This is a genomic window from Delftia sp. JD2 (genome assembly GCF_001682645.1).
Lineage (GTDB): Bacteria > Pseudomonadota > Gammaproteobacteria > Burkholderiales > Burkholderiaceae_C > Comamonas > Comamonas acidovorans.
This window is the reverse complement of sequence record NZ_LFJT01000014.1, coordinates 1-57,489: the sequence shown is the minus strand read 5'-3', so window position 1 is coordinate 57,489 and position 57,489 is coordinate 1. Positions and strand designations below refer to the sequence as shown.

46 protein-coding genes, 4 tRNA genes and 1 riboswitch (1 of these 51 only partly in view) are annotated in these 57,489 nt (G+C 66.1%); of the genes, 19 read left to right on the top strand and 31 right to left on the bottom strand.

All coding sequences use genetic code 11. The annotated features are described in order from the left end of the window. The 16 genes from ACM14_RS10080 to rpsB form a co-directional block, all read right to left on the bottom strand. Positions 1–277, bottom strand: the 5' end (the start) of a protein-coding gene (locus tag ACM14_RS10080; protein WP_065346103.1) for an RNA methyltransferase. 515 nt of this gene lie to the left of the window's left edge; 277 of the gene's 792 nt are visible here — the first part of the coding sequence; the start codon lies at positions 275–277; the stop codon falls past the left edge of the window. Between the two features lie 62 nt (positions 278–339). Next, on the bottom strand, positions 340–1,047 hold the full coding sequence (gene rnhB, locus ACM14_RS10075; protein WP_012206733.1) for a ribonuclease HII: 708 nt from the start codon (positions 1,045–1,047) through the stop codon (positions 340–342). Beyond that, entirely contained in the window at positions 1,010–2,200 is a 1,191-nt protein-coding gene (gene lpxB / locus ACM14_RS10070; RefSeq protein WP_065346075.1) for a lipid-A-disaccharide synthase, read from the bottom strand. The genes rnhB and lpxB overlap by 38 nt, the downstream gene beginning before the upstream one ends. Before the next feature lie 21 nt (positions 2,201–2,221). Further along, positions 2,222–3,019 (bottom strand): acyl-ACP--UDP-N-acetylglucosamine O-acyltransferase, encoded by a 798-nt coding sequence (gene lpxA, locus ACM14_RS10065; protein WP_063325295.1) that lies wholly within the window; start codon positions 3,017–3,019, stop codon positions 2,222–2,224. A gap of 7 nt (positions 3,020–3,026) precedes the next feature. Further along, positions 3,027–3,467: a 3-hydroxyacyl-ACP dehydratase FabZ gene (fabZ, locus tag ACM14_RS10060; RefSeq protein ID WP_012206736.1), complete on the bottom strand. Its 441-nt coding sequence runs from the start codon at positions 3,465–3,467 to the stop codon at positions 3,027–3,029. Then, positions 3,464–4,471 carry a UDP-3-O-(3-hydroxymyristoyl)glucosamine N-acyltransferase gene (lpxD, locus tag ACM14_RS10055; RefSeq protein ID WP_065346074.1) on the bottom strand — a complete coding sequence of 336 codons (1,008 nt, stop codon included), beginning with the start codon at positions 4,469–4,471 and terminating at the stop codon, positions 3,464–3,466. The genes fabZ and lpxD overlap by 4 nt, the downstream gene beginning before the upstream one ends. 23 nt (positions 4,472–4,494) lie before the next feature. After that, a complete protein-coding gene (locus tag ACM14_RS10050; RefSeq protein WP_013801453.1) occupies positions 4,495–5,004 on the bottom strand; it encodes an OmpH family outer membrane protein in 510 nt (169 codons plus the stop codon). Continuing rightward, on the bottom strand, positions 5,004–7,301 hold the full coding sequence (gene bamA / locus ACM14_RS10045) for an outer membrane protein assembly factor BamA (protein WP_013801452.1): 2,298 nt from the start codon (positions 7,299–7,301) through the stop codon (positions 5,004–5,006). Before bamA ends, ACM14_RS10050 begins: the two co-directional genes overlap by 1 nt. A gap of 45 nt (positions 7,302–7,346) precedes the next feature. Then, positions 7,347–8,717: an RIP metalloprotease RseP gene (rseP, locus tag ACM14_RS10040; protein ID WP_043795909.1), complete on the bottom strand. Its 1,371-nt coding sequence runs from the start codon at positions 8,715–8,717 to the stop codon at positions 7,347–7,349. A gap of 82 nt (positions 8,718–8,799) precedes the next feature. Beyond that, a complete protein-coding gene (gene ispC / locus ACM14_RS10035; RefSeq protein WP_043819021.1) occupies positions 8,800–9,978 on the bottom strand; it encodes a 1-deoxy-D-xylulose-5-phosphate reductoisomerase in 1,179 nt (392 codons plus the stop codon). After that, entirely contained in the window at positions 9,975–10,829 is an 855-nt protein-coding gene (locus ACM14_RS10030) for a phosphatidate cytidylyltransferase (protein WP_013801449.1), read from the bottom strand. Before ACM14_RS10030 ends, ispC begins: the two co-directional genes overlap by 4 nt. A 13-nt stretch (positions 10,830–10,842) precedes the next feature. Then, complete coding sequence (gene uppS / locus ACM14_RS10025; RefSeq protein WP_065346073.1) at positions 10,843–11,589, bottom strand: polyprenyl diphosphate synthase; 747 nt, start codon at positions 11,587–11,589, stop codon at positions 10,843–10,845. A 35-nt stretch (positions 11,590–11,624) separates the two neighbouring features. Continuing rightward, positions 11,625–12,185 carry a ribosome recycling factor gene (frr, locus tag ACM14_RS10020; RefSeq protein WP_065346072.1) on the bottom strand — a complete coding sequence of 187 codons (561 nt, stop codon included), beginning with the start codon at positions 12,183–12,185 and terminating at the stop codon, positions 11,625–11,627. 43 nt (positions 12,186–12,228) lie between these two features. Continuing rightward, positions 12,229–12,951, bottom strand: coding sequence for a UMP kinase (gene pyrH / locus ACM14_RS10015; protein ID WP_012206745.1), 723 nt, complete (start codon positions 12,949–12,951; stop codon positions 12,229–12,231). Between the two features lie 64 nt (positions 12,952–13,015). Beyond that, the gene (gene tsf / locus ACM14_RS10010; protein WP_065346071.1) at positions 13,016–13,912 is read right to left on the bottom strand and encodes a translation elongation factor Ts; all 897 of its coding nucleotides are present in this window, start codon (positions 13,910–13,912) and stop codon (positions 13,016–13,018) included. Positions 13,913–14,025: 113 nt separating this feature from the next. Continuing rightward, a complete protein-coding gene (gene rpsB / locus ACM14_RS10005) occupies positions 14,026–14,778 on the bottom strand; it encodes a 30S ribosomal protein S2 (protein ID WP_012206747.1) in 753 nt (250 codons plus the stop codon). A 370-nt stretch (positions 14,779–15,148) separates the two neighbouring features. Here rpsB and ACM14_RS10000 point away from each other — a divergent pair, with 370 nt between their 5' ends. Together ACM14_RS10000 and ACM14_RS09995 are read left to right on the top strand one after the other, a co-directional pair. Continuing rightward, positions 15,149–16,420: an FAD-dependent oxidoreductase gene (locus tag ACM14_RS10000; protein WP_065346070.1), complete on the top strand. Its 1,272-nt coding sequence runs from the start codon at positions 15,149–15,151 to the stop codon at positions 16,418–16,420. 43 nt (positions 16,421–16,463) lie between these two features. Then, positions 16,464–18,041, top strand: a complete 1,578-nt coding sequence (locus ACM14_RS09995; RefSeq protein WP_065346069.1) for an NAD(P)H-hydrate dehydratase — start codon at positions 16,464–16,466, stop codon at positions 18,039–18,041. Between the two features lie 6 nt (positions 18,042–18,047). Here the strand turns inward: ACM14_RS09995 and rnr are convergent, their stop codons facing one another. After that, on the bottom strand, positions 18,048–20,630 hold the full coding sequence (gene rnr, locus ACM14_RS09990; protein ID WP_065346068.1) for a ribonuclease R: 2,583 nt from the start codon (positions 20,628–20,630) through the stop codon (positions 18,048–18,050). A 34-nt stretch (positions 20,631–20,664) separates the two neighbouring features. Here rnr and ACM14_RS09985 point away from each other — a divergent pair. From ACM14_RS09985 to ACM14_RS09970, 4 genes are all read left to right on the top strand, one after another. Next, positions 20,665–20,749 (top strand) — tRNA-Leu (locus ACM14_RS09985). 159 nt (positions 20,750–20,908) lie between these two features. After that, positions 20,909–20,993, top strand: a tRNA-Leu gene (locus ACM14_RS09980). Positions 20,994–21,148: 155 nt separating this feature from the next. Beyond that, positions 21,149–21,233: transfer RNA gene (locus ACM14_RS09975), tRNA-Leu, on the top strand. A 155-nt stretch (positions 21,234–21,388) separates the two neighbouring features. Then, positions 21,389–21,473: transfer RNA gene (locus tag ACM14_RS09970), tRNA-Leu, on the top strand. A 141-nt stretch (positions 21,474–21,614) separates the two neighbouring features. Here ACM14_RS09970 and ACM14_RS09965 read toward each other — a convergent pair. Together ACM14_RS09965 and ACM14_RS09960 are read right to left on the bottom strand one after the other, a co-directional pair. Continuing rightward, positions 21,615–24,242 (bottom strand): DUF349 domain-containing protein, encoded by a 2,628-nt coding sequence (locus ACM14_RS09965; RefSeq protein ID WP_065346067.1) that lies wholly within the window; start codon positions 24,240–24,242, stop codon positions 21,615–21,617. Between the two features lie 154 nt (positions 24,243–24,396). Beyond that, a complete protein-coding gene (locus tag ACM14_RS09960) occupies positions 24,397–28,215 on the bottom strand; it encodes a DUF748 domain-containing protein (protein WP_065346066.1) in 3,819 nt (1,272 codons plus the stop codon). Between the two features lie 768 nt (positions 28,216–28,983). Here ACM14_RS09960 and ACM14_RS09955 point away from each other — a divergent pair. The 3 genes from ACM14_RS09955 to nrdR all read left to right on the top strand — a co-directional run bounded on the left by ACM14_RS09955 (position 28,984) and on the right by nrdR (position 31,968). After that, on the top strand, positions 28,984–29,895 hold the full coding sequence (locus tag ACM14_RS09955; RefSeq protein WP_034396191.1) for a lytic transglycosylase domain-containing protein: 912 nt from the start codon (positions 28,984–28,986) through the stop codon (positions 29,893–29,895). Between the two features lie 137 nt (positions 29,896–30,032). After that, positions 30,033–30,208, top strand: a riboswitch (ZMP/ZTP riboswitch). A 34-nt stretch (positions 30,209–30,242) separates the two neighbouring features. Next, positions 30,243–31,490 (top strand): serine hydroxymethyltransferase, encoded by a 1,248-nt coding sequence (gene glyA / locus ACM14_RS09950; protein WP_034396192.1) that lies wholly within the window; start codon positions 30,243–30,245, stop codon positions 31,488–31,490. A gap of 22 nt (positions 31,491–31,512) precedes the next feature. Continuing rightward, positions 31,513–31,968, top strand: coding sequence for a transcriptional regulator NrdR (gene nrdR / locus ACM14_RS09945; RefSeq protein WP_012206755.1), 456 nt, complete (start codon positions 31,513–31,515; stop codon positions 31,966–31,968). A 66-nt stretch (positions 31,969–32,034) separates the two neighbouring features. On the opposite strand, the gene aroC is transcribed toward nrdR, so the two are convergent. Then, positions 32,035–33,132 carry a chorismate synthase gene (gene aroC, locus ACM14_RS09940; protein WP_065346065.1) on the bottom strand — a complete coding sequence of 366 codons (1,098 nt, stop codon included), beginning with the start codon at positions 33,130–33,132 and terminating at the stop codon, positions 32,035–32,037. A gap of 199 nt (positions 33,133–33,331) precedes the next feature. Between aroC and ACM14_RS09935 the strand changes: the two genes are divergently transcribed. Next, the gene (locus tag ACM14_RS09935) at positions 33,332–33,829 is read left to right on the top strand and encodes a helix-turn-helix domain-containing protein (protein ID WP_065346064.1); all 498 of its coding nucleotides are present in this window, start codon (positions 33,332–33,334) and stop codon (positions 33,827–33,829) included. Positions 33,830–33,983: 154 nt separating this feature from the next. Here the strand turns inward: ACM14_RS09935 and ACM14_RS09930 are convergent, their stop codons facing one another. Next, on the bottom strand, positions 33,984–34,436 hold the full coding sequence (locus ACM14_RS09930; protein ID WP_012206758.1) for a CBS domain-containing protein: 453 nt from the start codon (positions 34,434–34,436) through the stop codon (positions 33,984–33,986). A 106-nt stretch (positions 34,437–34,542) separates the two neighbouring features. Here ACM14_RS09930 and ACM14_RS09925 point away from each other — a divergent pair, with 106 nt between their 5' ends. Together ACM14_RS09925 and ACM14_RS09920 are read left to right on the top strand one after the other, a co-directional pair. After that, the gene (locus ACM14_RS09925) at positions 34,543–35,841 is read left to right on the top strand and encodes an O-acetylhomoserine aminocarboxypropyltransferase (RefSeq protein WP_065346063.1); all 1,299 of its coding nucleotides are present in this window, start codon (positions 34,543–34,545) and stop codon (positions 35,839–35,841) included. A gap of 22 nt (positions 35,842–35,863) precedes the next feature. Then, complete coding sequence (locus ACM14_RS09920) at positions 35,864–36,673, top strand: alpha/beta fold hydrolase (protein ID WP_012206760.1); 810 nt, start codon at positions 35,864–35,866, stop codon at positions 36,671–36,673. A gap of 36 nt (positions 36,674–36,709) precedes the next feature. On the opposite strand, the gene ACM14_RS09915 is transcribed toward ACM14_RS09920, so the two are convergent. Then, positions 36,710–38,185 (bottom strand): acetamidase/formamidase family protein, encoded by a 1,476-nt coding sequence (locus tag ACM14_RS09915; protein WP_065346062.1) that lies wholly within the window; start codon positions 38,183–38,185, stop codon positions 36,710–36,712. A gap of 160 nt (positions 38,186–38,345) precedes the next feature. Between ACM14_RS09915 and ACM14_RS09910 the strand changes: the two genes are divergently transcribed. Then, positions 38,346–40,778 carry an acetamidase/formamidase family protein gene (locus ACM14_RS09910; protein WP_065346061.1) on the top strand — a complete coding sequence of 811 codons (2,433 nt, stop codon included), beginning with the start codon at positions 38,346–38,348 and terminating at the stop codon, positions 40,776–40,778. Positions 40,779–40,791: 13 nt separating this feature from the next. Here ACM14_RS09910 and ACM14_RS09905 read toward each other — a convergent pair whose 3' ends face one another. After that, a complete protein-coding gene (locus ACM14_RS09905; protein ID WP_065346102.1) occupies positions 40,792–41,619 on the bottom strand; it encodes an alpha/beta fold hydrolase in 828 nt (275 codons plus the stop codon). A gap of 218 nt (positions 41,620–41,837) precedes the next feature. Between ACM14_RS09905 and ACM14_RS09900 the strand changes: the two genes are divergently transcribed. Next, on the top strand, positions 41,838–42,191 hold the full coding sequence (locus ACM14_RS09900) for a DUF962 domain-containing protein (RefSeq protein ID WP_012206764.1): 354 nt from the start codon (positions 41,838–41,840) through the stop codon (positions 42,189–42,191). A 14-nt stretch (positions 42,192–42,205) separates the two neighbouring features. On the opposite strand, the gene ACM14_RS09895 is transcribed toward ACM14_RS09900, so the two are convergent. Next, entirely contained in the window at positions 42,206–43,552 is a 1,347-nt protein-coding gene (locus ACM14_RS09895) for a YihY family inner membrane protein (protein ID WP_065346060.1), read from the bottom strand. A 107-nt stretch (positions 43,553–43,659) separates the two neighbouring features. Here ACM14_RS09895 and ACM14_RS09890 point away from each other — a divergent pair, with 107 nt between their 5' ends. Beyond that, entirely contained in the window at positions 43,660–44,058 is a 399-nt protein-coding gene (locus ACM14_RS09890) for a DUF2069 domain-containing protein (RefSeq protein ID WP_065346059.1), read from the top strand. Between the two features lie 43 nt (positions 44,059–44,101). Further along, the gene (locus ACM14_RS09885; protein WP_065346058.1) at positions 44,102–45,526 is read left to right on the top strand and encodes an FAD-binding oxidoreductase; all 1,425 of its coding nucleotides are present in this window, start codon (positions 44,102–44,104) and stop codon (positions 45,524–45,526) included. A 114-nt stretch (positions 45,527–45,640) separates the two neighbouring features. On the opposite strand, the gene ACM14_RS09880 is transcribed toward ACM14_RS09885, so the two are convergent. Further along, positions 45,641–46,225, bottom strand: a complete 585-nt coding sequence (locus tag ACM14_RS09880; RefSeq protein WP_043819045.1) for a hypothetical protein — start codon at positions 46,223–46,225, stop codon at positions 45,641–45,643. A 175-nt stretch (positions 46,226–46,400) separates the two neighbouring features. Between ACM14_RS09880 and ACM14_RS09875 the strand changes: the two genes are divergently transcribed. The 3 genes from ACM14_RS09875 (at position 46,401) to ACM14_RS09865 (ending at position 48,925) form a co-directional block, all read left to right on the top strand. Next, the gene (locus ACM14_RS09875; protein WP_012206769.1) at positions 46,401–47,225 is read left to right on the top strand and encodes a thymidylate synthase; all 825 of its coding nucleotides are present in this window, start codon (positions 46,401–46,403) and stop codon (positions 47,223–47,225) included. A gap of 21 nt (positions 47,226–47,246) precedes the next feature. Further along, a complete protein-coding gene (locus tag ACM14_RS09870) occupies positions 47,247–47,747 on the top strand; it encodes a dihydrofolate reductase (RefSeq protein WP_065346057.1) in 501 nt (166 codons plus the stop codon). 95 nt (positions 47,748–47,842) lie between these two features. Continuing rightward, on the top strand, positions 47,843–48,925 hold the full coding sequence (locus ACM14_RS09865; RefSeq protein WP_013801428.1) for a metallophosphoesterase: 1,083 nt from the start codon (positions 47,843–47,845) through the stop codon (positions 48,923–48,925). Between the two features lie 6 nt (positions 48,926–48,931). Here the strand turns inward: ACM14_RS09865 and ACM14_RS09860 are convergent, their stop codons facing one another. From ACM14_RS09860 to ACM14_RS09835, 6 genes are all read right to left on the bottom strand, one after another. Next, positions 48,932–51,421 carry a TonB-dependent siderophore receptor gene (locus ACM14_RS09860; RefSeq protein ID WP_065346056.1) on the bottom strand — a complete coding sequence of 830 codons (2,490 nt, stop codon included), beginning with the start codon at positions 51,419–51,421 and terminating at the stop codon, positions 48,932–48,934. Positions 51,422–51,554: 133 nt separating this feature from the next. Further along, the gene (locus ACM14_RS09855; RefSeq protein ID WP_065346055.1) at positions 51,555–52,562 is read right to left on the bottom strand and encodes a FecR domain-containing protein; all 1,008 of its coding nucleotides are present in this window, start codon (positions 52,560–52,562) and stop codon (positions 51,555–51,557) included. Between the two features lie 10 nt (positions 52,563–52,572). Beyond that, on the bottom strand, positions 52,573–53,076 hold the full coding sequence (locus ACM14_RS09850) for a sigma-70 family RNA polymerase sigma factor (RefSeq protein WP_043819287.1): 504 nt from the start codon (positions 53,074–53,076) through the stop codon (positions 52,573–52,575). A 200-nt stretch (positions 53,077–53,276) separates the two neighbouring features. Further along, positions 53,277–55,901, bottom strand: a complete 2,625-nt coding sequence (locus tag ACM14_RS09845; protein ID WP_065346054.1) for a TonB-dependent siderophore receptor — start codon at positions 55,899–55,901, stop codon at positions 53,277–53,279. Positions 55,902–56,172: 271 nt separating this feature from the next. After that, the gene (locus tag ACM14_RS09840) at positions 56,173–57,207 is read right to left on the bottom strand and encodes a FecR domain-containing protein (RefSeq protein ID WP_065346053.1); all 1,035 of its coding nucleotides are present in this window, start codon (positions 57,205–57,207) and stop codon (positions 56,173–56,175) included. Then, a partial coding sequence (locus ACM14_RS09835) for a sigma-70 family RNA polymerase sigma factor (RefSeq protein WP_139093408.1) occupies positions 57,204–57,489 on the bottom strand: 286 nt, incomplete at its 5' end. The genes ACM14_RS09840 and ACM14_RS09835, both read right to left, overlap by 4 nt.

Sequence of the window (57,489 nt, the reverse complement as noted above, 5' to 3'; positions counted from 1 at the left end):
GGCCGCTGACTTCGGCAAACAGGGCATCTGCCAGCACCACGCACTTGCCTGCGCCCTGCACCCATTCCAGCGGCACCAGCGGCCAGAAGGATTCGGCCACCACGGCCACGGAGGGTTGCATGCCACGCGCCAGCGCGGCACGGCACAGATGGTCCCCCTCCAGCCAGACGCGCCCTTGCTTGCGGTAGGCCCCACTGTCCTGGACAAGCCTGCGCAAATCCTTGACCAGGACGTTGTCACGGGACTGGATCAATGTGGCGGCGGGTTGTCGGCTCATGGTGAAGCTTTCGGGCAAAGGGAACAGCGCGCCACGGGCGCAGAAAGAAACGGCAAAGGCGCTCAGGCAGACAGCAGCAAGGCCTGCGCGCCCTGCGCCGCAGCTGCCACGCGGGCAGCGGCCAGGGGCTCGGCCATGCGAGCAATGCTCACGACATGGGCCACCGGCGCGAAGGTTCGCCGGTGCTCCTCGCAGGCACCGTGCAGGCGCAGCGCCGCAAGGTGGGCCGCCGTGCCGTAGCCCTTGTGGCCGTCGAAGCCGTATTCCGGATATTGCTCATGCAGCCGTTCGCACCAGCGGTCGCGCGTGACCTTGGCCAGAATGGAGGCGGCCGAGATGGCCTGCACCAGGGAGTCCCCCTTGACGATGGCCTCGGCCTGCACATCCAGCACGGGCAGCTGGTTGCCATCCACCAGCACGAGCACCGGCTTCAGGCGCAGGCCCAGCACCGCGCGGCGCATGGCCAGCAGCGTGGCCTGCAGGATGTTCAGGCGATCAATCTCTTCGACCGAGGCCTCGGCAATGCTGCAGCACAGCGCCTTGGCACGGATCTCGTCATAGAGTGCCTCGCGGCGCGCAGCCGTGAGCTTCTTGGAATCGTTCAGGCCCTCGATGGGATTGAGATCGTCAAGAATGACAGCAGCGGCCACGACAGGGCCGGCCAACGGGCCGCGGCCCGCTTCGTCCACGCCCGCAACCAACCCCGGCGGATGCCAGGGCAGGCACGCCTGTTCAGGCGGCAGTGGGGGCAATGATTTTCTCGATCGCATGGGCGGCCAGTTCGGCAGTATCGCGCCGCAATTCATGGTGCAGCGCTGTGAAGCGCTGTACCAGCGCCTCGACGGTTGAAGGGGAATGTTCGCACGCCTGCAGCCATTGCAGCACAGCCGCGCTCAGCGCCTGGGGCGTTGCCGCATCCTGGATCAGCTCGGGCACGACGAAATCGCCGCACAGGATGTTGGGCAGGCCCACCCAGGGCTGCAACTGCTTGCCACGCATCAGGCGCCAGCTCCAGGGGTGCATGTTGTAGCCGATCACCATGGGACGCTTGTACAACGCGGCTTCCAGCGTGGCCGTGCCGCTGGCGATCAACGTCACGTCGCAGGCTGCCAATGCATCATGGGACTGGCCGCGCACGATGTGCAGCGACGAGGCCATGCCGGACTCCTGGGCAATGCGCCGCAACTCGTCCAGTTGCGAAGGCACGGCAGGCACTACTATTTTAATAGCTGGCAGCGCCTTCCGGACCAAAGCTGCAGCCTGAAAGAAACGGGCTGCAAGATAGCGGATTTCGGAGCGTCGGCTGCCGGGCAGCACGGCCAGCACCAGTCCATCTTCCGGCAGACCCAGCCGACGGCGCGCGGCGGCACGGTCGGGCTGCAGCGGAATCACGCTGGCCAGGGGATGGCCCACGTAGGTGGCATCTATGCCGTGGCGGGCCAGCAACTCGGGCTCGAAGGGAAAGATGCACAGCACATGGTCGGCCGCATGCCGGATTTTCTCGACGCGATCGGCACGCCAGGCCCAGATCGAGGGGCAGACGAAATGCACGGTCTTGATGCCCGCAGCCCGCAGATCGGTCTCCAGGCCCAGGTTGAAGTCGGGCGCATCGATGCCGACAAAAACGGCTGGCGGCTGCTTGAGCAGGCGCTGGCGCAACTGCCGGCGGATGTTCAGAATCTCGGCCAGTCGACGAAACACTTCCCAGCTGTAGCCATGCACGGCCAGCCGCTCGCAGGACCACCATGCCTCAAAACCGCGCTGCTGCATTTGGGGCCCGCCGATGCCAAAGGCCGAAGCCTCGGGCCAGCGGGCCTGCAGCCCACCCAGGAGCAAGGACGCCAGCAGGTCGCCTGAGGTTTCCCCGGCGACCATGGCAATCGATGGACTCAGGCGCGCCAATGGCGCCGCGTTATCTGTCATGCCGTCCTTTCGCGCGCCGGATCAGCGCGCAATGCCCCGGGTCGAAGCGGCCAGAAAATCCAGCATCAGCGATACATCGGCAGCGGCCTCGGGCTGCTCGCCAGCCAGCGCTCCAATGGCGTCGCGCGCGGCCTCCAGGGTCAGCCCCTGGCGATACAGCAGACGGTGCATCTGCTTGATGGCCTGGATACGCTGCGGCCCGAATCCGCGCCGGCGCAGGCCTTCGATATTGAAGCCACGCACGGCCAGGGGATTGCCATCCACCATCATGAAGGGCGGCACATCCTGCGAGATATGGCTGGCAAAGCCCGCCATGGCATGGGCGCCCACCTTGGTGAACTGGTGCACGCCCGTCAGGCCGCCCAGGATCACATGGTCGCCCACATGCACGTGGCCGGCCAGGGTGGCGTTATTGGCCAGGATGGTGTGGCTGCCCACGACGCAGTCGTGGGCCACATGCACATAGGCCATGATCCAGTTGTCGTCGCCGATGGTCGTGACACCCTGGTCCTGCACGGTGCCCGCATTGAAGGTGCAGAACTCGCGCACAGTGTTGCGGTCACCGATGACAAGCCGCGTGGGCTCGCCTGCGTACTTCTTGTCCTGGGGCTGCGCGCCCAGGGACGCGAACTGGAAAATCCGGTTGTCGCAACCAATGCGGGTATGGCCTTCGACAACGCAATGCGCGCCAATCGTGGTGCCGGCGCCGATTTCCACATGCGGCCCGATGACGGCATAGGGGCCGACCGACACCGATGAATCCAGCTGTGCAGCGGAATCTATCAGTGCCGTGGGATGGATGCGTTCAATGCCAGCCATGCGCCCGTCAGCCCACGTTGCGCATGGTGCACATCAGCTCGGCTTCGCAGGCTACTTCGTCCTCGACGCGGGCCACGCCCTTGAACTTCCAGATGCCGCCGCGAACGCGGTCGATGGTGATCTCCAGCACCAGCTGGTCGCCCGGCTCCACGGGGCGCTTGAAGCGCGCACCGTCGATGCCCACGAAGTAGTAGATGTTGTTTTCGTCGGGAACCTGGCCCATGGCATCGAAGGCCAGCAGGCCGGCAGCCTGCGCCAGCGCCTCCAGGATGAGCACGCCCGGCATGACGGGACGGCCTGGGAAATGGCCCATGAAATAGGGCTCGTTGAACGTGACGTTCTTGATCGCCTTGATGCGTGTATTGCGCTCAAGCTCCGTGACCTTGTCCACCAGCAGGAAGGGGTAGCGGTGGGGCAGTTGCTTGAGAATTGCGTGAATATCCATCATTGCGTTCCGTTATGGCCTTGATCCGCCGATTGCTGCAGTTGCCGCTCCAGGGCCTTGATGCGATCGCGCATGGAGTGCAGCTGCTTCAGCGTCGCAGCATTTTTTTCCCATTTGGCGTTTTCATCCACGGGAAACATGCCCGTGTAAACACCTGATTGTGTCAGCGAACGGGTCACTACCGTCGCTGCCGAAATATGCACCCTGTCGGCCAGCTGCAGATGGCCCAGCACGATGGCGCCGCCTCCCACGGTGCAATGCGCGCCAATGCGCGCGCTGCCGGCCACCCCCACGCAACCGGCCATGGCCGTATGCTTGCCGACGTGCACGTTGTGACCGATCTGGATCAGATTGTCGAGCTTGACCCCGTCCTCGATCACCGTGTCGTCCAGCGCTCCGCGGTCTATGCAAGTGTTGGCGCCGATTTCCACATCGTCGCCTATCCGCACGCCACCGAGCTGCTCGATCTTCACCCATGCTCCGTTCTCAGGCGCAAACCCGAAGCCGTCCGCTCCCAGCACCACGCCGGAATGCAGCAGACAGCGCGCGCCCACATGGCAGTTCTCGCCAATGGTGACGCGCGACTTGAGCACGGTGTGGGCACCGATGGTGGCACCCTCTTCAACCACGCAGAGCGGGCCGATCGTGGCAGAGGCATCAACGATGGCAGTCTCGTGCACCACCGCGCTTGGATGGATACCGGCCGGCGCCACAGACCTGCAGTTCCGCTTCCACCACTGCGTGGCCCTGGCGAAGTAGGCATACGGGTCAGGGACCACGATGCAGGCACCCCGCTGCTGCGCCAGCTCACGCATGGCGGGCGCCACAATAACGCAGGCCGCCTCGGAGGCGGCCAGTTGCTGGCGGTAGCGGGGGTTGCTCAGAAAACTGAGATCCCCGGCCCCGGCGGAATCCAGCGGCGCGATGCGGGAGATGGGCATCTCCCTTTCGCCACCGACCAGTTCGCCACCGAGTGCATCGAGGATCTGACCCAACAATACGCTCACGGCATGCAGCCCTGGACGCTGGCTTACTTGCCGCCGCCGTTCAGCGCCTTGATCACTTTGTCAGTGATGTCGTACTTGGGGTTGATGTAGACGGCTTCCTGGAGGATGACGTCGTACTTCTCGGATTCGGCCACTTGCTTGACCACCTTGTTGGCGCGCTCCAGCACTTGTGCCAGCTCCTCGTTCTTGCGGGAGTTCAGGTCTTCCTGGAACTCACGGCGCTTGCGCTGGAACTCGCGATCCTGGTCCACCAGCTGACGCTGACGGGAGACGCGCTGGCTTTCGGCCATGGTGGGCGCTTCACGCTCGAACTTCTCCGAAGCGCTCTTGAGCGTATTGCCCTGGTCGACCAGTTCCTTCTCACGCTTGGAGAATTCCTGCTCCAGCTTGGACTGCGCAGCCTTGGCCGTCGACGCTTCACGGAAGATGCGGTCCGTGTTCACAAAGCCGGCCTTGAACTCTTGAGCGTGCGCAGAAACAGCCATGGCGCCAAGCAGCACAGCCAGGGAAAAATGGCTAGATAGAGATTTCATTAGAAAGAGGTTCCGATTTGGAATTGCAGTCGCTGGATTTTATCCCCGGTCTGCTTGCGGATGGGTTGAGCAAAGGCGAGACGCAGGGGGCCCAGCGGGGAAATCCAGCTGATACCCAGGCCCGTGGAAGCCCGCAGCTCCCCGAGATCGAAGTTCTCGTTGGCCCCGTAGACATTGCCCACATCGAGGAATGTAAAAAGACGCAAAGTCCTGTCATTGCCGGCACCGGGGAAGGGAATCATGAACTCTGCGTTCAAGGTCACCTTCTTGGAGCCGCCAAGCGCCAGGTTTTCCTTGGTGTCGCGCGGACCCAGCGAGCCCTGCTCGAAGCCACGCACCGAGCCCAGGCCGCCCGAGAAGAAGTTCTTGAACAGCGGGAACGGACGGCCATTGAGGCCCTTGCCGTAGCCCAGTTCACCGTTCAGTGCCAGCGTGTACTTCTTGCTCAGCGGGATGTACTGCTGGATCTGGTAGTTGGCTCGCACATAGCGGGCCTCGCCACCCACCGACCACTCGGTGTTCAGGCGCTGGTAGAGACCGGAGTTGGGCGCCAGCGCGCTGTCACGGCTGTCGCGCGACCAGCCCAGGGTCAGCGGTATGCCCGTGTTGGAGTAGCCGTACTTGTCGGCATAGTCCTTGTACGCCTGGGGCAGATAGGTGCCGGGCTTGATTTCGGAGCGCTCCACGCCACCGCCGAAATACACCGTGTCGATCTCGCTGAAGGGCACGCCAAAGCGCACGCTGCCGCCCGAGGTGACGATCTTGTAGGCCGCATCGTCGTAGTAGGGACGGTCAGTGCGGTAGTACAGGTCGTAGGTGCGCGAGATGCCGGTGTCCGTGAAGTACGGATCCGTGGTGGACAGCACCATGGTGCGGCGGTACTTGCTGGTGTTCACGTCCACGCCCAGGTAGTTGCCTGAGCCGAACACGTTTTCCTGCTTGATGCCGAACGACAGCGAAACCTTTTCAGCGCTGGAAAAACCAGCGCCCAGCTGCAGCGAGCCGGTGGGCTTTTCAGCCACCGAGATGACCAGATCCACCTGGTCGGGCGAGCCCGCCACTTCCTGGGTCTCGACATTGACCTCGGTGAAGAAGCCCAGGCGGTCCACACGGTCGCGCGACAGGCGGATCTTGTCGCCGTCGTACCAGGAGGCCTCGTACTGGCGGAATTCGCGGCGGATCACTTCGTCGCGCGTGCGGTTGTTGCCACTGAGATTGATGCGTCGCACATAAGCGCGGCGAGAAGGCTCGGCGTGCAGCACCAGGGCCACCCGGTTGGTTGCACGGTCGATGTCCGGCACGGCCTCGACGCGTGCAAAGGCAAAGCCGAAGTTGCCGAAGTGCTCGGTGAAGGCCTTGGTCGTCGCCGTGACCTGGTCGGCGTTGTAGGGCTCGCCGGGCTTGATCTTGACCAGGGACTTGAATTCGTCGTCGCGGTCGAGGTAGTTGCCCTCCAGCTTGACGCCGGAGACGACGAAACGCTCGCCTTCATGGATGTTCAGGGTCAGCGAGATGGTCTGCTTGTCGGGCGAGATGGCCACCTGGGTGGAGTCCACGCGGAACTCCAGGTAGCCACGCTGCAGGTAGTACGAGCGCAGCGTTTCCAGGTCGGCGTTGAGCTTGTTGCGCGCATAGCGGTCCGACTTGGTGTACCAGCTCATCCAGTTGCCGGTGTCCTGGTCGAACAGATCCTTGAGCGTGGATTCGCTGAAGGCCTTGTTGCCGACGATGTGGATCTCGTTGATGCGGGCCGGATCGCCCTCGGTCACCGTGAAGGTCAGGTTGACGCGGTTGCGCTCGATGGGCGTGACCGTGGTGACGACCTCCGCGCCATAAAGGCTGCGGTTGATGTACTGGCGCTTGAGCTCCTGCTCGGCACGGTCGGCCAGGGCCTTGTCGAAGGGACGACCTTCTGCCAGACCCACATCGCGCATGGCCTTTTGCAGGGTTTCCTTGTCGAACTCCTTGGTGCCGGCGAAGTTCACCTCGGCGATGGTCGGGCGTTCTTCGACGACGACAACGAGCACGTTGCCATTGGCCTCGAGGCGGATGTCCTTGAACAATCCCAGCGCGAACAGCGAGCGGATCGCAGCTGCGCCCTTGTCATCGTCATACTGGTCGCCCACGCGCAGCGGGATGGATGCGAAGACCGTGCCCGGCTCCACGCGCTGCAGGCCTTCGATGCGGATGTCCTGTACCCGGAAGGGCTCCAGCGCCCAGGCTGCATTGGCAGCCAAAACCATGGCAGCCAGGGTCGATGCAGCGCGCACGCCCAGGCGATTGATACGTTTAGTCATGAATGGATTTGCCGCCGCTGCGGCTTGCCGAAAACGGCTGAAAAGTTAGCCCCAAAGCCGGTTGATATCGTTGAAAAAGGCGACGGACATCATCATCATCAAAACCGCCACGCCTGCACGCTGCAAGCGCCCGGCCCAGACTTCCGACACGCTTCGGCCAGTCACGCCCTCCCAAAGATAATACATCAGGTGCCCGCCATCGAGCACCGGCAGGGGGAGCAAGTTGAGAACCCCCAGGCTGATGCTTATCAGCGCCAGGAACGAGAGGTATTGAACCAGGCCCATGCTGGCCGAGCGCCCCGCATAGTCGGCAATGGTCAAGGGGCCGCTGATGTTCTTGAGCGATGCCTCGCCTATCACCATGCGGCCCATCATGCGCAGCGTCAGCGACGACAGCTCCCAGGTGCGCTGCACGCCAGCCCACAGGCCTTCCAGCGGACCGCGCTGCACCAGAGCCATCTCGGGAGCACTGCCGATGTAGGCACTGATGCGGGCAATGCTCTCCTTGCCATCTTCCGAGCGGCCCAGATCGGGCAGCACGGGAATCTGCAGTTGCCTGCCATCGCGCTCCACCAGCCAGACCTGCTGTTGGACCTGGCCCGATGCACCCATCTTGCGGATGAGATTGCGCAGTTGGGTGCCGTCATCCACCGGGGTGCTGCCCACGCGCAGCACCAGGTCGCCCTGGCGCAGGCCGGCCTTTTCGGCGGCACCACCGGCAATCACCTTGTCCAGCACGGGCTGCGTCCAGGGCCCCAGCAGGCCCAGGCGCTCGAAGAAGGCGGCATCGGGCTCGCCCTGCACCTGCCCGGCCAGCGCCAGCCGCAGTTCGGACGGTGCGGTGCGCCGGCCCTGGAGCACTTCCATGCGCACCGACTCGTCATCGAGCGCGGCGCGCGTCAGTGTCCAGCGCAGATCATTGATGGAGCGGACCTCTTCCCACTCCTGGTCGCCCAAGGCGATGCGCAGCACGCGATCACCGCCCTGCACGCCCGCCATCTGCAGCACCGTGCCCGCTGGCGGCGTGGCCAATCGCGCCACGGGCTCCTGCATGCCCATCCAATTGACGATGGCCAGCAGCGCAATGGCCAGCACGAGATTGGCCACCGGGCCTGCCGCCACGATGGCCGCACGTGACCGCAGCGGCTGGGTGTTGAATGCCAGATGGCGCTGATCGGCAGGGACTTCGCCCTCACGCTCGTCGAGCATGCGCACATAGCCGCCAAGCGGCAGTGCACCGATGACGAATTCCGTGTCCGAACCTTTGCGCTTCCAGCGCAGGATGGGGCGACCGAAGCCGACGGAAAACCGAAGCACCTTCACGCCGCAGGCCACAGCGACGCGGTAGTGGCCCCACTCGTGGACGGCAATCAGCACGCCCAGCGCGACCACGAATGCAACTACGGTCAGCAACAATTGATACTCCTTTGAATCCAATGCGCACCTGGATACCGCCGCAGGCCCACCGAGAAACCCGGTCTGGCCCGCGAAGCCGGCATTACAGCTGCCACTGCCGCGCCACGGTGTGCGCGATTTCGCGGGCCTGGGCGTCCAGGGCCAGCAGGTCGTCCAGGCTGCCCAGTGTAGGCGGCAGCAAGGTTTCGAGAGTGCGCAAATTCACAGCGTGGATACGGTCAAATGCCAGGCGTCGCTCCAGGAAGGCGGCAACGGCGACTTCGTTGGAAGCATTGAGAACCGCCGTAGTTCCCTCGCTGGCGAGCAGCGCCTGCCAGGAAAGATGCAGGCCCGGAAAGCGCACGGCATCCGCCTCTTCAAAGGTCAGGGCCGACAGCTTCGCGAAATCCAGGGGCGCCGCGCCGCTGGCGATGCGCCGTGGCCAGGCCAGGCCGCAGGCGATGGGCACGCGCATGTCGGGCGTGCCCAGTTGTGCCAGCACCGAAGCATCCTTGAACTGAACCATGGAGTGCACGATCTGCTGCGGGTGGATGACGACCTTGATCTTGTCGGGAGCCATGTCGAACAGCCAGCGTGCCTCGATGACCTCCAGCGCCTTGTTCATCATGGTCGCCGAGTCCACGGAGATCTTGCGCCCCATGGAGAAGTTCGGGTGCGCGCAGGCCTGCTCCGGCGTGATCTCGGACAAGGTGGCCGGATCGCGCAGGCGAAAGGGCCCACCCGACGCCGTGAGCAGCAGACTGTCCACGCGATCGGGCCAGCTGGCTCGGTCTTCCGGCAGGCACTGGAAAATGGCCGAATGCTCGCTGTCTATGGGCAGCAGGGTCGCGCCGTGGCGCTTGACCGTGTCCATGAACAGTGCGCCGCCAACGACCAGAGCCTCCTTGTTGGCCAGCAGCAGGCGCTTGCCCGCGCGCGCGGCCGCCAGGCAAGGCGCAAGGCCCGCCGCACCGACGATGGCAGCCATGACGGCATCGACCTCGGGATGCGAGGCGATCTGCTCCAGCGCGTCTGGCGACTGCAGCACTTCGGTCGCCAATCCATTGCTGCGCAGCTGCTCAGCCAGCAGCTTCGCGTGTGGCGCGCTGGCCATGACGGCATAGGCGGGCTTGAATTCGGCGCACTGGCGCAGCATCAGGTCCACTTGCGTGGCCGCGCTGAGTGCAAAGACCTCGTAGTGCTCGCGGTGGCGCGCCACCACGTCCAGCGTATTGGTACCGATGGAGCCTGTGGAGCCCAGGACGGTGATTTTCTGCTTCATGAATGCGCGAAAGAGGAAAGCATCATGGCCAGCGGAAGGGTCGGCAGCAGGGCATCGACGCGATCAAGCACGCCGCCATGGCCGGGCAGCAGACCACTGCTATCCTTGACGCCCACGCTGCGCTTGACCAGGGATTCGACCAGGTCGCCGACCACACTCATCGCGGCCATGAACACAACCGCCAGCAGCAGGAACCAGGCCCCGCGCGCCAACAGCAACGAATAGAAACTGGGCACGGCCACCGCGTAGTGGCGGTCCGCCCAGACCCAGGCCAAGGCCAGCACCAGCACGCCGGCCATGCCGCCCCACACGCCTTCCCAGCTCTTGCCGGGACTGATGGACGGCGCGAGCTTGGACTTGGTGAATTTCAGGCCCAGGGTCCGGCCGGCGAAATAGGCAAAGACATCGGCCACCCAGACCAGCACCAGCACCGACAGCAGGAAGTTGATGCCCGTCATGCGCGCCTGCACCACGGCCACCCAGGCCAGCCACAGGGCCAGCACTCCGCCAACCAGTCGCACAGGCCCCGCAATGCGCGGCCAGCCGGCCACGCCTGCGCGCAGCAGCGCCGCGCCGCCCAGCACCCAGGCGGAGCCAGCGACCACCCAGACCGCGGTCAGAGGCCGCTCCAGCCATCCCGCGGCCCAGGTTCCCACGCACATCGCCGTGCAGATGGCACCTATGCCGATGGCTCCAGCGGAGCCAAAGCCGTTGAGACGGCCCCATTCCCAGGCACCCGCCGCCATGAGCACGAGCACCACCACGGCGAACGGAACGCCCGTCGGATAGAACAGCGCAGGCAGCAAGATGGCCAGCAGGATCAGGGCGGTGATGACTCGCTGCTTGAGCATGGCTCCCCCTTGTTCAGGTCGTCTGTTGATGGGACGACTTCGATTGTGATTGGTGTACTTGCGCGGAGGTCTGGCCGAAGCGCCGCTCGCGCGAAGTGAAGGCGGCAATGGCCTCGTCCAGGCAGGCCTCGTCGAAATCAGGCCACAGGCTGGCACTGAAGAAGAGCTCTGAATACGCGGCCTGCCACAACAGGAAGTTGCTGATGCGCATCTCCCCGCCAGTGCGGATCAGCAGGTCCGGGTCGGGCACATGGGACAGCGCGAGTGCGCGGTCCAGGCTCTGCGGAGTGATGGGCTCGCCCTGCTCTGCCAGCCGGGCTGCGGCCTGGGCAATGTCCCAGCGCCCGCCGTAGTTGAAGCAGACATTGAGCACCAGGCGGTTGTTGTGTGCCGTGACCTGCTCGGCCTGGGCCAGGCCTGCGCACACTTTCTCGCTCAGGCCACTGCGGTCGCCGATGAAGTGCAGGCGCACGCCATCGCGGCTCAGTTGCTGCACTTCCTTGGCAAGGGCATTGGCCAGCAGGCCCATGAGACCGGAAACCTCCTCTTCGGGGCGGTTCCAGTTCTCGGAAGAGAAAGCGAAGACGGTCAGGACCTGCACGCCGCGCTGGACGCAGGCGCGGGCACAGCGGCGCAGCGATTCCACGCCCTGCTTGTGGCCGGCCAGTCGCGGCAGAAAGCGGCGATTGGCCCAGCGTCCATTGCCATCCATGATGACGGCAATATGGCGCGGCACCGCGCCGGAGTCTTGGTTTGTCAAAGGTACGGGCCCTGAGGCAAGCGAGGCAGAACGCCTCAGACCGCCATGATGTCTTGTTCCTTGGCAACCACCAGCGCGTCGATCTCGGTGATGTGCTTGTCGGTCATCTTCTGGACATCGGCTTCGCAACGCTTTTGGTCGTCTTCCGAGGCTTCCTTGTCCTTGACCAGCTTCTTGACGGCTTCGTTGGCGTCGCGGCGCAGGTTGCGCACGGCGATCTTGGAAGCTTCGCCTTCGTTGCGGGCCAGCTTGGTCATTTCCTTGCGGCGTTCCTCGCTCATCGGAGGCATGGGCACGCGGATCAGATCGCCCAGCGAGGCAGGGTTCAGACCCAGATCGCTTTCGCGAATGGCCTTCTCCACCTTGGCGGACATGCTCTTTTCCCAGGGCTGCACGCTGATGGTGCGCGCATCGAGCAGGTTCACGTTGGCCACCTGGGACAGCGGCACCATGGAGCCGTAGTAATCCACATGGATGGAGTCCAGCAGCGAGGGGTTGGCACGGCCGGTACGCACACGCGCAAGATTGTTCTTGAGCGCTTCGATGGACTGGCCCATCTTGGACTCGGTGGTCTTCTTGATGTCTGCAATCGTCATGTTCTTGTTCCTTGAAGAGCTGTGAAACGCGGGATCAAAACGCTCAAGCGTACACCAGCGTGCCCTCATCCTCGCCCATGACCACGCGCTTGAGCGCGCCGGGCTTGATGATGGAGAACACCCGGATCGGCAGCTTCTGATCGCGGCACAGCGCAAAGGCAGTGGCGTCCATGATGCCCAGGTTGCGCGAAATGGCCTCGTCGAAAGCCAGCTTGTGATAGCGGGTCGCGTTGGGATTCTTCATCGGGTCGTCGGTGTAGACACCATCGACCTTGGTGGCCTTGAGCACCACTTCGGCACCGATCTCCGCGCCGCGCAGTGCCGCGGCCGTATCGGTCGTGAAGAACGGGTTGCCGGTGCCGGCGGCGAACACCACCACCTTGCCCTCTTCGAGATACTGCAGGGCCTTGGGGCGCACATAGGGCTCCACGACCTGCTCGATGGCAATGGCCGACATGACACGGGCGATGAGGCCCTGCTTGTCCATGGCATCGGCCAGGGCCAGGGCATTCATCACGGTGGCCAGCATGCCCATGTAGTCGGCGGTGGCGCGGTCCATTCCGACCGAACCACCAGCCACGCCACGGAAAATATTCCCTCCACCGATCACCACGGCCACCTGGACACCCACGCGGGTGACTTCGGCGATTTCGGAGACCATGCGCTCGATGGTGGCACGGTTGATGCCGAACGAGTCGTCGCCCATGAGCGCCTCACCGGACAGCTTGAGCAGGATGCGCTTGTGGGCCGGTGCGGCGTTGGACATGGTGTTTCTCCGAAAGGTGGATGGTGGTGGATGGTGAAGGGAACGGTTCAGGCGCTCAGACGAATCAGGCGCCGGCCTTGGCAGCGGCCACTTGGGCAGCCACTTCGGCAGCGAAGTCGTCCACCTTCTTTTCGATGCCTTCGCCGACCACGTACAGGGTGAAGCCCTTGACGTTGGTGTTGGCGGCCTTGAGCATCTGGGCCACGGTCTGCTTGCCGTCGGCAGCCTTCACGAAGACCTGGTCGGCCAGCGAGACTTCCTTCAGGTACTTCTGAACCGAGCCTTCGACCATCTTGGCGACGATCTCGGCAGGCTTGCCGGATTCGGCAGCCTTGGCGGCAGCAACGGTGCGTTCCTTTTCGATCAGCTCGGCAGGCACGTCAGCGCTGGTCACGGACACGGGCTTCATGGCGGCCACGTGCATGGCGACGTCCTTGGCAGCGGTTGCATCGCCTTCGAACTCGACGATCACGCCGATGCGCGAACCGTGCAGGTACGAAGCCAGGCTGGAGCCGTCGAAACGCTTGAAGCGGCGGAAGGACATGTTCTCGCCGATCTTGCCGATCAGGCCCTTGCGCACATCTTCCAGGGTGGGGCCGAAACCGTCCTGCTCATAGGCCAGGGCACTCAGCGCGGCCACGTCAGCGGGGTTTTGCTCGGCGACCAGCTTGGCGGCGGCATTGGCCATCGCGATGAAGCTGTCGTTCTTGGACACGAAGTCGGTTTCGCTGTTGACTTCGATCATGGCACCCTTGTTGCCATCGATGAAGGCGGTGATCACGCCTTCAGCGGTCACGCGCGAGGCAGCCTTGCCAGCCTTGGTGCCCAGCTTGACGCGCAGCAGCTCTTCGGCCTTGACCAGATCGCCCTCGGCTTCGGTCAGGGCCTTCTTGCATTCCATCATGGGCGCGTCAGTCTTTGCGCGCAGTTCAGCCACCATGCTTGCGGTAATTGCAGCCATCGTATTTCTCCAATGTCAGTTCGATTCGTTACAGGATTTCGGCTAAAAAAACGGGGCTACCCTGAGCCCCGCTTCTTATTCAGCGACGAGGTCGCTCAGCCGGACAAGCTCAATCAGGCAGCGGATTCTTCCACTTCCACGAACTCGTCACCGCTCTCGCCGGATGCAGCCTTGACCACGTCGGTCAGTGCAGCAGCGCGGCCTTCCAGGATCGCGTCGGCGATGCCTTGGGCGTACAGTTGCACAGCCTTGGCAGAGTCGTCGTTACCGGGGATGACATAGTCGATGCCTTCGGGGTTGTGGTTGGAGTCAACCACGCCAACCAGGGGGATGCCCAGCTTCTTGGCTTCGGCCACGGCGATCTTGTGGAAGCCCACGTCGATCACGAAGATGGCGTCGGGCAGGCTGTTCATGTCCTGGATGCCGCCGATGTCCTTTTCCAGCTTTTCCAGTTCGCGAACGAACATCAGCTGTTCCTTCTTGCTCATGGCTTCCAGGCCGGCTTCTTGCTGGGCCTTCATTTCCTTCAGACGCTTGATGGACGTCTTGACGGTCTTGAAGTTGGTCAGCATGCCGCCCAGCCAACGCTGGTCAACGAAGGGCACGCCAGCGCGCTGGGCTTCAGCAGCCACCATCTCGCGGGCTTGGCGCTTGGTGCCGACCATCAGGATCGTGCCGCCGTTGGACGCCAGTTGCTTGACGAACTTCTGGGCGTCCTGGAACATCGGCAGCGACTTTTCCAGGTTGATGATGTGGATCTTGTTGCGGTGACCGAAGATGAAGGGGGCCATCTTGGGGTTCCAGAAACGGGTCTGGTGACCGAAGTGGACGCCTGCTTCCAGCATCTCGCGCATAGTGACGGACATATGAATACCTCAAAGGTTAGGTCTAAAATCCAGCCCGACAATTGCCCCCTGAAACACAGGGCGCAACACCTTGAAGGGACTGGTTTGCGATTGACTTTGCGCAGGATCCCCAAGCATGGGCAGGCGTTCTTGACGAACACCCCGCACCCAAAAGCTTTCGCCTGACCCCCGGCAATCGCGGAGAAAATCAGGGGGAACCCCTAGCAAAGCCGCAAGATTCTAGCACACGCCACCCCTCAACCGAGGCTTCGCTCTCAAAGCGCGCTCACCGCCCCTCACGGCCGCGGCAGTTGCACAAGATGCACACACTCCTGTAGTGATAGCTGCATCCGCTTGATAATCCGGGCACTTCAGCAGATTCCACCCAAAAATGAACATCGCGATTGTGGGCGCCGGCAGCATTGGCGTTGCGACAGCCCACGCACTGGCACAGGCCGGCCACGAGGTCACCGTCTACGAGCGTCACGGCACCGCAGCCGAAGAAGCCAGCTTCGGACATGCCGGCTGGCTGGGCCCCAGCCTGCTCCAGCCCTGGAGCGTACCCGGCCTTTCGACCGCCGAACGCTCCCCCACCCTCCCCGGCCGGCAGGCCCTGCCGCGCCTGGGCTCCGGAAACCTCGCAGCCCAGCTGCGCTGGCTATGGCAATGGCGCCAGGCCGGACGGCAACTGCGCAAAGGCAACGTGCCCACAGCCGCCATGGCGGCGCTGGAGGCGCTCACGCAGCGCAGCCAGCAGTTCCAGCAATCGCTGTGGAGGCAATGGGAGTTTGACCCGGAATATGTCGCCGGAAGCCTGGTGCTGCTGGGCAGCGAGGCCGAGCACGAACAACTCAAGCCTGCGCTGGACGCACTGGCCGAGGCCGGCACACGCTGCGAGGCACTGGATGCCACCCAGACCCGGCTGCGCGAACCCGCCCTGGGCGAGGAAACCACGCTCGCAGGCGCACTGTATTTTCCACAGGCAGGCGCAGCCAATGGCCGCCTTGCCACGCTGATGCAACGCCAGGCAGCGCAGTCGGCAGGAGCACGATTCGAGACGCAGCGCCTGGTGCAGAAATTGCAGCCCGGCGGCGCCGGGCGCACCGCACGCCTGCAGTTGCTGGGCGAAGACACCCCCCGCTCGCACGACGCCATCGTCGTCTGCGCCGGCGCCGAGGCCGCGAACCTGCTCACGCCGCTGGGCCTGCGCCCACCGATGATCGCCCTGCACGGCTATGGCGTCAGCGCCCCTTTGCGCGAACAAGGTTATGCCCCCCGCCACGCCATCGTGGACTGGAGTGAGCAGATGACCCTGGTCCGCCTGGGCCAGCGCATGCGCATCGTGGCCGGCGCAGAGCTGGGCCGCCGCAGCCCCATGCATGAGGCCACGCTGCAGCGCATGTATCACCGCCTCAACATGGTTTTTCCCGGCAGCGCGGTGCTGGCCTCGGGCGTACAGATCTGGCATGGCACGCGCATGTGCACGGCCGATGGGCTGCCGCTGGTGGGCGCCAGCGGACTGCCCGGCATCTGGCTCAACCTGGGACACGGCAGCTGCGGCGCCGCCATCGCGCAGGGGTGCGCAAGCATGCTGAGCGACCTGATGGACAACCGCGCCAGCTTCCTGGACAGCGCACTGCTCGACCCGCGCCGCTTCGGCTGATCACCCCATCCACCACCCGGCGGCGGACCGCTATGCTCGGTCCATGCTGCGCATTCCCACATCCACCGCCTTGCCGCTGTTTGATACGGCGGCCACTCGCACCCTGGAACAGCAGGCGGCAGCCAGACTGCCCGCGCACAGCCTCATGCAACGCGCTGGTGCGGGCCTGGCACGCCTGGCACGCGCTATCGCTCCCCATGCACGCTGCATCTGGATAGCCTGTGGCCCCGGCAACAACGGCGGCGATGGTTTGCAGGCAGCCGCCTGGCTGCAACAAAGCCTGAATGCGGCGCCAGAAAAGGCCCGCAGTTGCCGCATTCTGGTCAGCTGCGTGCGCGAACGCACCCACATGCCAGACGATGCACGCGCCGCCTGGGACGCCGCCCACGAAGCCGGCGTGCAATGGACCGAGCACATGCCCGCCGACATGGGGCCACAGGACTTGTGCATTGACGCATTGCTGGGCATCGGCCTGCGCCAGCCAGACGCCGCAAGCCCACGCACCGGCACGAATGAGCGCCTGCTCACTCTGCTGCGCAGCCTGCAGTCCAGCACCAGCCCGGTCCTTTGCGCGGACATAGCCTCCGGACTGGATGCTGACACCGGGCAGTACCTGCCTGGATTCGCACCCCCGAATGCCCCGGCCAGCGCACGGCACACGCTGGCGCTGCTGACGCTGCAGCCCGGACTGTTCACAGGACTTGGCCGCGATGCCTGCGGCCAGATATGGTGGGATGACCTGGACACGGGACTGGCGAAAGGCGGGTCAATCCTCACTCCCCTGCCCTGCGCACAACTGTTTTCACCAGGCACCAGCGCCCCGCGCCCGCATGCCAGCCACAAGGGAAGCTTTGGCGACGTGGCCATCCTTGGCGGAGAGGGGCTGGGACAGCGCGGCCTTTCCATGACCGGCGCCGCCTGGCTGGCTGCCCTGGCCGCGCTGCATGGTGGCGCGGGGCGCGTGATGCTCGCTCTGCTCGATGCCTCGGCCGGGTCAGGCCAGGCCACCGCGCCCTGGCCCGAAATCATGCTGCGCAGCCCTGAAGCGCAGGACTGGCGCAGCACCACCGTGGCGTGCGGATGCGGGGGCGGCGTGGCGGTGCGCGCATGGCTGCCCCAGATATTGGAACAAGCCCCCAGGCTGGTGCTGGACGCGGACGCACTGAATGCCGTTGCCGAAGATGAATCGCTGGCCACACTCCTGAAAGAGCGCCGCCAGCGTGACCTGCACACGGTGCTGACGCCCCACCCGCTGGAGGCCGCCCGCCTGCTGAAGACCAACACCGCACAGGTCCAGGCACAGCGGCTGCACGCCGCCAGGCAGCTGGCGCAACGCTTCGACTGCACCGCACTGCTCAAAGGCTCCGGCACCGTGATCGCCGGGCCCCAGGAAGAGAGCGATGCACCGCCTTGCTGGATCAATCCCACGGGAAACGCCCGCCTGTCGACCGGAGGAACCGGCGATGTGCTCGCCGGGCTGATTGCTGCGCTGTGGGCCCAGGGCCTGGAGCCCACGCAGGCAGCAGCCCTGGCGGCCTGGCGCCATGGATTTGCGGCAGACCATTGGCCTGCGCACGCCCCGTTCAGCGCCAGCGCTCTGGCCCAGCAGCTCGGAGCATAAAAACCCTCAGGACTTGCGCCGGGGCTTGGATGTGTTGCCCGTCACCTTGGACTTGACGGCGCCCAAGGCCTTCTTGCCCAAGGCGCGCAGTGCCTGCACCGGCGACGGTGGAGGCAGCTGCGGCAGGCCGTGGGCAGCAGCATCCGTGGCCGCAGGCTTGCGTGCCTCGGACTTGCGCGCCTCGGATGCCCGGCTTCTGCGGGGTCGCGCAGCGGAGCCAGCGGATGATGGCTCCGCAACCGCCTCGCCTATGTCGCTCTGCCGCGCCGTGGTCGCCGAGCGCGGCTGGGCATTCGCATATTCAGCTTCCAGCGCGGCCAGGTTCACACCCTTGACCATGGCCTTTTTAGACGCCTTGCGCCCCTGCTTGCCGGCCGACGCCGCTGCATCAGACTCAGGCCTTGCACCGCCGGAGCCTCCCGAGTTGCGCTGCGCCCGCTTTTCCTTGGCATCGCGGCGGCCCCATTTTTCGCCCTGATGGGTTTCCGTGCGCGCCGGCGCCCTGCCGGGCCGGCCCGAGGCCGGCTGCTCTTCGCCATCGCGCACCAGGCGGAAATCGATGCGCCGGCCATCCAGGTCCACGCGGCTGACCTGCACGCGCAGCCGCGTGCCGATGCCATAGCGAATGCCCGAGCGCTCGCCGCGCAGTTCCTGGCGCGCCTCGTCAAATCGGAAATAGTCGCCACCCAGCTCGGTGATGTGGACCAGCCCCTCCACATACATAGCGTCGAGCGTGACGAAGATGCCGAAGGTGGTCACCGCAGAGACCATGCCGCCGAACTCCTCGCCCAGATGTTCGCGCATGTACTTGCACTTGAGCCAGGCTTCGACATCGCGGCTGGCCTCGTCGGCCCGGCGCTCGTTGGCACTGCAGTGCAGGCCGGCGGCCTCCCAGGCCTGGACCTCGGCGGCGGGCGCGCGCTTGCGCGGCTTCTGGCCGGGTGGACTGACGCGTGATGCCAGACGCTTGGCCAGCTTGGCCTCGGCTTCTCCGGGGGTGGGCAGCTCGGGCAGGCGATAGTGCGTGCCTTCGAGCTCGGCCTTGATCACGCGGTGCACCAGCAAATCGGGATAGCGGCGGATCGGGCTGGTGAAGTGCGTATAGGCGTCGAATGCCAGGCCGAAGTGGCCCGAATTCTCGGGCGTGTAGAAGGCCTGCATCATCGAGCGCAGCAGCATGGTGTGGATCTGCTGGGAGTCGGGACGGTCCTTGGTGGCGTTGGCAATGGCCTGGAACTCGGACGTGGCCGGGTTCTCGCTCAGCGCCACACCGACACCCATGGCCTTCAGATAGTTGCGCAGAATGTCCTGCTTTTCCAGCGAGGGCTTGTCGTGCACGCGGAACAGGCCGACGCGACCGCTTTGCTCGATGAAGTCCGCACTGCAGACATTGGCGGCCAGCATGGCCTCCTCGATCAGCTTGTGCGCCTCGTTGCGCGTGCGCGGCACGATCTTCTCGATGCGGCCGTTCTCGTCACAGACGATCTGCGTCTCCGTGGTCTCGAAGTCCACGGCGCCGCGCGCCTCGCGCGACTTGAGCAGCGCCTGGTAGACACCATGAAGATTGAGCAAGTCACCCACGCGCTCCGAGCGCCGGGCAGCCTCCGGGCCGCGCGTATTGGCCAGGATGGCCGCCACCTCGGTATAGGTGAAGCGCGCATGGCTGTGCATCACCGCCGGATAGAACTGATAGGCATGGATCTCGCCCTTGGCGGTGATCAGCATGTCGCAGACCATACACAGGCGGTCCACATCGGGGTTGAGCGAGCACAGGCCATTGCTCAGCTTCTCGGGCAGCATGGGGATCACGCGGCGCGGGAAATAGACGCTGGTGGCGCGGTCATAGGCATCGATGTCGATGGCGCTGCCCGTGGTCACGTAGTGGCTCACATCGGCAATCGCCACCAGCAGGCGCCAGCCCTTGCTGCGCCCGACCTTGGCGGGCTCGCAGTAGACGGCATCGTCGAAATCGCGCGCGTCCTCGCCATCGATGGTCACCAGGGGCACATCGGTCAGGTCGATGCGCTTCTTGCAGTCGGCAGGCCGCACCCTGTCCGGCAGCGCCTTGGCCTGTGCCAGGCAGGCATCGGAAAACACATGCGGGACGCCGTACTTGCGCACCGCAATCTCGATCTCCATGCCGGGATCATCGACTTCACCGAGCACTTCGATGATGCGTCCCACGGGCTGGCCGAACAGCGCAGGCGCCTCGGTCAGCTCCACCACCACCACTTGGCCGATCTTGGCCGATCCTGTCGCATTGGCGGGGATCAGGATGTCCTGGCCGTAGCGCTTGTCCTCGGGCGCCACCAGCCACACACCGCTTTCCTGCAAGAAGCGGCCAATGATGTTGTGCGCAGGGCGCTCGATGATCTCGACCACACGGCCTTCAGGCCGGCCGCGGCGGTCCTGGCGCACGATGCGGACCTTCACGCGGTCCTTGTGCAGCACGGCACGCATTTCATTGGGGGGGAGGAAGATGTCGCCTTCGCCGTCATCGCGGATGACGAAGCCATGTCCGTCGCGGTGCCCCTGCACACTGCCCTCGATTTCGTCGTTCACATCGGCGCTTTTGGCGTGAGGGTTCATTTTCTTGGTATACAATCTAAATCTTTCCTGAGATGCCCAGGTGGCGGAATTGGTAGACGCACTAGTTTCAGGTACTAGCGGGTAACTCCGTGGAGGTTCGAGTCCTCTCCTGGGCACCAAGTTTAACGACAACCTGCAGAGGTTGCGGTGAACTAAGGAACTATCTTCAGCAGAAGGCAGTTCCCTGGCTTCATGGCTTGGCAGATGACAGTCTCAAGAAAAAAATCGGAGATCGGGATGCTTCTGCAAAAAATGCAGTAGAATTTCAGCTTCAGCAAGCCCAGGTGGCGGAATTGGTAGACGCACTAGTTTCAGGTACTAGCGGGTAACTCCGTGGAGGTTCGAGTCCTCTCCTGGGCACCAAACATGAAAAGGCCGTTGCACACGCAACGGCCTTTTTCTTTTCTGATCGCTGAAAGCCGATGGCAGGGGCATCTTGCCAAGAAAAGTTCAGGAAAATCTTTGCAAACCTGCCCGGCACATCGCTTTCACGCTATATAATTTGCGTACTCTGAAATGCCCAGGTGGCGGAATTGGTAGACGCACTAGTTTCAGGTACTAGCGGGTAACTCCGTGGAGGTTCGAGTCCTCTCCTGGGCACCAAACATGAAAAGGCCGTTGCACATGCAACGGCCTTTTTTCTTTGCCTCGCCGGCACCGTCGCAAGCCCCTCCCCCATCCCGCAGAAATTTCTCAAAAACTTGGGAAATCGGCTTCAGACGGAGATTTCGCGCTATATAATTTGCTCACTCTGAAATGCCCAGGTGGCGGAATTGGTAGACGCACTAGTTTCAGGTACTAGCGGGTAACTCCGTGGAGGTTCGAGTCCTCTCCTGGGCACCAAACATGAAAAGGCCGTTGCACATGCAACGGCCTTTTTTCTTGGGCGCTGCAGACGCATCGACCCCAGAAGGTCGCATCCATGGCTCAAAAAAAAGGGAGCCAGCGGCTCCCTTCCTGGATGAGAGGATCACCTCCCGTGCATCACTTGCGCAGCAGTTGCTTGAGCACGTTCTGCAGGCGGCGCGCGCTGGCATCATCGCGCGGCGATGCCAGCACCCGGGCGGCATCGTTGCCCCAGGTTTCCTGCGGAGCAGGATCGTTGCGGCGCGTCAGCAGCTGCAGCTGCAGGGCACGGCGGGCGCTCAGATGTTCCGCAGGTGTGGGAACGTCGGCGGCCATTTCAAGGCGCAGCAGGGCTTCGCCCGCGTCTCCCTTGGGAGCCTGGCCGAGGGCCTGCGACCAGGCACTGCGCACTTGTGCAGACACGCGGCCGCCAAGCTGCTGGGCAGCCGGCATCTGGGCAGCATCACGCGACTCCCACGCCGCCATCAACTGGGTCAGTGCTTCACCATGGGCCTGGGCCGCGAGCTTGCGCAGGGCGTCCTGGGCATGTTCCATGGCTTCACGCTGGGCGCGGAAGGCGGGGTCCGCCAGGCGCGGTCCGCGCTCTTCGCGCGGCTCGCGGCTGAAACGGCCACTGTCGCGGCTGTCTCGGCCATCCCGGCCGTCGCGGCCACGGCCACCATCGCGGCGGTCGCCAGGACGGGCAGCGCGTGCACCGCCCTCTTCCTTCTTCATGCCAGGACGATCGTCGCCGCGCACGGCAACCACGGGGCGCACCGGCACCGGCTTGGCTTCGGACTCTTCCGAACCCGCTGCAGCAGCGGCAGGTTCCTGTGCTGGCTGGGCCGCATTCACCGAAGCATCGGCACGGCCACGCAGCGCTTGCTCCAGGGCCTCCACCGCAGCGCGGATTTGCTGCACGTCACCCGAGGTATTGGCAGCTTCCACGGCCTGCGACGCTTCCAGCACGCGGCGATCATGGTCGCTGAGCGCCACGGCTGCGGCACGGGGGCCCCGCTCGGTGCCCTTGCGGTTGAAGGCTTCGTCCAGTGGCTTGCGGAAGGCATCCCAGAGCTTTTGCTCGTGCTTGCGGTCCAGAGGCACGGCCTGCGCCTCGGCCTGCCAGCGCTGCTGCAGGGCCTTGACGGCGTCGATGCGCAGGCTGGGCGCAGCGCCCAGAGCGGTGGCTTCGTCGATCATGGCGTGGCGACGCTGCAGGCTGGCCTTTTGCGCGGCATGCAACGGAGCCTCGGCCAGGGCCATGGCCTGCTTGAACTGGGGTTGCAGTTCGGCAAACAGCTTCTCGCCGATGTGGCCGCTTTCACGCCAACGTTCAGCGAACTGGCGCAGTGCGCGCGCCGCGCCCTTGAGGTCTTCGCTGGCGGACTGCTGTGCTGCCCAGGCCTTGATCTCTTCGATCAGCGCCAGGCGCTGTGCCTTGGACTGGGTGGTTTCGGTGCGCAGCTTGTCGTGCCAGGACTCGACCACCTTGTGGGCCGTGTTGCAGGCTTCGTCAAACTTCTTCCACAGTGCGTGGTTGGCTGCGCTGCCCTGGTCGGCCAGCTTCCATTGCTCGCGCAGGCTGCGCAGCGATTCCTGGATCTTGCGGCCACCCAGCGCCTGGCCTTCAGGGCGGTTCAGCAGGGCTTCGGCCTTGGCAACCAGTTCCTCGCGCAGCTTGTCGGCGTTCTGGCGCGGCCAGCCCTCGGACTCGCCAGCTGCCAGAAGGGCCTCATGCACCTTGGTGACCAATGCATCGTCCACCAGGCGGCCATGGGCCTTGATAGCGGCGCGCACGGCCTGAACGGCGGCAGAACCCGCCTTGCTTTCGCCGGCAGCCGTCTCGGCCTGGAGCTGCTCCAGCGCCTGGGTCAGTGCACTGCTGGCGGCAGCCACTTGCTCAGGCGATGTCTTCGCCTTGGGCTGGGCTGCGCTGCGTGCAGCGGGAGCGGGCTTGGACGGCTCGGCAGCCGCTGCCTCGGGAGGCAGGCCACGCGCCACGCGCAGCTCATCGGCCCACACGGGCACGGTGGGCAGCGGAGCGGCTTCGTCGGCGGCGGCAGCTTCGGTCAGCGCCAGTGCAGACTGGAAGGCATCCCAGACCAGGATCAGCTGTGCGCTGGCGGCTTCCAGCTGGGGCGGGAAACGTCCGTCCACGCTGGCCCAGTTGTCATCGCCAGTCAGTTCGCCGGCCTGCTCCTGCCAACGGGCCACGTCGGCGCGCAGGTTGTCGAGCACAGCCTGGGCATCGCGCCAGGGCTTGGTGGACAGGACCTCGATGCGCTGGGCCAGCAAAACGGCCACTTCGCGCTGGACCTGCACGCGGTGCTGCAGCTCCTCGATGGCCTTGACACGCTCGGCCAGCTGGGCCTTGTGCTGCGACAGAGGTTCACGCGACAGCGGGGCGCCCGCCTTGGCGGCGTCGCGCTGCCAGGCGATGGCGTCGGCGGCATTGAAGGGCGATGCGACCAGCAGCGCCTGGGCCTTTTCAGCCCACTCCACTGCGATCTTTTCCTGGTCCTTGGTGCGGCGGATCTCGTCCAGGCGCTCACGCACGGCACGGGCCGCGCCCTTGTCGCGCGCGCTCAGTTCCTTGAGGACGTCCTGCAATTGCTCGACCGAAGGCTGGGTTGCCAGCCAGTCGCGGATGCGCGCGGCGCGATCACCCGAGGTTTCGGCGGAGAAGGCACCGCCCGTGAGCACATCCAAGGGGTGTTGTTCGGGATTCTTGGCAGAAGCAGGGCTCACTTCAGGTGCATCGGACATGGTGCTGCGGGGGGAAAGAGAAGACATGAATCAATCGTTGAATGTCTGGCTGCCGCGGGCCGCCAGACGCGGCCGGCCAGGCCGCATGCGGGCATGCTAGCCGGACCGGGAAAACCATATTCTCGCCGTTATTTGAAGCGGAGCCAAAACCGGGCTACTGCGTGGACAGGCTGAGCTGGGCGCGCGGGCTCCATTCCTGGTCGTCGGAGTCCAGTTTTGGAGCCCCCAGAAACAGGCGCTCAAGCGGCAACTGCTGCTGGGCAAGGTAGTCGCGCACGGCCACGGCGCGGGCCAGCGCCAGTTCGCGCATGGCGTCGTCGGGCACGGCAATCTGCTCCAGCAGCAGGCTGCGCATCTGGTCGGTGGGCAGGTCCTTGGCCATGCCGATGACATTGCGCGGCTTGGCAAAGTCGGCGCGACTGTACAGCGCCTTGGTCAAGGCCGGCACTTCGGAGGCAGGCAACTCGGTCACGGACTCTGCCGATTTGCCGTCGCGCAGCACCTGGCGGCGTTTCTGGGCGAGCAGCAGGCGATCGAGCTCCGCCTGCTTCCAGGCCTCTTTGTCCTGCGCCTCGCGCGCCTCGCCGATCACGGTGAGCTTGAGGGCCGGGCGATCCTTGAGGGAGGCAACCACCTTGTCCAGGCTCTCGCGGGCCTTGCCGTCGATCTGGGCACGCCCCGGCGCAAAGGCCACCACGCCCGATTCGCTGCCGCCCCCAAAAGCGCCCGACAGCAGCGAGAACGGCGAGGTGATGGCCTTCATGATCAGGTTGCCAATGATCTTGAAGATGACCGGCGCCAGCCTGAATTGCGGGTCGTTGAGCGAGCCGCTGACCGGCAGGTCCAGGTCGATGACTCCGTTGCGGTCAGCCAACAGCGCCACCGCCAGGCGCACGGGCAGCGAGGCGGGCGCGCCTTCGACGGCTTCGCCGAAGGTGAGCTGATGCAGCACCAGCTTGTTGCGCGCCGTGAGCTGGCCATCGGGCTCGATCTTGTAGTTGACGTCCATGCTGAGCTTGCCGCGCTCGATCCCGTGGCCCGCGTACTTGATGGAGTACGGCGACAGCGGGGGCAGTTCCAGGTCGCGCATCTGGGCACGTATGTCCAGGGCCAGCGGCTTGGCCAGGGGATTGACCTGGCCGGTGATCTCCAGCGAAGCCGTGCCCTGGGCGCGGCCACGCAGTTCCACATCCGCCAGTTGCGGCGCCTGCTGGCTGGCAGGCTGCTCGGACGAGAAGGCGCTCAGGCGGCCCGCCAGCTCGCTGAGGTCGGCCGAGTAGTTGGGCTGGATGAAGTAGTCGGAGAACTGGACCCTGCCGCCCGTCAGCACAATCGGCCCGATCTTGATGACGGGCGCAGGCCCGGAGGCAGCCTGCGGCGGCGCCGGTTCGGCGGAAGCCGCCGTGCCATCCGTGGCCGGCGTGGCGTTCTGCTCCAGTGACTGCTGGGACTTCGCCGATTTGACGATGTCCTGCAGGTTGATGCGCCCGTTGCGCTGCACGATGACGCGCGCAAAGAAGTCGCTGAGCGCCGTCTCGCGCACGCTCAGGCGCAGGGGCTGGGCGGGCTGCATCTGCAGGTCCAGGCCGCGCACGGCCAGCGTCTTCCAGGCCACGAGTTCATCGCGCAGGCCGAGTCCCAAGGCAACCGACTGGGCCTTGGCCCGGTCGGCCGTGGACTCGCTGAGCACGGCAGCCACGGCGCCTGCCGCCGTGCGTGGCGCGCCCTGCCCTGCGGCCTCGCCCGCCGCTTGCACGGGAGAGGCCAGCGCGGAGCGCATGCGCAGATCCACGAGCTCGACATCCCCCTGCACCGCCAGCTCGGGGCCGGCCGGTTGGCTGACAAAGCGCAGTTGTCCGAGGAAATTGCCGTCGGCACGCACCAACTCCACATTGAGCATGTCGGCAAAGTAGGGCTCCAGCGCATGCAGCGGCAGGCTGCGCGCCTGCAACTTGCCCTGAAGCGACAGCGGCGCCAGCCCCAGGTCCCCCCGCAGGCTCAGCGAGCCCGCCTGGACACGCCGGCCCGAGCCGACCTGGGCGGACAGCTCCAGCGGCGTGGGCGCGGATTTGGCGGCCAGCGGCTCGATGGCGCCCATGCGAAGGCGCAGTGACCCCAGGTCCAGCGACACGGTGCGCGCCGAATCCGCGTTGCGCACGGGCGCTTCGTCACGCAGCGAAATGGCGCCGCCATCGACCTCCACCGCCTGCAGCTTCAGGCCCCAGGGCCGGGACTTGTCCTTGCCGGCGTGCTGGGATGCGGACGGCGCTGAGGCGGGCGGCAGCCATTGCTCGTACATCCACCGGCCCTGGGCATCGCGCAACACGGCCAGCTGCGGCTTTTGCAGTGCCAGGCGGCCAACGGAGACCTGCTGGCTGGCCAGATTGACCTGCACCTGCTCCAGCTGCAGGTGCGCGATATCGACGGGCGCGGCCTTGTCCTTGAGGCTCAACTGCTCCACGCCCAGCCCGGCCACCTGAACCACCATGGCGGAACCGTTCCAGCCCAGGCCTGCATCGGTGCTCAACAGGCCCGTCAGCTCGGGTTTGAGATGGGCGGACAGGTACGGTGCTGCCAGTTGCAGCGGCAATTGCCGCGCGGAGATGGCCAGTTGGCCCTGCTTGTCGGTCAAGGCGCCGCGCAGCTGCAACTCGGCAGGTTTCGCCCCCTCCCCCGCCGATTCGGGCTGCACCTGCATGCTGGCAGCAAGCTGCAGCGGTTGCTCCAGGGGCCAGCGGATATCGCGCACCTGCAACGACAGCTCGCGCGCCTGCAGCGCAGCGCCCGACTTTCCAGCGTCGGGAGCGGCATCGCGCCAGTGCACCGTGGCATTGGCAACGGACAGCCTGTCCAGGCTGACCTTCCACGGCTGGGGCGCGTCGGAGGCAGGCTTTTCCGCTGCCGGCCTGGCATCCGGGGAGGAAGCACTCCCCATCGCCGTCCAATTGATGCGGCCTTGCGCATCGCGGGCCGCAAAAATCTCGGGAGCGCTCCACTGCACGGACTCCAGCTCCGCAACCGACTGCAGCGGCTGCACGTTCTTGAGCACGGCGGCCAGGCGCTCGAAGCGCAGCAGTGGGGCGCCGTCGCGGTCGTGCAGCTCGGCGCCGGACAGGCTGACCTCCCCGGTGATGCGGACCACGGCCTGCTCGGCCTGCTCAAAGGAGATGTGCAGGTTGGCATCCAGCACGCCGGAACGCGGCTTGACAGGCGCGGTGACGGGCACATAGCCCAAATAAGGTGTCAGGTCCACGCCCTGCCAGCTCAGATCGACAGCGGTCTGGCGCTGCTCGGTGAAGGGCGTGCTCTGGGCGCTGGATTCAAACCGGCTGCCGTTGAGCGCAAAGGACAGGTGCGGGAGCACCTTGATCTCGCGTTTGGACTCCAGGTTGCTGATGAAGGGCAGGCGCAGCTGCAACTGCTCGAGCATGTGCTGGCGCTGCTGGACCTCGTCCTGCAATTCCACGCGGCCGTCGCGCAGCGCAATGTTGTACAGCGCAAAGCCCACGGGCCTGGAGGGCGGCGTGTCGCCGGGTTCGGCCAGCCTGGCCAGCACATCGTCCACATCGAAATGCCCCAGGCTCTGCTGGGTCAGGCGCAGCACCGGCGCATCGACCTCGATGGCATCCAGCACCGGCGCCAGCCGAAACAGCGACTGGATACTGGCATTGACATAGATGCGGTCGATCTGAAGCTGGGGGGACGAAGATGAAGACGGCACGGACTCCGGCGCCGCGCCTTCCGCCTGGCTCCTGGCAATGCTCAGGTCCCGCAGGGTCAGCTCCAGCGACCAGGGCCGGAACTCCGCTGCACCCACACGTACCTGACGGCCCAGCTTGGCCGATGCCTGCTTTTCCAGTTGACTCTTGGCCACAACGGGCACCAGCGCCCACAGCAGCAGCCACAGCAAAAGGAACGCCACAAGGGCGATGGCCAGCCTGCGCAGCCAGCGGTGCTTGAAGAGAGATTGCATGGGGCTCTGGTAACTAGTACAGCCCCATCCTGGGACACAGGACAGGGCAACGGCTGCATTGCACCAGAAATTGGGGCGGCAGCAACGGCTGGGTCCGCACCACGGCACATTTCTTGACGTTGCGGCCATCCTTGAACGACAAAGCCCGGAAGCCGTGAACCGGCTTCCGGGCTTTACGGCGGGCACAAGTCCCGACCGTTTTCCGCAGTCAAGGAGAGGATGGTCCTTGCTGCTTGGAAGCAAGAGATTGCTTCCAGGAAGGCCGCGGAAGAAGACTTGAACCACGGTGTCCGCACTATCGAACACCACTTTTACCCGTCTTCCACCTTGGCGAGACGACTGCAGCAGCAGTCGCCTCCAATATAGAAGGACGCAGGGTCGGCCTGCCAGTGCTTTTGCATTTCATTGCAATTTCATGACGCACTCTGAAAACGGTGGAAGCGGCGTACATCGGTAGCACGCCACCCGCTCTTCAAGACCTCAAAACTGTGTTTGCATCCATGGTTTGTTATTATTCATTGATCTAAAAAGTTGATTTCATAGTGTTGACCGTGTATTTGGTGAACTCCTAGAATCCGCCAGCGCTCGAATAGAGCGTTTTTTGTTTCTGCTGCCTCACGACTGAGCAGATCCCGCAGGCCTACAACGCAATGGCGCACCAAGCGCCAGCCTCCCGGATCCGCAGCACCCAATCCAGGGTGTCAGCCTCACCGGCCTTCGCTTCGGCGAAGGCCGTTTCGGGTTGGTGCCCCTAGAAAGGAAAAAGCTATGCCAGCGTCAGGAAAATTTTTCGCCGCCGCGCGAACGTTCGCCATCGATGTGGCCAACGGTTTTCTTGCCATCATCCACAACAGCTTCGCCCTGCTGGGCCTTGCTGTGGCCTTCATGGCCATCACCTTGTTCGCCCGCCCTGACCTGCGCGATGCCGGAGAGAGCCAGCTGCGCTCCTGGCTGACCGCTCGCCAGATGGCCGAGCTGGGTGTTCCCGTCGAACTCGCTGCCAGCGATCGGGCGACGGCGACCAACCCCAAGAACCTGCCCAAGGAGCAGGCAGCCGTGGCCTTCTGGCTCAGCAAGAAGTACCGCGTGGCGCCTGAGCCGATCGCGGCACTGGTCAGCGAGGCCTATGACCTGGGCAAGGTCAACCGCCTGGACCCGACGCTGATCCTGGCCATCATGGCCATCGAGTCCAGCTTCAACCCGTTTGCGCAAAGCGCTGTCGGCGCGCAGGGCCTGATGCAGGTGATGACCACGGTGCATACCGACAAGTATGAGAACTTCGGTGGCCAGAATGCTGCCTTCGACCCGGTCAGCAATCTGCGCGTGGGCGTGCGCGTGCTCAAGGAGTGCATCGAGCGCGCCGGCTCCATCGAAGGAGGCCTGCGCTACTACGTGGGCGCGGCCAACCTGCCCACCGACGGTGGCTACGCCGCCAAGGTGCTGGCCGAGCACCAGCGCCTGCGCATGGCCGCCGGCCTGCGTGCCGTGCCTTTGATGACCGCCAAGGTGGATCAGCCCCGGCAGGCCGTACAGATCGCCTCCACCAAGCCGGCCACCCCCGTGGCCGAGGCCTCGGGCCCGGCAGCAGCGGCTGCGCCTGCAGCCGTGCCGGTCAGCTCGAGCAATACCTCTGCCCGCTCCGAGCAGGTGGCCCTTCAGTCCCAGGAGCCGGCGCTGTAGCCTGACTTCACGGCATAGTGAATGCACAGCTGGCCAAGGCCAGCTTTTTTCATGCCCGATCCAACTGCAGGTGGCCCACGCAAACGCCTTCTGCAACGCCCCTGCCAGGTCTTCGGCGCCACCGGCTCAGCTACACTAGCGGGGTACGCAACTGGCGATAGGCGCAGCCGCTTCACGCACCGCTGCCGCTGACGTGGAAACCAGCAGAAGGCCCGAGAAGGACCACCTTCTGTGAACCACCGGGGAGCGTACCGCCCAGCCTCCATGCGCACGCGGGATCTGGAGTGTTCCGCCGTTCGCCTGGGCAGCCCTTGGCCTCAAGGGAATTTCAAGTTCACAGGACTGCCATGTTTCAACGCACCAATACCGTCGAGAAGGTCGACGCCGAAGTCTTTGCCGCCATCCAGGCCGAGAACCTGCGTCAACAAGAACATATCGAGCTGATCGCCAGCGAGAACTATTGCTCGCCTGCCGTCATGGAAGCCCAGGGCTCCCAGCTCACCAACAAGTACGCCGAAGGCTATCCGGGCAAGCGCTACTACGGCGGCTGCGAGAACGTCGATGTGGTCGAGCAGCTCGCCATCGACCGCGTCAAGAAGCTGTTCGGCGCCGAAGCCGCCAACGTGCAGCCCAACTCCGGCTCCCAGGCCAACCAGGCCGTGCTGATGGCCTTTGCCAAGCCCGGCGACACCATCATGGGCATGAGCCTGGCCGAAGGCGGTCACCTGACGCACGGCATGCCGCTGAACATGTCGGGCAAGTGGTTCAACGTGGTCTCCTACGGCCTGAATGCCGAAGAAGCCATCGACTACGACAAGATGGAAGCGCTGGCGCGCGAGCACAAGCCCCGCATCATCGTGGCCGGCGCATCGGCCTACGCCCTGGCCATCGACTTCGAGCGCTTCGCCAAGATCGCCCGGGAAGTCGGCGCCATCTTCTGGGTGGACATGGCCCACTATGCCGGTCTGATCGCCGCAGGCGTGTACCCCAACCCCGTGCCCCACGCCGACGTGGTCACCACCACCACGCACAAGAGCCTGCGCGGCCCGCGCGGCGGCGTGATCCTGATGAAGGCCGAGCACGAGAAGGCCATCAACAGCGCCATCTTCCCCGGCCTGCAAGGCGGCCCGCTGATGCACGTCATTGCCGGCAAGGCCGTGGCCTTCAAGGAAGCGCTGTCGCCCGAGTTCAAGACCTACCAGGAACAGGTCGTGAAGAACGCCAAGGTTGTCGCGGAAACGCTGACGGCACGCGGTCTGCGCATCGTCTCCGGCCGCACGGAAAGCCACGTCATGCTGGTGGACCTGCGCGCCAAGGGCATCACCGGCAAGGCGGCCGAAGCCGCGCTGGGTGCCGCCCACATGACGATCAACAAGAACTCCATCCCCAACGATCCCGAAAAGCCGATGGTGACCAGCGGCATCCGCGTGGGCACGCCCGCCATGACCACGCGCGGCTTCAAGGAAGAGGAAGCCCGCCTGACAGCCAACCTGCTGGCCGACGTGCTGGAGAACCCCGCCGACGAAGCCAACCTGGCCCGCGTGCGCGCCCAGGTGGCCGAGTTGACGGCCCGCTTCCCGGTCTACGGCGCCTGAGTTGCACGCATAGAGGCCTGCCATGAAGTGCCCGTTCTGCAGCCATCCGGACACCCAGGTCGTGGAGACCCGCGAGGCCGAGGATGGGGGCTTCATCCGCCGCCGCCGCCAGTGCGGCGGCTGCGACAAGCGCTTCACCACCTACGAGCGGCCCGAGGTCAGCTTTCCCGCCATCGTCAAGAAGGACGGGCGGCGCATCGAGTACGAGCGCGCCAAGCTGCTGGGCTCGTTCAAGATCGCGCTGCGCAAGCGCCCCGTGAGCACAGAGCAGATCGATGCCGCCATCGAGCGCATCGAGGAGCGGCTGCGCAACCTGGGCGAGCGCGAAGTGCTCTCCAGCCGCCTGGGCGAGATGGTGATGCGCGAGCTCAAGCTGCTCGACAAGGTCGGCTACATCCGCTACGCCAGCGTCTACCGCAGCTTCGAGGATGTGGACGATTTCAAGAACGTCATGGATGAGGTGCGCAATCCCGGCTGATCAGGCCGGCAGGACGCAAGAAAGCCGCCCTTGGGCGGCTTTTTCTTTGGTGGCCTGGCAGTGCTTTCAGGGTGCGGCGGCAGGGATGGGAGCCAGGCCCGAATCCACGTCACCGCACTGTGCGCGGTGGCGCAGCGCATGGTCCATCACCACCAAGGCCAGCAGCGCCTCGGCGATGGGCGCTGCGCGGATGCCGACGCAGGGGTCGTGGCGACCCTTGGTGATGACCTCGGTGCTCTGGCCCTGCACGTCGATGGATTCGCGCGGCGTGATGATGGAACTGGTGGGCTTGATGCCTATGCGCACTTCCAGATCCTGACCCGTGCTGATGCCACCGACGATGCCACCGGCGTTGTTGCTGCGAAAGCCTTCGGGACTCAGCGAGTCACCGTGCGTGGTGCCGCGCTGGACCACGCTGTCGAAACCGGCACCGATCTCCACGGCCTTGACCGCGTTCAGGCCCATCATGGCGTAGGCGACGTCGGCATCCAGGCGGTCATACAGCGGCTGGCCCAGGCCCACCGGCATGCCGCTGGCCTGCACGCGCAGCGCCGCGCCGCAGGAGTCGCCCGACTTGCGCAGCGCATCCATGTATTCCTCGTATTGGGACACATCGGCCACCGGCGCAAAGAAGGGGTTGTTGCGCACATGCTCCCAGCTCTCGAAGGGCAGGGACAACTCGCCCACCTGGGTCATGCAGGCGCGGAACTCGGTGCCGAACATTTCCTTGAGCCACTTCCTGGCCACGGCACCAGCGGCCACCGTGGGGGCCGTCAGCCGTGCCGAGGAACGGCCGCCGCCGCGTGGATCACGGATGCCGTATTTCTGGAAGTAGGCGTAGTCGGCATGGCCGGGACGAAAGCTCTGCGCAATGTTGGAGTAGTCCTTGCTGCGCTGGTCGGTATTGCGGATCAGCAGCGCGATCGGCGTGCCCGTGGTGCGGCCTTCGTAGACGCCCGAGAGGATTTCCACCGCATCGGGCTCGTTGCGCTGGGTCACGAACTTGCTGGTGCCGGGGCGGCGGCGATCCAGTTCTTGCTGGATATCCGCTTCGTTCAGCGCCATGCCGGGCGGACAGCCGTCGATGACGCAGCCTATGGCCGGGCCATGCGATTCGCCGAAGTTGGTGACAGTGAATAGGGTGCCGAAGGTGTTGCCGCTCATAGGCCGACGATTATGCCCGGGTAGCCCGCAAGCGCCGTGCCTGCGGCGGCGGTGCATTGCGCAGGCAGCCATCGCCCGGCGATAACAAATATAGCTATCGGATTGCAAATATTCATAGTTAAAATTGCAATCCACCCTTTTTCAACCGCCTGCGGATCACCACACAGGCACCAGCCGCAAACTGCGGGAGGTTCGTGAAATGCAGGCCTCTTACGACTCAACGCAAAGCCAGGATCACAGCGACCCTGCGCGCAGCACTCCGCCGGCATCGCCAGGCCTTCAGCCCAAGGACGAGGAGCAGGACCTTCGCCCCTCGCTGCTCAATGTGCTGCTGACATCGTCCAGCCCTGGCGATTTCAGGACCCGCAACAGGCTTGCCCAGGCCAAGCAGTACATGCGGGCCCGGCTCGACGACTCCGAGCTCAAGCCCTTGCAGGTGGCCCAGGACATGGGCATGTCGCTGCGCAGCCTGGCACGGTTGTTTGCCACCGAAGGGCTGACCCCTAGCCGCTGGCTCTGGAACGAACGGCTGGCCCAGGCGCACCTGCTGCTTCGGGCAGACAATGCGCGGCGCGTGACCGATGTGGCGCTGGCCTGTGGCTTCACCAGCTTCTCGCACTTCAGCCGTGTCTTCAGACAGGCCTATGACGTGCCGCCCAGCGCCTTGCTCAAGCCCAAACGCCGCCGGGTGCACTGACAGGTCCTGCAGCCCATCCATTCGCTGTTCGCGCGACTGTCTGCTTTGCGCCCTGCGCGCAAAGACAAAGGCCTCCGCCGCATTTTGCGTTCGGAGGCCTTGCTGCCCAAGGTGAAACGGTCGAAAGGTCGAAAGGTCGATATCGCCCCGATGATCAGTCCGCGCCCTGGCGCTCGCCCTCGGGCCAGTCGCGGATGTAGGCCTTGAGCATGCGGTTCTCGAAGTTCTGGCTGTCCACCACGGCCTTGGCCACGTCGTACAGGCTGATCACGCCCATGAGCATGCGCTTGTCCATCACCGGCATGTAGCGTGCGTGGCGGTCCAGCATCATGCGGCGCACCTCGTCCATGTCGGTTTCCATGGTGCAGGTCATGGGAGCGTCGTCCATGGCCGAGCGCACCAGCGTCTCGCCCACCCCGCCGTGCTTGACGAAGCCCTGGATCACTTCGCGGAAGGTCAGCATGCCGACCACGTCGCCATGCTCCATGACCACGAGGGAGCCGATATCGCGCTCCGACATCACCTGCACCGCGCTGGCCAGGCTTTCGTCCGGCGACACCGTGTAGAGGGTGTTGCCCTTGACGCGCAGGATGTCACTTACTTTCATGCCGTATCTCCAAATTTGTCTGTGTCGCCGTGGTTGCGGCAAGCCCGTGTCTGACAGGAAATATAGCCCACAATGCCCGCTTGCCTTGACAACCATGGAGACAGGAATGCCCGGCTACTCGGACCCCGGCTTTGACACCCTGGCGCTGCACGCGGGCGCACAGCCCGACCCCGCCACCGGAGCGCGCGCGACGCCCATCCACCTCACGACCTCGTTCGTGTTCGAGTCCAGCGACCATGCGGCCTCGTTGTTCAACCTGGAGCGCCCGGGGCACGTCTACAGCCGCATCTCCAATCCCACGAATGCCGTGCTGGAGCAGCGCGTCTCGGCCCTGGAAGGCGGCGTGGGCGCCATCGCCGTGGCCAGCGGCCAGGCGGCGCTGCACCTGTCGGTGGCCACGCTCATGGGCGCGGGCAGCCATATCGTGGCCAGCACGGCGCTGTACGGCGGCTCGCAGAACCTGCTGCACTACACGCTGGCGCGCTTCGGCATAGAGACCACCTTCGTCAAGCCCGGCGACATCGACGGCTGGCGCGCCGCGGTGCGTCCCAACACCAAGCTGTTCTTCGGCGAGACGGTGGGCAACCCGGGCCTGGATGTGCTGGACATCCCCACCATCGGCGCCATCGCACATGAGGCCGGCGTGCCGCTGCTGGTGGACTCCACGCTGACCTCGCCCTGGCTGATGAAGCCGCTGGAGCATGGCGCGGACATCGTCTACCACTCGGCCACCAAGTTCCTGTCGGGCCACGGCACCGTGGTCGGCGGCATCGTGGTGGATGGCGGCAGCTTCGACTGGGAAAAATCGGGGCGCTTCCCGGAGCTGACCGAGCCCTACGACGGCTTCCACAACATGGTGTTCAGCGAGGAAAGCAGCACCGGCGCCTTCCTGCTGCGCGCGCGGCGCGAAGGCCTGCGCGACTTCGGCGCCTGCATGAGCCCGCACACGGCCTGGCTGATCCTGCAGGGCATAGAGACGCTGCCGCTGCGCATGGAGCGCCACATCCGCAATACCGAGAAGGTGGTGCAATTCCTGGCCAGCCATCCGCTGGTGGGCCGCGTGGGCCACCCGCTGCTGGAGACCCATCCCTCGCACCAACTGGCAAAGAAGCTGCTGCCGCGCGGCGCGGGCTCGGTGTTCAGCTTCGACATCAAGGGCAACCGCAACCAGGGGCGCAAGTTCATCGAGACGCTCAAGGTCTTCAGCCACCTGGCCAATGTGGGCGACTGCCGCAGCCTGGTGATCCATCCGGCCAGCACCACGCATTTCCGCATGAGCGACGAAGCACTGGCCCAGGCCGGCATCGGCCAGGGCACGATACGCCTGTCCATCGGACTGGAGGATGCCGACGACCTGATCGATGACCTCAAGCGCGCCCTCAAGGCCGCTGAAAAGGCAGCGTGAGCCGACAAGGGAGACACCAACAATGAAGATCGATGTTCAGGGCCACGCCATCTACGCCTATACCGGCGGCAAGGCCTTCAACCCCGCCCAGCCCACGGCCATCCTCATCCACGGCGTGCTGTGCGACCACAGCGTCTGGGCCCTGCAAAGCCGTTACCTGGCCAACCACGGCTGGAACGTGCTGGCCATAGACCTGCCCGGCCACTGCCGCAGCGCGGGTGACGCACCCGCCAGCGTGGAGGCAGCAGCGGATTTCATCGGCCAGCTCATGGATGCGGCAGGCATCGGGAAGGCCGCGCTGGTCGGCCACAGCTGGGGCAGCCTGATCGCCATGGAAGCGGCCGCCCGGCTGGGCGCGCGCGTCAGCCACCTGGTGCTGGTGGGCACGGCCTATCCGATGAAGGTCTCGCCCGCCCTGCTGGACTCCGCGCTCAGCACGCCAGAGCAGGCCATCCGCATGGTCAATGTGTTCTCGCGCGCCACGCTGGCGCCACCCAGCGGCGCAGGCAGCTGGGTATTCGGCGCCGGCATGGCGCTGGGCCGGCGCGTGCTGGCCAGCAATGACCGCACCAACCTGCTGCACACCGGCTTCAAGGCCTGCGACAGCTACGCGGGCGGCGAGGCGGCCATGGCGGCGCTGCAATGCCCGGTCCTGTTCGCCCTGGGCGAGCAGGACCAGATGACGCCGCCCAAGGCCGCCAAGGGCCTGATCGAGGCGGCCCGGGGCGCGCAGCGCCAGGTCAGCATCGTGCACCTGCCCAGCGGCCACAACCAGATGACCGAGGCGCCCGACCAGACGCTGTTCGCCATCCGGGATTTCCTGGCGCGCTGAGCCCGGCCGGGTCCTGCCCGCAGGGCCCGGACGCACTCACGCGCCGCGCGCGGGGAAGATGCTCTTTTTCACGAGCGCGTGCACGCCCCAGTTGCCATCCACCACCTGGGTAATGCCGAAGTCCACGGCGATCGACATCAGCGAGATGGCCTCGTCCTCTCCCAGCCCCTGGGTGGTCATGAGGAAGTGGCGCATCTTGTGATAGGCGTCGCGCAGCGCCAGGTCCACGGAAGACTTCTTGAAGATCTGGTTTTGCGCATCTGGCCCCAGCTCCGCCAGGTAGTTGGCGTAGCTGAAGCCGTGCAGCAGCCATTCGTCCTGGGTTTCGAGCAGCGGATAGGCCAGTTCGGCCAGCGGCGTTCCAGGCAGGTCCGCCTTCTTGTGCAGGACCAGCTGGAAGGTGCCGGTCAGCGAGCACTCGATGGCCGTGCCGCACAGCTCGGAGTCCCCCTGCGAGGCATGCGGATCTCCCACGGTGAAGTTGGCCCCTGGCACGGCCACGGGGAAATACATGGTCGCCCCCTTGCCGATGCGCCAGTTGTCGATGTTGCCGCCCGTGTGGTTGGGTGGAATGGAGCTGGCCATCTCCACCTCGGCCGGCGCCACGCCGATGGTGCCGAAATGCGGGCGCACGGGAACGCGGATATTGCGCAGCACGTTTTCGTTCTTGCTGATCGTGCGGTGGTCCACGGGCACGCCCGGATAGTCGATGGTCGGGTGGACCACGCCAAAGGGGTCGGTCTGCGGCGTCCAGCGGTAGTTGTAGACGGCGCGGGCCCAGTTGCGCTCGCCGGTCGCATCCACCTCGTAGATGGTGACCACCTCGCGCTTTCGGGGCTCGGTGAGCGTGTCGCCATAGTGAAAGCCCCAGTTCGCCGCCGCATTGCTGCCGAAGGTCCGGCCCTTGAACTGCGGGTTGCCCGAGGGGCGTGGCACCACATCAATGATGCGCACTTCCAGCACATCGCCGGGCTGGGCACCCTTGATGCGTACCGGCCCCGTGCAGATGTGCACGCCCTGGCCGCCACCTGCGCCGTTCTTGGCATCCATGGGACCGGCGCCCCGGCGATCGACGTTCTTGCGCTGGCTGTCCCAGTGGAACACGCTCTCGGCGCCAGGGTCGCCCCGGACCATGCGTTCGGCATCGTCATTGGCATGGTGGGTGAGCGTCTCCATGGTCACGTAGTCACCCGATTCGACTTCGACCACCGGCTTGGCCGATCTGCTGAAGTAGCCCCAGAGCACGGTGTTGGCAGAGGCGGGAATGTAGTAGTGGCTGGCCATGCCCTGGCCGGCCCGGGCGCCAGGCGCGCCCTGGGCAAAGGCCCGGGACGGTGCCATCGCGCCGCTGATGGCGCCGGCCGAGACCGCGCCGCCACCGACCACCATGGCGTCGCGCAGGAAGGAGCGGCGTGCAATCTGGAATTCCTCGCGGATCAGCTTCTCATCGGCTGGCGAAGCACCGTGCTGGCAGCCCGGGCCGCAGATATGTTCCTGGTGGGGGATGGTCATCGAAAATACTCCTGCTGTTGTGGATCGGTGCCGGCAGCGCCAGTGTCCAGGCGAGCATGTCCAGGCAGGTTGTTCCTGCGCGCACAAAAACTTGTCGCGGCTGCCATCCGGTGCGCCGGGCTTGGACAGGCTGTGCGCGGCAGTTCATAGTTCGCCCCTGATGCACGACGATCCAAGACGCTTTTCCACCCACGCATTTCCCGATGCCTTGCGGCAGGCTGCGCTCAATGAGGCGCTGTCCAGGGCAGACATCCATGGCGAAGCGCCCACGCCACCGTCCACCCACCTGGCGCTGCGCAGCTCGCCACTGGGATCGGTGTTCATCACGCTGGCCACCTCGCCCCTGACGCTGCGGGCCGTGGCCAAGCGGCTGCGCGGCCCGGGCCTGCTGCTGTGCGCCTTGCTGCAAGGCAGCGCCAATGCGGTGATCGAGGATGCCGCGTTCCCGATCAAGGCCGGCTCGGCCCTGCTGCTGGAGTCAGACCGGGACTGGCAGCTGCAGTTGCCCGGCGACGGCCGCCTGCTGCTTGCGCGGCTGGAGTCCTCGAGCTTTCTGTTGCGCCTGCTGCGCTCGTGCCCGCCCGAGGCCCGGCACATCGGCGGGACAGGCGGTGTGGGGGCCATGTGCATGGCAATGGCGGCCTCACTGGCAGAGCAGATCGACACACTGGCACAGGACGATCTGCTGTCGGTGGAGGCCACGCTCACCGACATGCTGGTCACCTGCCTGACACCGCGCGCCGGCAACCCCGACCAGGAGCAGGCCGAGGCGACCGAGCCGCCCAGCGCCGTGCAGCTTGGCCATCTGCGCCGCATCTGCCGCGCCATCGAAACCCGGCTGGGCGATGCCGAGCTGTCCATCGATGCCATCGCCGATGCGGAGGGGCTGTCCACGCGCTATCTGCAAAAGCTGTTCAAAGGAGCGGCCACCAGCTTCAGCACCTACCTGCGCGAACGCCGGCTGGAGCGCTGCCGCATGGACCTGAGCAACCGCTCGCTGCAGCATTTCTCCATTGCCGAGCTGTGCTTTCGCTGGGGCTTTGGCGATGCCGCCAACTTCAGCCGCGCCTTCACGGCCCGCTATGGTCTGTCCCCCAAGGCCTATCGCGCCAGTCCGGCGCGCGTGCAGGATGCGCCGCCCGGCCAGCGCGGACGCCCCTCGCCCGCAGAGAGCGCTGCGCAGGGTGCAGAACCGGCCGCAGCGCGCCTGGCACACAGCCCGTTCCAGGCCCTGCTGCGCGACCATGCACGCTACGCCCAGGCGCTGGCCCTTGTGCCCAAGCGCTCGGCGCATGCAGACAATGGCGGTGCGTCGCCCCAGCATTACTACCTTCCGGTCTCCGACAAGACCGTGCACTGGGGCTACCTGAGCCGTTCACTCAAGCCGGTGCTTTCGGTGCGCTCGGGTGACGTGGTGACCATGGAGACGCTGACCCAGCATGCCTCGGACGACTGGGAACGCATGATCGAAGGCGATCCGGGCGCCGAAAGCGTGTTCCACTGGACCGCAGCCCAGAAGGCCGTGGACCGGCGCGGCGCGGGCCCGATGGATGCCTCGATCTACGGCCGCGGCGCGGGCGAGGGCTTCGGCGTGCACATCTGCACCGGCCCCGTCTATGTGCATGAGGCCGAACCCGGCGACCTGCTGGAGATACGCATCCTCGACGTGCAGCCACGCCCCAGCTGCAGCCCCGCCCACCACGGCCGTGTCTTCGGCAGCAACGCCGCCGCCTGGTGGGGCTTTCACTACCGCGACCAGATCACGGAGCCCCGCCAGCGCGAAGTGGTCACCATCTACGAAATCGACCACGCACTGCCCGAGGAGCCCACGGCCCGCGCTGTCTACAACTACCGCTGGACGCCGCAGACCGACCCCTTCGGCGTGATCCATCCGACCATCGACTACCCGGGCGTGCCCGTGGACCCCGCCAGCATCACCCGGCGCTTTGGTGTGCTGGACAAGGCACGCGTGCCGCTGCGTCCGCATTTCGGCATGCTGGCCGTGGCACCGCGAGAGGCCGGTCTGATCGACTCCATACCGCCGAGCTACTTCGGCGGCAACCTGGACAACTGGCGCGCCGGCAAGGGCGCGACGCTCTTCCTGCCCGTATCGGTGCCAGGCGCGCTGTTTTCGGTGGGAGACCCGCATGCATCCCAAGGCGACTCGGAACTGTGCGGCACGGCCATCGAATGCTCGCTGACCGGCAGCTTCGAGCTGCGGGTGCACAAGCGCGCCGCGCTGGACAACCGCTTCCTTGCAGAGCTGGACCACCCTTTCCTGGAGACCGGCTCCGAATGGGTGATACAGGGCTTCAGCTTCACCGACCACCTGGCCGAACTGGGCAGCCAGGCGCAGTCCCAGGTCTATCGCAAGTCATCGCTGGAAGGCGCCATGCGTGACGCCTTCCACAAGGCAAGGCGCTATCTGATGCTGGCCCACGGGCTGGACGAGGACGAGGCCGTATCGCTGATCTCCGTGGCCGTGGACTTCGCCGTGACGCAGGTGGTGGACGGCAACTGGGGCGTGCACGCCGTGATCAAGAAGGCGCTGTTTCCGCCGGAACTCTCGGCGTCCGCCCAGGCGGGCCCATGAAGCCCACCCGGGATCAGACCCGTGCCAGGAAGCGGGCGATGCGCTGGGCGATGCGCTCGGGCTGCTCGCGGTGGGGAACGTGGCCGCCCCCGGCCACGATCTCCACCTCCACCGGGCCGCTGGCGCGGTCGCGGATGCGCTCGGGGTGGACCAGGGAGCCGAACTCGTCGAGCTCTCCATGGATGGCCAGCACCGGGCAGCGCACGCGCTCCAGCGCCTCGTCCAGCCGGTAGTCGGCAAAAGGCGGGGACAGCCAGGTATCGACCCAGGCAGACAGCACCCAGGCGGCCTTGTCGCCGTGGTATTTCTCCAGGCGCGCCAGCTGGCCGGGCCGGGCGAAATCCTGTTGGGCCGCACGAATGCCCTGCAAGGTGCGATCTTCCACAAAGGCCTGGGCGGACTCCGTGACCACCGCCTTGCACTGCGCACCATATCGGGCCGCCACCATGGCGGCCATGCCGCCGCCCACGCTGTGGCCCAGCACAATGAAATCCCCAAGGCCCAGCCCCTGGTGCACGGCCGGGAACACGGTCTCTGCCTCCCGGGCCACAAAGCCAGGCCCCAGCGTGCCCGGATAGGGGTCGGACTGGCCAAAGCCCAGCCGGTCATAGGCCAGCACATCGCGGCGCGTGGCCTCGGCCAGTTGCTGCGGGAAATCGCGCCACAGCGCCACCGAGCCCAGCGAGTCGTGCAGCAGCACGATGGGCGCGCGCGCCGGGCCTTGTTCGCCTTCGCCGGCCGCCGGCGCCTGCCAGCGCCTGACGTAGATGCTGCCCTGCGGCGTGGGAATGCGGATTTCGTTCAAGGATGCGGGGATGTCGGTCATGCACGAGGAAGGCATCGAAAAAAACTCCATGCCGGTCGGCGCCGGCCCGGCAGACATCATGCGCCTGCATGCCGCCAGAGGGCGACACCGTGGCGACGCACGAGGCGGAATGCGGCAGCTTTTGTCTCTCTCGGGGCAGCTTTTGCGAACCCGGGCGCGCGGGTTCCTCCGATGGTGAAAGGCCAGGCAGCGGCGTATAAGTTGAAGCCACCCCATGCACGCGAAGGCCTGCCATGTCACACGCTTCCGCTCCCCTGCCCGGCGCCGCACAGGCTGCCGTGGACCCGCGCCAGTTCAAGAGCTTTGCCGAGTTCTATCCGTTCTACCTTCAGGAACACAGCAACCGTACCTGCCGGCGCCTGCACTTCGTCGGCTCCACGCTGGCGCTGCTGTGCCTGTTCGCGCTGTTCCTGACCGGCAATTTCTGGTTCCTGCTGGGCGGCCTGCTGTTCGGCTACGGCTTTGCCTGGATAGGGCACTTCGGCTTCGAGAAAAACCGGCCCGCCAGCTTCAAGCGCCCGCTGTACAGCTTTCGCGGCGACTGGGTGATGTGGCGCGACATCCTCACCGGACGCATTGCGCTCTAGCGCCGCGCCGGGCACTACGGCCGGGGCCGGCTCTCCAGCAGGCTGGCCAGCGTCATGCCCGCCAGGCCCGTGCGCTCCCACAGCGGCTGCACGGCCGCGGAAGGAGCCAGCAGCAGGCGTTCGACCAGGGGGGCCAAGGGCGTGTGTTGCGGGTCCACCAGCAGCATGTAGCGGGGCTCGGTGCCCTCGCTGCCCGCCGCGACACCTGGTGCCTGCACCGTTCCCACCCAGTCGAGCACGGACAGCGCCTGCAGCACCGGATCGATCTGCTGCCAGTCCACATGCAGGCGGCGTGCCAGATCGCTGGCATACAGGCCCTTGGCGGGCGACTCGCGCTCCTGCTCCAGGTACTGCAGGATTTCCACGGCCATCTCGAACTGCCAGCCCTGCTGTCCGGGCATGCGCTGCACGCCGGCCATGACGATGGGCAGATACGCGGTGACCACGGCGCCCAGCAGCACGATGATCCAGGCCATGTAGATCCAGATCAGCAAGATCGGCAAGGTGGCAAAGGTGCCGTAGATGACCGAATAGGTAGGCACCGAGGCCAGGTACAGGCCCAGCGCCTTCTTGGCCAGCTCCATGCAGGTGGCCACGAACAGGCCGCCCACCCAGGCATGGCGCCAGCGCACCGCCGTATTGGGCACGTAGTGGTACAGGCCCGCCATGCCAGCGGCCAGCGCCAGGTACTCGATGGAATCGAAGATGAAGCGCAAGCCTTCGGGCAGCGCATTGACCAGCCCGCGCGAGGCCGACATCACATAGGACGACAGCACCAGGCTCAGGCCCAGCACCAGCGGGCCCAGCGTGATCGCGGCCCAGTAGATCAGCACGCGCTGGCCCAGCGGCCGCAGTTGGCGCACGCGCCAGATGTTGTTGAGCGTGCGGTCTATGGTGAGGATCAGCGCGACCGCCGTGATCACCAGAATGGAAAAACCGGCCATGCCCAGCTGGCTGGCCTTGGAGGCGAACTGCGTCAGATAGCCCAGCACCTGGCGTGCAATGGTCTCGGGGATCAGGCTGTCGATCAGCCAGCGCTCCAGCACGATCTGCACGCGCGAGAAGATGGGAAACGCCGTGAACAGCGCCAGCGCCACCGTGAAGAACGGCACCAGGGCCAGCACCGTGGTGAAGGTCAGGCTGCTGGCGGTGACGCCCAGCCGGTCCTCGCGAAAGCGTTCGCGCAGCGTGTGCGCGGTATTGCGCCAGGGAAAGCAGCGCAGGCGCTCGCGCCAGGATGGGGGCACCACCGGCTCGGGCCGCTCCATCAGCGAAAGGCTGCGCTCCCGTTCGGGCGCGGGCAGTGCAACGGCACCGTCCTCCAGGCCACCGGCAGGCTCCTGCCCGGGGCCGCCGCTCATCGCCATATCTCCGCTGCAACGCGCGTGCCTGAAACGGGAACGCGCGTGACCATCCAAGCAATCACATGTTCAAAGGACAAGACCATGGCCGATATGATGCCACCCCGATGACTGATTCCATTTCTCGCCCCGGCGCCGATGTCGCCGCCACCCGCTGGCTGGCGGTCTCCAGCCTCATGGGCCTGATCGTGCTGAGCCTGGCCTGGGAACTGTGGCTGGCGCCCATGCGGCCAGGGGGCTCCTGGCTGGTGCTCAAGGCCCTTCCGCTGGCGGTTCCGCTGATCGGCCTGCTCAAGCACCGCATGTATACCTACCGCTGGGTCAGCCTGCTGGTGTGGATCTATTTCACCGAGGGCGTGGTGCGCGCCTGGAGCGACGCGGCGCCCGGCCGCTGGCTGGCGCTGCTCGAAGTTTTCCTGTGCCTGATGCTGTTCACCGCCTGCGCCCTGCATGTGCGCTGGCGCCAGCGCAGCGCGCGCCGCGCGGCCCAGGCGGCCGGCGGCTGAGTCCCCGTTTTCATGCCTTCACGTCTTTGAAAGAAGTTGCAACATGACTGCACTGCTTGAACGCCTGCGCCAGATCGTCGGCGAAGCCCATGTCCTCACCGAGGGCGACCTCGTCGCCTATGAACAGGATTGGCGCCGCCGCGTGCGCGGCAAGTCCCTGGCCGTGGTGCGCCCGGCCAGCACGGCCGAGGTGGCTGCCGTGGTGCGCGAATGCGCGGCCGCAGGCACCAGCATCATCCCGCAGGGCGGAAACACCGGCCTGTCGGTGGGCTCCACGCCGGACGACAGCGGCACGCAGGTGGTGCTCAGCCTCACGCGCATGAATGCCGTGCGCAACATCGACCGCGACAACCTGAGCTTCACCGTCGAGGCCGGCTGCATCCTGCAAAGCCTGCAGGAGCTTGCCGAGAAAGAGGGCCTGCTGTTCCCGCTGTCGCTGGCCGCCGAAGGCAGCTGCACGATTGGCGGCAACCTGGGCACGAACGCGGGCGGCACCCAGGTGGTGCGCTACGGCAACACGCGCGAGCTGTGCCTGGGCCTGGAAGTGGTCACCCCGCAGGGCGAGATCTGGGACGGCCTCAAGGGCCTGCGCAAGGACAACACCGGCTACGACCTGCGCGACCTGTTCATCGGCAGCGAAGGCACGCTGGGCATCATCACCGCCGCCACCATGAAGCTGTTTCCCCAGCCTGCGGCCCAGCTCACGGCCTTTGCAGCGGTGCCCTCCATGGAAGCGGCCGTGCGCCTGCTGGGCATGGCGCACCAGTACCTGGGTGCGGGGCTGACGGGCTTCGAGGTCATGGGCCAGTTCGCGCTGTCCCTGGTGATCAAGCACATGCCCCAGCTGCGCGTGCCCTTTGCGGGCCTGGACGGCGCGCCGCCCTATTACGTGCTGGTCGAGAACTCGGACAGCGAGTCCGAGCAGCATGCCCGCGAGCGTTTCGAGGCGCTGCTGGAGCTGGCCTTCGAGGACGGCTGCGTGCTCGACGCCGTGGTGGCCGAAAGCCTGTCGCAGGCCCATGAGCTGTGGCACATCCGCGAAAGCATTCCGCTGGCCCAGGCCGAGGAAGGCCTGAACATCAAGCACGACATCTCCATTGCGGCATCGCGCATTCCCGCCTTCGTCGAGCACACCGATGCCGTGCTGCAGCGCGAGATCCCGGGTGTGCGCCTGGTCAACTTCGGCCACCTGGGCGACGGCAACCTGCACTACAACGTGCAGGCGCCCGTGGGCGGCGACGCCAAGGCCTTCCTCAATGAGCGCGAGCACCTGGTCAACCACCTGGTCTACGAGGCCGTGGCCGAATTCGGCGGCTCGTTCTCTGCCGAGCACGGCGTGGGTGCGCTCAAGGTGGACAAGCTGGAAAAGTACCAGTCGCCCGTGGCCCTTGGCATGATGCGCGCCATCAAGCAGGCATTGGATCCTCAAGGCCTGATGAATCCCGGCTGCATCCTGGCGCGCGCCTGATCGGGCAGCGCCGGCTTATCAAGAAGGGGCAGGGCCGCTTGGCGGCGCTGCCCCTTCTTGCATCCAAACGCGGTCAGGTGCGGCCAAACTCGGCCAGGTGCGGCCAGGTGCAGATCAGGAAGCGGGCTTGTTGCTCTCGACCACGGCAAAGGACTTCTGCACCTGGCTGGGCCAGGCGATGTCGGCACCGGCCGCGTCGGAGAAGTCGGTCTGCTTGCCATCGGTCAGCAGCCACACGCGCAGTGCGTTGCGCGCGGGATCGATCACGATGGCTCCCATCTCCTCGCCGCCCTGGTGCGGGCGCAGGCCGACGATGCTCCACACATCGCCTTCCTTGGTCAGAGGGCCCACGGTACGCATATTGCTCAGCAGGGTCGGGTAGCTGGTGCCCAGCAGCGCCTTGAGCCGGTCGGCCAGCACGCCTTGCTCCAGGTAGTTGGTGCCGTCATAGGGGTACTTGCCCAGGTACTCGGCCAGGCTGTCCAGACCGGGCTCGCCAGCCTTGGCCGTGGACGGCAGGCGCGTGCGCTCGGGAAAGTTCAGCGTCAATGCGGGCGCGGGCGCGGCCACATCGAGTGCCACGGACTGCACGGCCTTGGGAGTGGGAACGGTGGGAGAGCGCGGATCACAGGCTGTCAGCGCCAGCATGGCGGCACCCAGTGCGATTCCGGCCTGCCAGGGGGAGAGCATGGAAGACATGCGCAAGCTCCTTGTCAAAGCGGATGCGAAAAAACCATGGCGCCGGTATGAAAGCCCAGGCAAGACACCGGCGCCCGTCGGCAGTCATTTTCGCACCGGGGGTTGCAAACCTTGTTTCGAGGGGCATGGATACCGTCGGACAAGGCGCCGTATTCATCAAGGGATAATCCCCGCCATGAACATGACTGCCGCGCCCCGCCCTGCCCGCTCACAGTACGAAGATTTCATGCGCCATGTCTACGAACATGGCGTGTCCAAGACCGACCGTACCGGAACGGGTACGCGCAGCGTGTTCGGGCACCAGATGCGCTTCGATCTGTCCGAAGGCTTTCCGCTGGTCACCACCAAGAAGGTGCACCTCAAATCCATCATCCTGGAACTGCTGTGGTTCCTGCGCGGCGACAGCAACGTGCGCTGGCTGCAGGAGCGCGGCTGCACCATCTGGAACGAATGGGCACGCGAGGACGGCGACCTGGGCCCGGTCTACGGCGTGCAATGGCGCAACTGGCCCACGCCGGACGGCGGCCACATCGACCAGATCGCCGAAGTGGTCAAGCAGCTCAAGAGCAACCCGGACAGCCGCCGCATCATCGTCAGCGCCTGGAACGTGGCCGACCTGCCGCAGATGGCGCTCATGCCCTGCCACGCCTTCTTCCAGTTCTATGTGGCCGACGGCAAGCTCAGTTGCCAGCTGTACCAGCGCAGCGCGGACATCTTCCTGGGTGTTCCCTTCAACATCGCCAGCTACGCATTGCTGACCCACATGCTGGCCCAGCAATGCGACCTGCAGGTGGGCGACTTCGTCTGGACCGGCGGCGACTGCCATATCTACAACAACCACTTCGCCCAGGTCGAGACCCAGCTGGCGCGCCAGCCCTTCGCCTACCCGACGCTGCAGATCAAGCGCCGGCCCGACTCCATCTTCGGCTACGAGTACGAGGATTTCGAGGTCGTCGGCTACCAGCACCACGAGCCCATCAAGGCCCCCGTGGCCGTCTGAGGCTGCAGAAAGACCCGCCCGATGGCCATCCATCTCATCTACGCATGCGCCGCCAACGGCGTCATCGGCAAGGACAATGCCATGCCCTGGCACCTGCCCGAGGACCTGGCGCACTTCAAGCAATTGACCCAGGGCTCGGCCGTGGTCATGGGCCGCAAGACCTGGGACTCGCTGCCGGCCCGCTTCAGGCCGCTGCCCGGGCGCACCAACATCGTCGTCACGCGCCAGGCAGACTGGGCGCCCGAGCCGGCCGCCCCCGGCGTGCTGCATGCCACCAGCCTGGAGCAGGCCATGGCTCTGGGCCGCCAGGCATCGGCCGACGTCTGGGTCATGGGCGGTGCCCAGATCTACGCCCAGGCCCTGCCGCTGGCCGACAGCATCGAGGTGACCGAGATAGAGCGCGACTACGAAGGCGATGCCTTCGCCCCCACGCTCGGCCCCGAGTGGCAGGAAGCGTCACGCAGCCGCCATGTGGCCGCCAACGGGCTGCCCTACAGCTTTGTGCGCCTGCAACGACGCTGACATACCCCTGTCGCACACGGGGCTGGCGGGCGCGGCGGGTCTGTGCAAATAATGTCGTTTTTCCACGCCTTCGCCGTCTTTCGCGCCTCTTCGCCATGAGCCTCGTCCAGCCCTTGCCCCCCGGTCCGCTCGACATCGTCGGCGACATCCATGGAGAGTCCGAGGCGCTGGACCAACTGCTGGGGCACCTGGGCTACGACGCGCTGGGCCGCCATCCCCAGGGTCGGCGCCTGGTCTTCGTCGGCGACTTCTGCGACCGGGGGCCCGACAGCCCGGGCGTGCTCGCCCGCGTCGTGCCCATGCTGGAGTCGGGCCATGCGCTGGCCGTGCTCGGCAACCATGAAATCAACCTGCTGCGCGAGGATGCCAAGGACGGCTCCGGCTGGTTCTTCGACAGCCGCGTGGCCTCCGATACGCCCAAGTACGCGCCGTTCGCGCGCATGCCGCTGTGCGATATCCCTGACACCCTGGCCCTGCTGGAACGCCTGCCGATCGCCATGGAGCGCGAGGACCTGCGCGTGGTCCATGCGGCCTGGCGCCCGCAGCAGATCGCCATGGCGCGCGAGCTGCCGCTGGGCAGCGCACGCAGCGCCTACGACCACTACGAGGCCCTGGCTGCCCAGCAGGCCCAGGTCAACAAGGTGGCCGAGCGCATGCGTGCCGAACGCCAGCAATGGCCGCATGACCTGGAAGACCGCAACTGGCTGCCGCCCTTCCTGCCCGCGCACAGCGAGAGCGAACTGGCCAAGGCCATGGTCAATCCGCTGAAGGTGCTGACCTCGGGCGTGGAGCGCGAATGCCGCAATCCCTTCTACGCGGGCGGCAAGTGGCGCTTCGTCGAGCGCGTGGCCTGGTGGAACGAATACGAGGATGCCCAGGCCGTGGTCGTGGGCCACTACTGGCGGCGCCTGAACCGGGGCGGCCCGTCCTTCCACGGCGCCCAGGCCGAGAACCTGTTCGGCCAGACCGGTCCGCTGTCCTGGCACGGCCGGCGCGGCAATGTGTTCTGCGTGGACTACTCGGTCGGCGGCCGCTGGAACGCCCGCCTGGCCGGCGAGGACCCGCAACAGCGCTTCAAGCTCGCCGCCATGCGCTGGCCCGAGCGCCGCCTGGTCTTCGACGACGGCGCCCAGGCGGACAGCGAGGAGTTTGGCGTTGCGGCAGCCGCTGCCGCATAGCACGCGCTAGATCCGCGGCGCGTAGCGCAGCGTCAGCAACAGCGACCTGGGCGCACCGTAGTAGTTGTTGCCCGACACCGTGTTGTAAGAAGGCACGTAGTAGCGCTTGTCCAGCAGGTTGCTGACGTTGAGCGCCACGCTCAGCTCGGGCGAGACCTGGTAGGCCACGCGTGCATTCCACAGCGCAAAGCCTGCCAGGCGGAAGGCTCGGTCGGAGCTGAGGGTGTCGGTCTGCGCATTCACGCCCGCGCCCACCGTCCAGCGGCCCAGCTCGCCCGGCAGGCGGTAGCTGCCCCACAGGCGCAGCATGTGCCGGGGCGTCCAGGTGTTGAAGATCTGGCCCTGGTAGTCGGGGTCGGACTGGTAGCGCGTGGTGTTGTAGGTGTAGCCGGCCGCCAGTTCCAGGCCTGTGGCCACCTTGCCGGAGACCTCGGCCTCCAGGCCCTGGCTGCGCACCTTGCCCGAGGAGCGCGAGCAATACCAGTCATCACATGCAAAGCCGCTGTCATAGTCGTTGACGGCGCGGTTTTTGTGCTCGTAGCGGAACACGGCCAATGCCATGTTCAGGCGGCCGTCGGCCATCTCGCCCTTGATGCCGGCCTCGTAGTTGCGGCCCTGCACCGGCTTGATGAGGTCGCCCTGCACCGTGCGCGCGGTCTGCGGCTCGAAGACGGTGGAGTAGCTGCTGTACAGCGACCAGTTGTCGTTGAGCGCATAGACGGCACCCGCGTAGGGGATGAAACGCCCCGTGGTCTTGCTGGTGGAAGAATCGCCCGATTGCGCGCGGTAGGCGAAGTCATACCAGCCCAGGCGCCCCCCGGCGATCAGCGTGAGCGCCTGCGTGGGCCTGACACGCCAGGTGCCGTACAGGCCCTTTTGCGTGATGTCGTAATTGCTGCGCACATCCGCGCCACGCGCGGCGATGCTTTCCATGTCCTGCCAGGGGCGGTTGTGGTCTATATCGAAGATGTTGCCGCCCGCGGTCCAGGCGCGCACGAAGCGGTCGCTGGTGGTGTAGCCAGCGTAGTTGGCGCCCAGCAGCACTTCCTGCTCCATGCCCAGCGCCTTGAAGCGGCCCGACAGCGACATGTCCAGGCCGCGCTGCTGGTTGTTGAAGTCCACGCCGAAATCGCCGTAGCTCATGCCACTGCCATCGGGCTTGATGGGGCCCACGGCGCGCTGGTGCACGTTGGTGTTCTTCTCGTTCATGGCCATGCCCACCATCTTGAAGCGCCAGTCCGCATTGAAGCGGTGTTCCAGGTCGGCGAACAGCATGTTCTGGTCATTGCCTGCGCGGTTCCACATGGCGCCTGTGTAGGTGGAGCGCGGCAGGCCGATGTCGCTGCCGTCGGCAAAGCGCGGCAGGCCCACGATCATGGGGCGCGAGCGGCTGTGGCGCTGTCCCACGGCCAGGCCCACCGTGGTGCTGGCGCTGATGTCGTAGTCCAGCGCCGCGTAGATGTTGCGCGTGCGGTCGCGCGTGTATTCGGTGAACCCGTGGCTGTAGTCCCCGTCCAGCACCACGCGGCCGCGCAGCGTGCCTTCGGCATTGAGCGGCGTGCTGGCATCCATCTGCAGGCCGTAGTGGTCATCGGAGCCGAGCTTGCCCGTGAAGACCACGGAGCGCTCGCGGCCCGGGCGCTTGCGCACCAGGTTGATCGCGCCGCCGGGGCTGCCCGCACCCTGCAGCAGGCCGGCAGCGCCGCGCAGGATCTCCACGCGGTCATAGAACACCAGCGACTCCTGCTCCCAGTTGCCCAGGCTGTAGGTATTGCGCGTGAACGGCAGGCCGTCGTACTGCAGCGAGTCCACCGCAAAGCCGCGCGCATTGATGGCCAGGCCTGCGCCCACGCCCTGCACGGCCACCATGCCGGTGGCGTTGTGGATGGCGTCAGGCAGGTTGGTCATGCCCTGGTCGTCCATGCGCTGGCGCGTGAGCACGCTGACCGATTGCGGAATGTCCTTGAGCGCCTGCGCGGTCTTGCCCAGCGTGACCGTGCCGCTGGTGTAGGAGTCCGAGCCTTCGGTGACGCCGTCACGGATGCGCGTGTCGGTCACCATGACGACCGGCAGGCCCGCCTCTGCCCCAGCGGCAGCCTGGCCGCGCGATGTGCGCACCTCGGGCAAGGGGCGCAGCGCATAGCCGCCATTGGGCTGCGCATGGGCGGCCAGCCCCGAGCCGGCCAGCAGCGCATCCAGGGCCGCAGGCGCTGCATGGTTTCCACTCAGGCCCGCGCTGCGCCTGCCCGCGATGTCGGCCGCCGTGTACGACAGCATGACGCGGCTTTCCTGGGCGAAGCGGGCCAGCGCGCCTTCCAGCGGGCCTGCCGGTATGGCGTAGCTGCGCACTTCGGAGGGTGACTGGGCCTGGGCCTGCGCGGTTTGCGGCGCAAGGGCTGCGCTGACGGCGCACAGCGCCAGCGTGGTGCTGGCAGCCAGTGCCAGCGAATGGCGCCGGAAGGCCGGTGCCGCAGTGTGAGCAAGTCGTTGGACCATGAAATATCTCTTCCCTGAAAAGTGGCTTCTTCAGGACTTGCCACGCGAGAAAAGAAAACACCTCATGCCAACGGGTCCAGGCATCGATCAAATTGCAACAATTCGCAACAACAACCATCCAGCCTGTCTTGGCTCATGTCCTGCTCTGCCGGGCGCGCACGGTCAGCCAGTAGCGGCCAAAGCCGGTGAGCTCGATGGGCTGGGTGCGCACCAGCATGTCGAGCACGCGGTCGGTATCGTCCAGCGGATACATGCCCGAGACGCGCAGCGAGGCGAGCGCGGGATCGCAGGCCAGGCGGCCCCTGCGGTGGCGCGCCAGCTCGGCAATGAAGTCGGTCAGCGGCATGTCCCGCGCGGCCAGCAGGCCTGTGCTCCAGGCGGCGGCCAGTTCGTCGGCGGGCTGGGGCGCGTCCACGGCAAGGCGGTCAAAACCGGCCTGCTCGCCCGCGGCCAGAATGCGCACGGCCTGCGGGGCGTCGGCCGGCCGCACCTCGACCGCGCCCTCATAGACGGCCACATGGCTGGCGCCATCGCGCTGGCGCACCGCAAAGCGCGTGCCCAGCGCACGCAGCCGCCCTCGCGCGGTTTCAACCAGAAAAGGGCGGGCCTGCGGGTCGCTGGCCGTGGTGACCAGCACCTCGCCGCCCAGCAGCCGCAGCAGGCGCTGGCTGGCGTCAAAGCGCACATCGATGGCGCTGGCCGTGTTCAGGTGGATGCGCGTGCCATCGGCCAGGGTCAGTGCCTGGCGCTCGCCGGTGGCCGTGCGGTGGTCGGCCGACCATTCGCGCCAATCGCCGCGTTGTATCCACCAGGCGCTGCTGCCCGTGAACGCGGCCAGGGCCAGCAGCTTCATGGCCTGGCGCCGGCCGCGCGCACGGCTGCGGCGCGGCTGCAGCGCCCCATGCGCCAGCGGTGCGGGCAGATCGCGCAGGTGCAGGCCGCAGGCCTCGATGTGCCGCCAGGCGCGCTCATGGTCGGGATGATCGGCACGCCAGCGCCGCCACGAGGCCTGCGTGTCCTCGCCGGCATCGCAGGCCTGCAGGGCCACCAGCCATTGCACGGCCTGCAGGCTCACGGCTTCTGAAACGGGCGGGCCTTCAAAAACGGGCAGGCCGGTGGATGCGTGGCGGAATTCGGTCATGGGCTGGCGCTCAGCCGCCGAAGAAGCAGCAGTGCGCGGCCTTGGCGATATGGCGCTGCACCGTGGCCAGTGACAGCTGCAGCTCGGCCGCGATGTCGGCCTGCTTCATGCCGTCGAGCTGCGACAGCAGGAAGGCACGGCGCACGGGGGGTGCCAGCGTGTCCAGGCGGCGGTCCAGCTCGACCAGCGTCTCCAGCAGGATGGCGCGCGTTTCGGGGCCCGGCACCTGCGGCTCGGGCAAATGCGCCAGCGTGGCCAGGTACGCCTCTTCGATCTGCCTGCGTCGCATGAAATTGGCCACCACGCCCTGCGCCACCGTGGTCAGAAAGGCACGCGGCTCGCGTGCGGCAATGGGCTCGCTGCGCGTGAGCAGGCGCATGAAAGTGTCCTGCGCCAGATCGGCCGCCTCCGTGGAATTGCCCAATCGCCGCCGCAGCCAGCCCTGGAGCCAGCCATGGTGGACGCGGTACAGCGTATCGACCTCTTGGTGCAAAGCGGCGGGGGCGGCGGGCAAGACAGGCTCCTGGTGCGGCAGCACGTGCAGGCGTGCGCCACATGAATGAGAAAGATTCTCATTCTATAAGGATTAGGCCTTGATGACCTCCCCTTCGCAAACCGGCGCGCTCCAGAACCAGAGACACCGAGGAAGAGCCGCCTCGCACCGAGGATGTCGTCCCCCTTCAGGAGGAAGGCGCGCAGCGCATCAGGGGGTCTTCAAAAGCTACCGCGCAGCGTCAGCATCACATTGCGTGGCTCGCCATACCAGTTGTTGCCACCGCTGGTGCCCACTGTGCGGTAGTAGACCTTGTCGAACAGGTTGTTCAGGTTGAGCACGGCCTGCCAGTTGCGGTTGATGCGGTACTGCACGCTGGCATTCCACACGGCATAGCCGCCCTGGCTGAACTTGAAGGGCACGGCCGCGCCATCGAACTTGCCCGTGTCAGGATTGAAGGCATTGGCCGAGCCGCTGACGAAATGCGCGCTCTGGATATTGGCGCCGCCGCCAATCGTCCATTGCGACAGCTCGCCCGGCAGGCGGTAGGTGCTCCACAGCTTGAACAGATGCTTGGGCGTGACGGAGTGGTAGATGCCTTCGATGCCCGGCGTCTTGTTGTGGTTGCGGTTGAAGGTGTAGCCGGCAAACAGCTGCCAGCCGCGCGCCAGCTCGCCCGAGATCTCGCCTTCCACGCCCTGGCTGACCACCTTGCCCTTGCTCAGCCAGCAGCAGTTCAGGCCCGCGTCGCCGATGTCGGTGTTGGGGTAGGAGGGATCGGCCACGGCCTCGCCATTGCGCTCTATGCGGTACAGGGCCATGGAGGCCATCAGCCGGCCCTCGTTGAACTCGCCCTTGGCGCCCAGCTCGAAATTGCGGCCCTTGATGGGGTCCAGCGGCGTGCCTGGCAAGGGCCCACCCAGCTTGTCGGCCTGGGACTTGTGGATCTCGGCGACGCTGCCGTAGGCCGTCCAGCGGTCGTCGATGTCGTAGACCAGGCCGCCATAGGGCGTGAAGATGCCGCTCTCGCCATAGGACGACACGATGCGGCTGGTGAGATTGCCGGCCCGGTCGAAGCGCAGCCAGGGCGTCTGCGTGTCGTAGCTGGCGCGGCGCGCGCCGACGATGGCGGTCAGGCGGTCCGTCAGGCTCAGGTTGAGCCGGCCGTACAGGCCTTTCTGCGTGGCGCCATAGCCCGCGAAGCTGCGCGTCTTCCAGACGAAGCTGGGCAGGGGAATGGCGCCCGGGTCGAAGCCGAACACGTTGATGCCCCCCGGCATGTCCACCTCGGACAGAAAGGTGTCCTGCGTGTCACGGATCTTGGCCCAGTCCGCGCCCAGCAGCAGCCGGTGCCTGCGCCCCAGCAGGGAGAACGTTCCGCTGACGTTGGCATCCAGCGCCTTCTTGGTGGAATAGAAGTCGTTGGAGAAGCCGTTGAGCGTGGCTCCCAGGCCCGTCGTCGGATCGACCGCGCCGGTGACGTCGGCCAACCGGCTGTCGCTGTCCACCTTGACATAGTTGGCATGGGCGCGGACGCGCCAGTCGCCCTCCAGCTTCTGTTCCAGCTGGGCGAACAGCTCCTTGTTGGTCCTGTCGTAATGGCCCCAGCCCGCCATGAGTGCCGTATGGCGCGGCAGGTGCAGATCGTCGCCATTGGCCGCGCGCGGCAGGCCACCGCGCCAAGGCAGGCTGGCCGACTTGTCGTAGCTGCCGCCCAGGGTCAGCTTGGTCGCCGGCGTGAGATCGGCTTCCACGATGCCGTAGAGCAAGGTGTTGCGCGCATCGGCGTAGTCATAGAAGAACTCGCGGTCGCTGTGCGCCAGCACGGCGCGGCCGCGCACCCGGCCATCGGCAGCCAGGGGGCCCGCCACATCAAGTTCGGCCCGGCGCTGGTTCCAGCTGCCCACCGAGGCCGAGGCCAGCACCTGCGGCTGCGCCGTGGGGCGCTTTCTCACCAGGTTGATGGAGCCGCCGGGCTCGCCATTGCCGCTGTACAGGCCGTCCGCGCCGCGGATCACCTGCACGCTGTCGTACATGGCCATGTTGGGGTCGAAGGTGCCCTGGCTGAAGGCGTCCACCGCCGCTCCGTCGATCTGGACATTGCTGATCTGGAAGCCCCGCGCGTAAAAGCTGTTGGCCGTGCCGCCCAGGCCACCCGAGCCCGCGTAGTCCACCGTCACGCCCGTGGTCTGCTGCATCACGTCGCCCACGGAGACCAGGCCCTGGTCCTCGATGCGCTGGCGCGTGACCACGGAGATGGACTGCGGCGTCTCGCGCACGCTCTGCCCCTTGCCCAGCGACACGCGCGAGGCCGCATAGGAGCCCGAACCCTCCGTGGTATCGCCAGCGTGCGCCTGGGCCGTGACCAGCACCGTGCCCAGCGCAGCATCGGCTGCCGGCGACGGCTCCCTGAGCGGTGCCTTCAGCGTGTAGGCGCCCGGCACGGCGTCGATCACGGTCACGCCCGTGCCGGCCAGCAGCCGGTCCAGCGCCTGGCGCGGCGTGAAGCGGCCCTGCAAGGCCGGTGAAGTGCGGCCCGCAACGATCTGCGGATCGAACAGCACCTGGTGCTGGGCCTGTTGCGTGAACTGGCGCAGCGCGCCGGCCAGCGGCTGGGGCGCGATGCTGAAGGCCAGCTCCCCTGCCTGACCCGCCTGCCCCGCCTGCCCCGCCTGCACGGACGATGGCTGCTGCGCCTGCACCGCAGGCTGCGCCAGCGCGACCAGGGCTGCGGCCACCAGCGACGGCATCCTTGCCGGCCGCCATGGCCTGCCCCTGTGCTGAAACTCTCCTCCCCAAATGCCCGCGCCCATGGCGGCGCTGCCGTGTTCTTTTCCTGCTTGCATCCCTGCTCCTGCTGCACTGTGTCCATTGCCCGCTGTCGCGGTGTGCGCGGTGGGTGGCAGGCAGACAGTTGAGCGTCCACCCGCCACGCGCGTGCGCGGCCGTCGCGGTTGTTGGCTGAGCTGTGCACTGGGCAGCGGCCTGGCTGGCAACCATGGAGGCGCGAGAAAACCCGGCCTCCATGAAGGTAAAACCCGCTACCGCGCCAAAGTGGGAACGTGGCCGAACCGAGAAAGCGGGTTGTTTACATTAATTTACAAACAGCCAAGACACTCAATGCGCCGAGATTCGCCAGCCGCCCTGCACTTCTGCCTGCACACGCACCGGCAACAAGTGCGGCAACGAGCGCAGAAACACCTCGGGCTTGCCGGTCAGCGCCACGCCGGACACGGACAGCGCGGCCAGCCGCGCATCGCCATCCACCCGTACGGGCTGGCCCAGGTAGCGCGACAGATCGGCGGCGACCTCGGCCAGCGTTGCCTGCTGGAACACCATCTGGCCGCTGCGCCAGTCGCCCACCGTGTCCGCGCCGGCCGCCAGCGGATGCTGCGTGCCGTCGCGGGCATCGACGGACATGCCGGTACCCGCGCCCAGCAGCAGGCGCCTGCCGTCCGCCGCATGGCGGTCGGGCCGCAGTTCCACCTTGCCCTCCAGCACCTTCACCACCAGCGCGGGCGGCCCGGCGCGCACATTGAAGGCCGTGCCCACCACGCGGACCTGGCTGGCGCCGCTGTCCACGGTGAAGGGCCGCGAGCGGTCGGCGGCGACCTGGAAGAAGGCCTCGCCCTGGTCCAGCACCGTCTCGCGGCGGCGCGGGTAGTAGCGCACCTGCAGCCTGGAGGAAAAATTCAGCGTGACCCGCGTGCCATCGGGCAGTTCGGCCTCGCGCACCTCGCCGGGGCCGGTGGCCATCTCGATCACATGGCTTGCGTGGTTGTCCCAGGCATACCAGCCCCCGCCCACGGCCAGCGTCGTGACCAGAGCCACCGACAGCAACGCAGGCATCAGGCCGCGGCGTGTGCGCTGACGTGCCGGCGCGGGCAAGTGGGCCTGTGTCTGCGCACGCGGCCCGCTCGCCCTGGCTTGCGGCGCAGCAGCCGCGTCGCAGGCCAGCGCCGGCCTGGGCAACTGCTGCAGGTCCAGCACCGTGCGCCCCAGGCTCTCGAAGATGCTGCGGTGCTGCGGGTCGGCGGCCAGCCAGGCGTCGAGTTCGCGCTCGTCGGCGCCGGTCCAGTCGGCTTCACGGCGGCGGGCGAAGTAGTCGGCGGCGCGGGCGTGCAGTTGCAGGCGTTTCGGGGTCAGCGTCATTCCCGGCCCTCCCCGTCCGTCGCGGCCTGCGCCAGCAGGCCCTGCATCAGGCGCATGTCTTCGGCGCTGCCGTACTGCACGCGCAGTTCGCAATAGGCCATGGCCAGCGTCACGTGGTTGTGCACCATGCGGCGGGAGATGCCCATGCGCTGCGCCACCTCGGTCTGCGTGAGCCCGTCGATGCTGTGCAGCACGAAGGCCTCGCGGCGGCGCTCGGGCAGCTCGGCCATGGCCTGCTCCAGCCGGCCCAGCCGCTCGCGGTGGTGCGCCGCCTGCAGGGGG

Coding starts and splice junctions, on each gene's coding strand:
- bamA (WP_013801452.1), bottom strand. CDS start 7,301: ATGACTAAACGTATCAATCGCCTGGGCGTGCGCGCTGCATCGACCCTG.
- aroC (WP_065346065.1), bottom strand. CDS start 33,132: ATGAGCGGCAACACCTTCGGCACCCTATTCACTGTCACCAACTTCGGC.
- nrdR (WP_012206755.1), top strand. CDS start 31,513: ATGAAGTGCCCGTTCTGCAGCCATCCGGACACCCAGGTCGTGGAGACC.
- ACM14_RS09965 (WP_065346067.1), bottom strand. CDS start 24,242: ATGTCCGATGCACCTGAAGTGAGCCCTGCTTCTGCCAAGAATCCCGAA.
- ACM14_RS09880 (WP_043819045.1), bottom strand. CDS start 46,225: ATGTCTTCCATGCTCTCCCCCTGGCAGGCCGGAATCGCACTGGGTGCC.
- ACM14_RS09860 (WP_065346056.1), bottom strand. CDS start 51,421: ATGGTCCAACGACTTGCTCACACTGCGGCACCGGCCTTCCGGCGCCAT.
- rpsB (WP_012206747.1), bottom strand. CDS start 14,778: ATGTCCGTCACTATGCGCGAGATGCTGGAAGCAGGCGTCCACTTCGGT.
- ACM14_RS09865 (WP_013801428.1), top strand. CDS start 47,843: ATGAGCCTCGTCCAGCCCTTGCCCCCCGGTCCGCTCGACATCGTCGGC.
- ACM14_RS09845 (WP_065346054.1), bottom strand. CDS start 55,901: ATGCAAGCAGGAAAAGAACACGGCAGCGCCGCCATGGGCGCGGGCATT.
- ACM14_RS09840 (WP_065346053.1), bottom strand. CDS start 57,207: ATGACGCTGACCCCGAAACGCCTGCAACTGCACGCCCGCGCCGCCGAC.
- pyrH (WP_012206745.1), bottom strand. CDS start 12,951: ATGTCCAACGCCGCACCGGCCCACAAGCGCATCCTGCTCAAGCTGTCC.
- ACM14_RS09925 (WP_065346063.1), top strand. CDS start 34,543: ATGCCCGGCTACTCGGACCCCGGCTTTGACACCCTGGCGCTGCACGCG.
- ACM14_RS09870 (WP_065346057.1), top strand. CDS start 47,247: ATGGCCATCCATCTCATCTACGCATGCGCCGCCAACGGCGTCATCGGC.
- rnr (WP_065346068.1), bottom strand. CDS start 20,630: ATGAACCCTCACGCCAAAAGCGCCGATGTGAACGACGAAATCGAGGGC.
- ACM14_RS09855 (WP_065346055.1), bottom strand. CDS start 52,562: ATGACCGAATTCCGCCACGCATCCACCGGCCTGCCCGTTTTTGAAGGC.
- ACM14_RS09960 (WP_065346066.1), bottom strand. CDS start 28,215: ATGCAATCTCTCTTCAAGCACCGCTGGCTGCGCAGGCTGGCCATCGCC.
- ACM14_RS09890 (WP_065346059.1), top strand. CDS start 43,660: ATGACTGATTCCATTTCTCGCCCCGGCGCCGATGTCGCCGCCACCCGC.
- ACM14_RS10000 (WP_065346070.1), top strand. CDS start 15,149: ATGAACATCGCGATTGTGGGCGCCGGCAGCATTGGCGTTGCGACAGCC.
- ACM14_RS10050 (WP_013801453.1), bottom strand. CDS start 5,004: ATGAAATCTCTATCTAGCCATTTTTCCCTGGCTGTGCTGCTTGGCGCC.
- rnhB (WP_012206733.1), bottom strand. CDS start 1,047: ATGCGATCGAGAAAATCATTGCCCCCACTGCCGCCTGAACAGGCGTGC.
- ACM14_RS09995 (WP_065346069.1), top strand. CDS start 16,464: ATGCTGCGCATTCCCACATCCACCGCCTTGCCGCTGTTTGATACGGCG.
- ACM14_RS09895 (WP_065346060.1), bottom strand. CDS start 43,552: ATGAGCGGCGGCCCCGGGCAGGAGCCTGCCGGTGGCCTGGAGGACGGT.
- ACM14_RS09885 (WP_065346058.1), top strand. CDS start 44,102: ATGACTGCACTGCTTGAACGCCTGCGCCAGATCGTCGGCGAAGCCCAT.
- ACM14_RS09915 (WP_065346062.1), bottom strand. CDS start 38,185: ATGACCATCCCCCACCAGGAACATATCTGCGGCCCGGGCTGCCAGCAC.
- ACM14_RS09955 (WP_034396191.1), top strand. CDS start 28,984: ATGCCAGCGTCAGGAAAATTTTTCGCCGCCGCGCGAACGTTCGCCATC.
- lpxA (WP_063325295.1), bottom strand. CDS start 3,019: ATGGCTGGCATTGAACGCATCCATCCCACGGCACTGATAGATTCCGCT.
- frr (WP_065346072.1), bottom strand. CDS start 12,185: ATGACGATTGCAGACATCAAGAAGACCACCGAGTCCAAGATGGGCCAG.
- ACM14_RS10030 (WP_013801449.1), bottom strand. CDS start 10,829: ATGCTCAAGCAGCGAGTCATCACCGCCCTGATCCTGCTGGCCATCTTG.
- ACM14_RS09900 (WP_012206764.1), top strand. CDS start 41,838: ATGTCACACGCTTCCGCTCCCCTGCCCGGCGCCGCACAGGCTGCCGTG.
- ACM14_RS09930 (WP_012206758.1), bottom strand. CDS start 34,436: ATGAAAGTAAGTGACATCCTGCGCGTCAAGGGCAACACCCTCTACACG.
- ACM14_RS09910 (WP_065346061.1), top strand. CDS start 38,346: ATGCACGACGATCCAAGACGCTTTTCCACCCACGCATTTCCCGATGCC.
- ACM14_RS09935 (WP_065346064.1), top strand. CDS start 33,332: ATGCAGGCCTCTTACGACTCAACGCAAAGCCAGGATCACAGCGACCCT.
- tsf (WP_065346071.1), bottom strand. CDS start 13,912: ATGGCTGCAATTACCGCAAGCATGGTGGCTGAACTGCGCGCAAAGACT.
- ispC (WP_043819021.1), bottom strand. CDS start 9,978: ATGAAGCAGAAAATCACCGTCCTGGGCTCCACAGGCTCCATCGGTACC.
- ACM14_RS09875 (WP_012206769.1), top strand. CDS start 46,401: ATGAACATGACTGCCGCGCCCCGCCCTGCCCGCTCACAGTACGAAGAT.
- ACM14_RS09920 (WP_012206760.1), top strand. CDS start 35,864: ATGAAGATCGATGTTCAGGGCCACGCCATCTACGCCTATACCGGCGGC.
- ACM14_RS09905 (WP_065346102.1), bottom strand. CDS start 41,619: ATGCCTTCCTCGTGCATGACCGACATCCCCGCATCCTTGAACGAAATC.
- glyA (WP_034396192.1), top strand. CDS start 30,243: ATGTTTCAACGCACCAATACCGTCGAGAAGGTCGACGCCGAAGTCTTT.
- fabZ (WP_012206736.1), bottom strand. CDS start 3,467: ATGATGGATATTCACGCAATTCTCAAGCAACTGCCCCACCGCTACCCC.
- lpxB (WP_065346075.1), bottom strand. CDS start 2,200: ATGACAGATAACGCGGCGCCATTGGCGCGCCTGAGTCCATCGATTGCC.